The following is a 54,647-nucleotide window of genomic DNA, read 5'->3' as shown; positions in this document are numbered from 1 at the left end:
AACGCCAGGGAGGCGCACCAACCCCATCGTGTACATCGTGGACGCTCAACCCGAGCGGTTAGATAACCGCGGCCATGATCGACCGCCTGGTCCACCACGCCGAGGTGATCTCGATGACGGGAGACAGCTACCGCCTCAAAGACCGAGACCTCGGCCGCGTACCACCGGCCACGAAGACCAACGACTAAACAACCAAACCAGGGTGGGTCACGGTTCACCCGGAACAGCCGGGTCCGGATTCGACCGGAGTTGACAATCTGGCTCTGCCGCTGATTTTGAGGAGCGTATACCTGGTCTCCGATCGGGATAATAGAACTATGACGCCTGTGCATTGTGTACTGTCAGAGTCATTTTTTCCTCACCTCAATGGGTTGATCGTAGAATATGTTGAGCGCAAGGCTGGCGAAATCGTCGTCTCCGCGCAGGTCCGCGGTCATCGTGCTCGTTGTCGTCAATGTGGAAGTCTTCTGGGCGGGTGCGCGGTCGTTACCGCAGGACGTTGACGGATGCTCGAATGGCTGCGACGAGCGTGGTGGTTGTTCTGGAGGTGCGGCGTTCCCATTGTGCCAATACGAAGTGCGCGGCCGTGGCCTTTGCCGAGCAGATACCGGGTGTGACACACTCCGCATGTCGGGCGTCGGCCTGCCCCGAGATGAGCGATCTGGCCGATGCGGTCCGCGGTGTCGCAGGCCTACCCGCACCCAGCCCGGGCAACGCCACCGGGTTACGCGAATGGACCAGGGCCGTCCGCAGCTTTGATCTGCCCTACCTGCACTCCTTCACCCGCGGGCTGGACAAGATACCGACGCCTCGCCGGCCTCACCCGGCCCTACAGCAAGTGCCCCACCGGAGGCCGCGTCAACCGCAATTCAAAATGATCAAGAGGCAGTGTACGGTCGTGCTGGACTCGACCTTCTCCGCAAATGCATTCTCCCTAGTAACTAGGATGACATCATAAGATCAGCGACAGAGCCGATGATCTGACGCTCCCGCACCAAGGTCTCCGCCACCGAGCAGGTCGAGATCGGCCGACAGGTGTGCGAGGCGGCCGCCAAGATCTCGTCCCACCCCCCAGCCCGGCGGCGTGATCGGCGCGGAGGCGTAGCCACTCCCAAGACGAGGACGGGCGTTCCGTACCGCGGGTGGGCGAAGATGGAGGCTCCCACCCGGTTCGCGAGACGCCCGTCCTCAGCGTCCGCCGGAGTCAGCCCAGGCCGATTTCCCCGCGCAGAGACCGTGCCTCTTCCTCGGAGTAGCCCAGCCCGCGCAGGATTGCCTCGGCATCCCCGTCGACGACTGGGGGAGCGGACCGGATCGTGCCCGGCGTTTCGGAGAGCACGATCGGGATACCCAGCCGGCGCTCCACCGGGGTGTCGCCGGTCAAGGCGAACATGCCGCGATGCCGCGTCTGCGGATCCCGGGCCACCTCGTCGAGGCCGCGGACCGGCGACACTGGCAGGTCGTATTTGGCAAGGTGGTTCAGCCACTCCCTGGCGGTGCGCCCGGCCAGGATCTTCGCCACCTCGTCGCGAATCCGGAGCTCGTCGTCGTTGGGGCCCCGTGAGTAGTGGTCGGGCGTGAAGGCGAACTCGGCTAGCTCGGGCCGTTCGATTGCCTCGCAGAACCGGGTCCAGAACCACGGTTCCAGGCAGCCGACGCTCAGCAGCTCGTCGTCGGCGGTGGCGTACAAGCCGTAGTAGGCGAACGCACCGGACATCGCGTCGCCACCGCGCTCCACCCATGGATTCCCGTCGAAATGCGCACGTGCCGTGGGGGTGGCGGACAGCAACGCTATCGAGGAGTCCACATAGGATACGTCGACGAGCTGACCGCCGTGCCCGCGTTCCCGGGCGAACAGCGCCAGCAGGATCCCCGCGACCGTGTGCGCGGCCGCGGCGCCCAGATCGGCCACCAGGTTCAGCGGCACGCTCGGCGTGGAGCCGCGCGGACCGAGCAGGGACAGGATCCCCGACTCCGCCAGGTAGTTGAGGTCGTGGCCGGGCCGGAGTGCGGACGGGCCGTCCTGGCCGTAGCCACTCATCGCCGCGTAGATCAGTCCCGGATTCTTCGCGCGCAGGGTTTCGAAGCCGATGCCGAGACGCTTGGTTACGCCGGGGCGGAAACCCTCGATCACCACGTCAGCCTTCTCGACGAGCCGAAGAAAAACCTCCTTGCCCGCGGGCTTCTTGAGATTGAGCCGGATGCTCTTTTTGTTGCGGTCCAGGTGTCCCGGGGAGACCGCCCGGTACTCGGTGGCCGGTCCGGAGGTCGCCTTGGCCCGGGCCTTGCCGGGCGCAGAAATCTTGATCACCTCGGCGCCCATGTCCGCGAGGATCATGGACGTGTACAGGCCGGGGGACGCGGTGGTCAGGTCGAGCACCGTGATCCCGGTCAGCGGTCCGGACGAGAGGTCTGGTCGTGTGCCGTGCTCAGCCAATTGAATTTCCCATCGTCGGTGTCGGGTTGGTCGCCTGCGGAGCCGGGTCAGATGACGCCCTGCGCACGCAACGTGGAGATCTCCTCGGCGCCGTACCCGGCCAGCTCGCTTAGCACGTCGTCGGTGTGCGCCCCCAGCACCGGCGGCGGCGCGGTGACCTGCAACGGGCTGTCGCTGAATTTCTGGGCGTGCCCGAGCTGGGGGATCTTGCCCAGGGTCTCGTGTTCGACCTCGATGACCATGTCCCGCGCTACGAGCTGGGGGTGGGAGAATGCCCGGTCCAACGTGTTCACCGGCGCGGCGGAGGCACCTTCCCGTTCCAGCGCCGCGAGCGCTTCGTCCGTGGTCCAGCCGGCGAAGACCTTGTCCAGGATCTCGTAGAGCTCGCGCCGGTTCTCCACCCGTGCGGTCGAGGTAACGAAACGGGAATCGTCGATCAGCTCAGGGCAGCCCAGGGCCCGACAGGTGTTCTCCCATTGCCGGTTGTTGGCAGTGGCTAGCATCACGTGACCGTCGAGGGTCTGGAAGGCCTTCCACGGCACGTTCCACTGGTGCTCGCTACCCCAGCGCCCGGGCACGACCCCCGCGCACAGGTAGGCCATCGCGCTCAGGCTGGTGAACGAAACCCCCGCCTCCAGCAGAGAGGTGTCGATCTTCTGCCCCTTGCCGGTGCGCTCGCGCAGTAGCAAGGCGCTGGTGATGGCGTCCTTGGCGTAGAGCCCGGCGAGGTTGTCCAGAATGGACACGCCGATCTTCACCGGGACGCGGTCGGCCTCGCCGGTCAGGCTCATCAACCCGCACAGTGCTTCGGCGGTCGTCGCGTAGCCCGCGCGCTGCGCCCACGGGCCGTCCGGTCCCCAGCCGGAGATGGAGCAGTAGATCAGCCGGGGGTTGATCTCCTTCAGATCTTCGTACCCGATGCCGAGTTGGCTCGCCTTGCCGGGGCGGAAGTTTTCGACCACGACATCCGCGCTGCGGACCAGCTTCTTGATCAGCTCCACGCCCTCGGGTGTGCGCAGGTTGACCGTGGCGCTCTTCTTGTTGCGGTTCACCGCGAGGAACGCGGTGTTCTGCTCGCCCATCCTCGGGTTGCCTTGGTGTCGGGAGTCATCACCCACCTCCGGCTGCTCGATCTTGATGACCTCGGCACCGTGGTCACCCAGCAGCATCGTGCAGAACGGGCCGGACAGGACCCTGGTCAGATCGATGACGAGAACTCCGTCGAGTGGCCGGGGCGGAGCGTTGTTCATTGTTTTCTCACCCGTTCCTGGAAGATGAGACCTGCGATGGACCAACTAGTTGTCGCGGGTGCGAGCTGCTCGCGGGGCCGTGCCGGTTTTGATCGGTCCACCGGGACGCGGTCGTGGATGGCGGCTGAGTCGCGGTCTGGCCGACCGCGGACGTTCCAGCTCGAGCATCGATATGCTGGCACATGATATCTCAAGATGCAATATGTCACCACCATGCTGTCCAAAGCAGGAGGTTTGCGCTCTGTCAAAGTGGCCCTTGACACGTCATCTGGTATATCCATATCTTGATATCCGCCATACGAGCGGCCGTGTCGGTGCGGATATCGAGAAAGCGCCGGCTACCCGTGGCCGACGGCCGCACGATCGGCCGTCCAGGTGGAATGGCGAGCCGTAGCCGGCTAGTGGTATCTGAACTCGGCGGCATCGCCGGGGCCGGCCTCTTCCTAGGTCAGCAGCGTTGCGCTAAGGAGGCACTATGCATGTGCGGTCAGACATGGGGTTCCTGGTACCACGCCGATCATCGGGACTGCAGGTTCCGCGCCGTCCGGCAGGACGGACTGATCCGCGACCCCCCGTTCGCACTCGCCGGGTGAGCTGATTTTCACGGCGAGTTTGGACGTTTCTTCTCCCGTCTTTTCCGGGGTCCGGCACATTCCGGCACCCGATCGATTCGAGCGGCGCGACCGGCGTCTTCGGTGTACGGCTCAAGGCTGTCCCGGTTCCTTCCGCTGTCGCCGTCCTGGGCGGCCGCGGCCCCCCGAAATGCCCACCGCACAGGAGGTTTGCACGTAATGGTGGAAAAGTCGGACATTGATCCGCCAGCGCCACTGACCGGTAGAACCGGGCCGGCGGAGGCCGTGTCCAACCCGGTCCGGCCCTCGTTGCGGCAGGTCGGGCCAGGCCTGGTGCTCGCGGCGACCTGCGTCGGGGTCGGCGACATGGTCACTGCGATCGTGGCAGGAGAGAAGACCCAGCACGGCCTGGTGTGGGCCTTCCTCGTGGCCGTGATCATCAAGTACTACGTCACGATCGCCATCGGCCGATGGAATTTGGCCACCGGCAAGACCATCGTGCAGGGATTCCGCGCGATCAGCGTGGTCGCCATCGTGCTGGTGGCGGTCTACGCGGTGATCTGGGGGCTGATGTTCGGGGCCGCCGGCCCGGCGGTAGTCGGGCTCTCCGCGACCGCGATGTTCCCAGTGTTCGACGCGAACACTTGGGCGATCATTCACGGGGTCGCCGCCTTCATCATCGTGCTCGTCGGTCGGTACCGGGTGATCGAACAGATCATGAAGGTGTGCGTCGGCCTGATGTTCGTGGGCATGGTGGGGGCGGCGCTGCTGGTGCGGCCGGACTTCGGCTCGATCGCCGTTGGCATCGTCCCGCGCATCCCGGACGGCTCGCTGTTCTACGTCATCAGCATCATCGGCGGTGTGGGCGGCACGCTGACGCTGACCGCGTACGGATACTGGGTGCGGGACAAGGGCTGGCGCGGGCGGGAGTTCCTGCCGATGATGCGCCTGGACTCGGCGATCGGCTACATCGCCACGGCGATCTTCGCCATCTCGGTGCTCGTCATCGGTGCCACGTTCCTCTACGGCTTCGGCCGGTCCGTCGACTCAGCAGGAGGGCTGCTCGCCCTGGCCGAACCGCTGCGTGACAGCTATGGGCACGCGGCGTACTGGTTCTTCCTCGTCGGCTTCTGGGCCATCGCGTTCAGCTCAGTCCTCGGCGTGTGGAGCGGGGTTTCGTACCTGTTCGCCGACCTCGTCCGCAACGTGGTGAACAAGGGCAAGGAAGTCGACGCTGGCGGCGAAGGCGACAAGGCGCCCCTGCAGAAGACCAAGTCCTACCGCGTCTATCTGCTCCTGCTGACCTTCCCGTCCATTCCCGTCATGTTGCTCGGCTCGCCGGTATTCCTGGTACTGGCTTGGGTCACGCTCGGCGCGTTCTTCATGCCATTCCTCACGATTGCCCTGCTGTACCTGCTCAACGCCAAGAAATACGGGGTCCGGCGACCGGGTGAGTCGCCGTTCTCGCTGGTCAATATCGTGCTCGCGCTCAGTGCCGTGCTGTTCGTCGTGCTGATGGTCAGCGAGCTGATACGGACGTTCTCGTAGAGAGGAGACCGGGGTGAGTGTGGAAACCCATGAACTGAGTACGGCTGCGGTGCAGGAGATGTTCGACCGCAGCGCCTTCCACCGATGGCTGGGGCTACGGGCGGAGGCCGTCGGGCCGGGCAGTATCGAGATCTCCGCGCGGTGGCGACCCGAGTGGGTAGTCCGCCCGAAAGGCGAGCCCACGCACGGCGGGATCCTGGCGGCGCTGGTCGACGTGGCGGCGGACTGGGCGCTGTACTCCCGGACCGGGCGGGGCGTGCCCACCATCGACCTGCGGGTCGACTACCACCGCGCGGCGGCTCCGGGCGACCTGACCGTCCGAGGCGAGGTGGTCAATTTCGGCCGTCAGATCTCCGTCGCCGAGGCGACGGTGATCAACGCGGACGGCGTGCTGATCGCCAGCGGCCGAGGGGTCTACCTGACCAAGCCTCCTACGTCATGACCGGCGGACGGCTCGCCAGACACGGAGAAGGGCCTCGCCGTGCGAGGGCGGATTCTCGCGGTCGTCGCAACACCTGATGGCCCTACGTGGTTGTCAGTAGATCACGCAGACGCTCGGCTGGAGTTTCCAGCCGAGCGTTCTGCGTGGTCGGCCGTTCAGTTGCTGGGTCCCGTGCTCGAGGTCCGCGGCGCTGTGGATGGACAGGTCGATGCCCAGGGGGTGCACAGCGCGGGAGCGACCTCGGGCCGCAGCCCGCCACAAGCCTGGACATAGATAACTTGGTAGATCTTCTGCGCAGTCACCTGCATGCCGCCGCCCTCGGGGAACTCGTTGCCAGAGCGTGACAGATCTGCTCGGGCGACCACCGCTGGGCAGCCTGAGCGACGTAGTCCCGCAAGGGACCGTCCCGGGCGAGCTTGAACTCCTCGCGCCGCGGGGGGCTCTGCGGCCACGCAAGCTGCGCCCGGCGCGGCCGATAGACACCACCGACGGAACGGGCATCGATCTTGCGCTTGATCGTGCGTGCCGGCCGCCCCAGTGCCCGCCTGAGCGCCCGCAGCGACTCGCCCGCCCGACGCAGTCAGCGATCTGCTCTCGCTCCGCCAGCGTGAGGAACCGAGGATGCGGGCGAAGTCCTTTTTCGCGCTCAGTAGCCGACGCTCAGCTTGCCGTCGACGCGCCGGGGAATGCCCGCGACGTTGTCCTCCCGCAGCTCCTCGGGCAGCAGCTCGGGCGGCACGTCCTGCCAGCAGACCGGACGCAGGAACCGCCGGACCGCGGTTACCCCGACGGAGGTGTGCGGTGCGGTCGCCGCGGGCCAGCCGGCGCCGTGCTGGGTCGCCCAGGTCACCGCCATCCCGGGCGGGTAGGAGTTCCACAGGATGCGGCCGGCACGCTCGGCCAGCGCGGTGAACGCGGCGCGGGTGAACTCGACCTCGTCCGCTTCACTGTGCACGGCTCCGGCCAGCGCGGGCTCGAGCAGGCGCAGCGCGGCGAGCAGGTCGTCCTCGGTGCCGTACCGCACGATCAGCCCGTACGGTCCAAAGACCTCTTCCAGGAGGCTCTGGTCCAGCTGCGTGGTGCCCACGCTCAGCACGTGCGGTGCCACCGCGAACCCGGCTCCGCCGGGCCGGACCGCGTCGACCAGGCAAGCCACGTCGTGGTGGCGGGACAGCGCGGCGACCTGGTCGAAATAGGCGTCGCGGATGCCCTGATTGGCGACCACCAGCGGCTCGGCGAGTTCGCTGAGGCGGTGCGCCAGTTCGGCGCACAGGCGGTCACCGTCCTCGCCGTCCGGCACGAAGGCCAACCCCGGTTTGGTGCAGAACTGTCCGGCGCCCTGGGTGAGCGCTTGCGCGAGCCCTGTCCCGATGCCTGCTGCCCGGGTGCGCGCCGCGCCGGGCGAGACCACCAGCGGGTTCACGCTGCCCAGCTCGCCGTAGAAGGGGATGGGATCGGGTCGGGCGTTGACCAGGTCGAGCAGGGCACGCCCGCCCCGCTGCGAACCGGTGAAGGCGACCGCGGTGATCTCACCGCGCTGCACCAGAATCGCGCCCGCATGGTGGCCGTGCACGAGCCCGATGGCCCCGTCCGGGGCACCCGCCGCGGACGCGGCTTTCGCCAGTACCGCGTACGTGCGCTCGGAGGTGGCCGGGTGGGACGGGTGCGCCTTGACCACTACCGGGCAGCCGGCGGCGAGCGCGGACGCGGTGTCGCCGCCGCCCACCGAGAAGGCGAGCGGGAAGTTGCTCGACCCGAAGACGGCGACCGGCCCCAGCGGGACGAGCATGCGGCGCAGGTCCGGTTGCGGGCCCAGCGCGGTCTCCCTGGGATGTTCGATCGTCGCCTCCACATAGGAACCCTCGTCGAGGGCGTCGGCGAACAACCGGAGCTGGTAGGTGGTACGGCCGAGTTCGCCGCGCAGCCGGGGCGCGCCCAGCGCCGTCTCCGCGTCGGCGACCTCGACGATGCCGGCTGCGTCCGCCTCCAGACCCTCCGCCATGAGTCGCAGCATCGATGCGCGCCCGGTCCGGCCGAGCCGCTGCAACTCCGGTGCCGCCGCCGCCGCGGCACCGGCGGTGGCGGACACGTCATTGGGACTGGCTTCTTCGCCGAGAAGCTGCCGGACTGCTCCGGTGCGGGGGTCCAGGCTGACGACGGCCGACATGGGAACCTCCAGGATCTCGAGGTTCGGCTACCGGCGCGGGAAGGGGGCGGAGGAACCTCGGGAAAGGGGTTTGACACCCGGAATATGAGATATTAGCGTAGCATACATGAGATGTCGGCATGCTAGTCTGCCGACGAGTCCAACCGCCGATTCGTAAGCCGGCTTCTTCAGGTTCATCGATCGCGCGGAGTATGCGTGCTCAGCAAGCCTTTCGGGGCCGGGCACTTCGTCGTCTTTTGAGGAGGAGCGCGAGCGATGCCGCTGTCAACCGAGGAGCTGCGCGAGTTCCGAACAGTGACCCGAAGCTTCGTGCGGGATCGGCTACAGCCCCTCGAGCACACGATGGACACCGAGGACCGGCTGCCCGCCGAGGTCTGGAAGGAGCTGTCCGTGGCTTCGGTGGACCTGGGACTGTGGACTGCGAACATGCCGTCGGCCTTCGGCGGGCCTGACCTCACCCTCAGTGAGCTCAGCTCGCTGTGGGAGGAGTTCGGGCACACCTCTTGGCCGTTCACCTACCTGCTCGGCCGCCCGCACCCGATCCTGGTCACCTGCACGCCGGACCAGCGGAAGAAATATCTCGACCCGCTCATCGGCGGCCAGGCGCAGTACTGCTTCGCGGTGACCGAACCGGGTGCCGGGTCGGACGTCGCCTCGATGAAGACCACCGCAATGCAGGTCGACGGCGGCTATGTGATCAACGGTGTCAAGCACTTCATCACTCATGGTGGAGACGCCGACTTCGCCATTCTGTTCGCGGTGACCGACCGCAAGGAAGGTCAGCGCAAGCCGGAGATGACCGCGTTCCTGGTCGATCGCGGCACGCCCGGGTTCACCGTGGGCGGCAAGCAGGATATGATGGGCTGGCGCGGGGTGCATGAGCACGAGTTGATCTTCGACAACTGCTTCGTGCCGAACGAACAGGTGCTCTGCGAACGGGGCGACGGGATGCGCCTCGCCATGGCCGGCATTGCGCAACGGCGGCTCAACATGGCCGCGTTCTCGTGCGGGATGATGGACCGGCTCATCACACTTTCCCATGAATACGCCCAGAACCGCGTGGTGTTCGGCGACACGCTGAGCCGCAAGCAGGGCATCCAGTGGATGTTGGCGGAGATGGAGGCGCTGCGGTTCTCCGCGCGGGCGACCACGTTCCGGGTGTGCGAGCTGTGTGACGAGGCACGCGCAAGCGGAATGGACGACCTCGCGCTGGCTGGTGAGCTAGCCAAGGAGGTCGCGGTGGCCAAGCTCGTCGCGACCCAGGCGCTGAGCAAGGTCGCCGACCTGGCGGTGCAGATTTTCGGGGGCATGGGTTGGTCCCAGGAGAACCCGGTCGAGCGGATGTACCGGGACGCCCGGATCCTGCGCATCGTGGACGGCACCGACGAGGTGCAGAAAGGCATCGTGTTCCGCAACCTGGCCTCCCGCCGCGACGTCGCCTGAGCCTGCGGAGGGAGCAGCATGGGTGAGATCGAGATCCTGGACATCGACGTGCTGGTCGCGGGCGGCGGGCTGGGCGGTTTGATGGCGGCCTATCGGGCGCGGCGGGCGGGAGCCCGGGTCGCTGTCGCGCTGGGTTCGGGCGGCGCGTCGGCGCGGATCAGCAGCCTGAACGCCGCGCTGGGAGCGAGCCCTGGGGACACCCCGGAGCGGCTGTTTGAGGACATCTTCATCGGGGGCGGGGCACTGTCCGATCCTGCGGTGGTGCGGGCGCTGACCGGGCGCGTCGGCGCGGTGGTCACGGAGCTGGTGAACCTGGGCGTGGGGTTCCACCGCGTCGACGGCAAGCTCGCGCGCCGCCGCGGCGCCGGGAGTTCGGCGGACTGGGCGGTCTACTCCGAGGGCATGATCGGGCACGAGATCTGCCGGGTGCTCCTGGATCAGCTTGCCGAACCCGGTCCGGCTCCGGCCATCCTGCTCACTGGCGCGACGCTGGTCGCGCTCGACGCCGGAATCGAAGGGGTGTGCGGTGGCCTGGTCCATCGTGGCCGGACCGGTGACTGGCTTGATGTGCGGGCATCGGTGATCGTGCTGGCGACCGGTGGCGCGGGCGCGCTGTTCGAGCGCACCACGAACCCGCCCGGCAGTCAGGGCACCGGGTACGCCATGGCACTGGAAGCCGGTGCCGAGCTTGTCGGGATGGAGTTCATCTCCTACGAACCGTTCGTCACGCTCAGTTCGGCGCACAAGAAGAGTTACGATCTGCCGACCACGGTGCTGCATCAGGGCGCCCGGCTGCGCAACAGCAACGGGCGACCGGTGATTTCCGAGACGAACCCCCCGAGTAAAGACATAATCTGCCGGACAATCGTGGAAGAGGTCAACGCCGGGCGGGGCGTGGACGGCGCGTTGATTTTCGACTTGCGCGATATGGCACCGGAGACGCTCGCGCAATACACCGGCCTGACCCAGGCGCTCAACGCATTCGATTTGAGCCCGGAAAACGCTGTTCTTCCCGTATTTCCGGCGCAGCACTACATGAACGGAGGTGTGCGGATCAATTCCGACGCCAGTACCAGCGTCCCCGGGCTGCTCGCGGTGGGCGAGGTCGCCGGTGGAATCCACGGTGCGCATCGGCTCGCCGGTGCGGGTGGTGCCGAGGTGGTGGGGATGGGCGCGATCGCTGGCGACACCGCCGCGAAGCTCGCTGCCGACCGGCGGGGGATCGGCGGGCCTCGGCAGGGCCCGCGACCGGAGTTGCTGCCTGCCGGAAGCACGCCGGAGCACCAGAAGCTGCTCGGCACGGCCAGGTCCGCGCTGAGCTCGGCGTGCGGCATACTGCGCACCGAGGACGAGCTGGCCGCGGCTGCGGAACGGCTGGGCGAGCTGTCCGCGCGGCTGGCCAGCGCGGGGGACGGCCCAAGCTACGCCGGGCGCCGGGTCCTGCTCGCCTCGGCCATCGTGGGAGGCGCGCTGGCCCGGCGGGAGAGCCGGGGCGATCACTGTCGCGTCGACTACCCGGACCGGGACGACTCCCGCTGGCGCGGCCAGCTGGAGACCCGGCTGCGGGGCCCGGCGGGACAGCTCGAGACGACCTTTTCCACCGCGGCCGCGCTGCCGGTGGGGGTGGAATAGCTCGACCGCCTTCAGCGGCCCTGGCTAGGGAGGCCCTCCAAAGCGGGGATGCGCTGAGTGGTGACACGGGCGTGCTCCTCGCCTGCAGAGGACACCGACTCTGGTCGGTTTGGCGATCGGTATGATGACCGGAGGACACATATGATGTGGAACAACAATTCAAACCAGTCGAATGGTGCAATCAGCGTAGTGGTGATGAGTTCATGCCCGATCTGCGGCAGCTGAAGAACCCGACTCTGGGTAAGACCGTGTCACGCACCGACTTGGTCGAGGCGGCATTGCGGGAGTGGATTCTCACCGGTCAGTTGAGTAGTGGCCAGCAGCTCGTGGAACGCGAACTCGCGCTGGTGCTCGGCACGTCCAAGACGCCCGTTCGGGAAGCATTGATCATCCTGTCCCGGCGCGGCCTCGTCGAGTCCAATACCTACCACGGTATGACCGTGCGCAAGGTGACTTCGCACATGATCCGGTCGGTCCAGCAGGCCCGGATGATGCTGGAACCGGATATCGTCGCCGGTTCGCTCGCGAACTTCGACAAGGAAGCACTGGCGAAGGCAAAGGCGGCGCTGGAGCGCAGTGCGGCGGCCGCCAAGGAGAAGGACTGGGTCACGGTGGCCGCGGAGAACCGTGAGTTCCACCGCGTGCTCTATTCACAGCACGACAACGACCTCATCATCTCCTTCCTCGATCAGCTGCAGGATCAGATCGCGTTGATCGCGCTCGCCAGCTGGGACGACAACGCCGACCCGATCGACGAGGGCGCGCAGCACAAGGAAATCCTCGCGGCGGTCCGTCGCAAGGACGCCGCCACGGTGCGCAAGCTGCTGCGCGGCCACATCCAGGTGCTGTTGAAGTTCGCGGATCGCGTTGCCGAGAAAGAGAGTTCCGGCAAGTAGCCAGTACAAGAAACTGGCGGCCAGTAGCCAGCTAGGACAGATCGCCTATTCATTCGTGAGTCTGCCCGCGTGTCGCTTCGGTGGCTGGCTCCTGCCCGCGGACGGCGGCACACGGTCGGTTTCCTTTTCATACCCTTGGGAGGGTTTCACATGCCTACCGCAAGAAGCGGCGGTCAGCTCGTCGTCGACCAGTTGCTTGCGCACGGGGTCACCACGGCGTTCGGCGTCCCCGGGGAGAGCTACCTGCCCGTGCTGGACGCCATGTACGACTCCACGCCACCGTTCACCTTCGTCACCTGCCGGCACGAGGCGGGTGCCGCGACGATGGCCGAGGCGACCGGCAAGCTCACCGGGCGGCCGGGGATCTGCCTGGTCACCCGTGGGCCGGGGGTCACCCATGCCAGCGTCGGCGTGCACAACGCAGCCCAGGACTCCAGCCCGATGATCCTGTTCGTCGGCGAGCCGCCGAACCGGGCCCGGCATCGCGACACCTTCCAAGAGGTGAACCTGGAACAGACCTTCGGCGACCTGGCGAAGTGGGTGGTGTCCATCCGGGACACCGAACGCCTGCCGGAACTGATCAGCCGCGCCTTCCGGGTGGCCACCGGTGGTCGCCCGGGTCCGGTGGTCATCGGGCTGCCCGAGGACATGCTGTTCGGACAGGCCGAGGCTGAGAAAGTGGTGGCCACCACGGTAGCCCGCCCGCGCCCGTCCGGCGAGCAGATCGCCGCTGTAGCGGCGATGCTCGCCGAGGCCGAGCGTCCGATCGCGATCGTCGGCGGGCCCGGCTGGAGTCAGGGGGTCGCGGACGCGCTCAAGAAATTCGCCGAAGCGTGGCGGCTGCCGGTGGCCAACGCGTTCCGGCGGCAGGACGCCTTCGACAACGCCTCCGACTGCTACGTCGGTGATCTGGGAGTGCAGGTGAACCCCGGCCTGGCCGAGCAGGTTACCTCCGCCGACGTCGTGCTCGCGATCGGCTGCCGGCTGGATGCCATCACCACCGCCGGATACCGTCTGCTGAAGTCGCCGCGCCCGCGCCAGCGACTGGTGCACGTCCATGTCGGCGAGGAAGAGCTGGGCCGGGTCTACCAGCCTGAACTGGCCATCCACGCTGATCTCCAAGCGTTCTGCGAACAGCTGGGCACCGCGGAGGCGCCGGTGGCGCCCCGGTGGGCCGACTGGGCCGCGGACGCCCGGGCTCGGTACCGCGACTGGGTTGCGATCGAGAACCAGGGCGACGCCTCGCGCCTGGCGGAGTTCGTCCGCGCGGTCCGGGCCAAGCTACCCGCGGACGCGTTGATCGCCAGCGGCGCCGGGAACTACGCCGTCTCCGTGCACCGGAACTCTGCCTTCGGCAGCTTCCCGGCGCAGGTCGCGCCGACGAGCGGATCGATGGGCTATGGGCTCCCGGCTGCCATCGCGGCGAAGGTCGCGTTCCCGGAGCGGACGTCGGTGGCGTTCGCCGGTGACGGGTGCTTCCTCATGTCCGGCAACGAACTGGCCACCGCCGTGCGGTATGGGCTCCCGGTGCTCGTGGTCGTGATCAACAACTCGATGTACGGCACGATCCGCGCGCACCAGGAGAAGAAGTACCCCGGTCGCGTTGTGGGCACCTCGCTAGTCAATCCGGATTTCGCGCAGTACGCGCGGTCCTTCGGCTGCGTTGGCGAGGTGGTGGACTCGCTCGAGGAGCTGGACGTACAACTCGACCGGTTCCTGGCCGGGCAACGGCCGACCCTGCTCGAGTTTAGGGTGTGAGCGGGCGTCATGACCGAACCGACGCATGACATCGCCGTGGTCGGCGGTGGGATCCTGGGGCTGACCACCGCGCTAGCCATCACCGACGCCGACCCGTCCCGCTCGGTTGTCGTGCTGGAGAAGGAGGACGGCTGGGCCGAGCACCAGACCGGCCACAACAGCGGCGTGATCCACCACGGGCTGTCCGTGCACCGCTCACGCCTGAGCAGATCCGGGAACACGAGCCGCACGTTCGTGGCCTGGCCGGTCTGCACGTGCCCGCCACCGGAACCTGTGATTTCGCCGCGGTGGCGAAAAAGCTCGCGGACATCTTGCGCGAACGAGGGGTGCGCATGATGAGCTCGACACGGGTGACCGGGTTCTCCGGCGGTGCGCGCGAGGTCGTGGTGGAAACCGATCGGGGTGAGGTGGTCGTGCGGCGGGTGGCCAACTGCGCCGGCCTGCACAGCGATCGGCTGGCGCGGATCGGCGGGCATCGCGACGGGGTACGGATCGTGCCGTTTCGCGGGGAGTACTTCGAACTGAGGCACGATCGGGAGCACCTGGTGCGCGGCCTGGTGTACCCGGTGCCGGATCCCGCCTTCCCGTTCTTGGGCGTACACCTGACCCGGATGATCAACGGTGGCGTCCATATCGGACCCAACGCGGTGCTCGCGTTCGCCAGGGAGGGGTATAGCAAGACCTCGGTCGACTGGGCGGGCGTGCGAGACGTGGCCACCAACCGCGGCCTGCGGGTGCTCGCCCGGCGCTACTGGCGCGAGGGCGGGGGCGAGGTGCTGCGGTCGATGATCAAGCCGCTGTTCGTGAGCGCGGTACGCCGACTGGTGCCCGAGGTGCGCTCCGCGGACCTGGTCGCGGCACCGGCCGGCGTCCGCGCGCAGGCGATCCGGGACGACGGCACGTTGGTTGACGACTTCGCCTTCGCCGAGGACGAGCGGTTCGTGCACGTGCTCAACGCGCCGTCGCCGGCCGCAACCGCGGCGTTTCCCATCGGCCGGGAGATCGCACGGCGGTGCCTGGGCCAAGCCGGCTAGCGATCTTCGGAGACAAACGAGTGCGTGGTCGGGTTTATTACGGCTGGCTCATGGTCGGTGGCCTCAGCGTCTCGGAGCTGGTGTCGTGGGGCGTGCTGATCTACGGCTTCTCGGTGTTGGTGGGGCCGATGAAGCTCGAGCTGGGTTGGTCGTTGTCGCAGATGAACACGGCTTATGCCGCGGGGCTGCTGGTGTCCGCGCTGGTCGCGGTGCCGGTCGGCAGGTGGATCGACGCGCGCGGGGCGCGCAGCGTGATGACCACCGGCAGCCTGCTGAGCATCGGGGTGCTCGTCGGATGGTCCTTTGTGGAGACGCTGCCCGGCTTCTTCGGGCTGTTCGTGGCCGCAGGCGTGGCGATGGCGATGACGTTGTACGAGCCGGCCTTCGCGGTGACGACGTCGTGGTTCCGGGTGCATCGCCCCCGCGCCGTCATGATCATCACTGTCGTGGGCGGGCTGTCCAGCACGGTGTTCGTCCCGCTGACTGGCGTGCTGGTCGATACCGTCGGCTGGCGCGACGCCCTGCTAGTGCTGGCCTGCACGGTGGCGCTGGTCGGCCTGCCGATACACGCGCTGCTGCTGCGTCGGTGGCCCTCGGACCTGGGGCTGGTGCCGGACGGTGCCGCCGCGGCAACGGCGCGCACCCGGCAGGACGCCGTGACCTCGCCGGTCAGCCTGCGCTCGATCGTGTTCCACACGCCATCGTTCCGGTGGATCGCGATGTCACTGTTCCTGGTCAACGCGGCCAAGTTCGCGGTGATCATCAGCCTCGTGGCCTACCTCCTCGGCCGGGGATATTCGCTCGCGATGGCGACCCTGGCCTCCGCGGCGATCGGGCTGCTGCAGGTGCTCGGCAGGCTGGCGATGACCGCGGTGGGGGCCCGGATGCCGGTCGACCGCGCCAGCTGCCTGGTCTTCGCGACGCAGGGCGTGGCGCTGTTCCTCCCGTTAACCACGGCCGGCAGCGGCACCCGGTCGACCGTGTCGATCGCGCTGTTCGTGGTTCTGTTCGGGATCGGGTTCGGACTGTCGGAGTTATTGCGGGGCACGATGGTCGCCGAGTACTACGGCGTGCTGAACTACGGCCGGGTCAACGGGTTGCTGTCGGTTTTCGTCGTCATCGCCCGGGCGGCGGGCCCGTTCGCGGCCGGTCTCGTGGTGACCATGCTCGGTTCCTACGGCCCGCTGCTGGCCGGTGCCGCCATCGCCACCCTGGGCGGTGCGTTCGCCCTGTTCATGGCCGGGCGCACCCGCCCGCCGGAAGTCGCGGACGCCGAGGGCTGACGAGCATCACGACTGGCCTTGTTCGCGCCAGCACGGGTATTCCGCCAGAGTTTTCTCGTCGCGTGGATAGGTTCCGTGCAGTGGTGCGCCGTCGTCGATCCTGGCGAGCACGAATTCCCCGAGCCGGGTTTGCTCGACGGCGTCCTTCGCCCGATTCGGCGATGTCCCGGGGAACGCAGATGATTCCTTCCTCGTCACCGACGAGTACGTCGCCGGGAAAGACCAGGACGCCGGCTCAGCCGATGGGCACCTGCACGTCCACGGCGTTGTGCAGGGCTAGGTTCGTCATGGCCGAGACGTTCGCCGGGAAGTTGCAAAATTCCAGGTCGCGCAGGCTCGGTGAATCGCGGAACGAGCCGTCGGTGATGATCGCCGCGGCACCCAGGCGCGGCAACCGGGTGATCAGAATGTCCCCGGCGGCGGTGGCCCGCCCGACGCCCTGGCGGTCCATCACGAGTGTCTGCCCAGGCTTGACCGACTCGACGGCACGCCGCTGCGGATGGTCGTAGTCGTTCAACGCCGACAGGACGTCGAGATCTGTGCCTTCGTTGACGGGTGCTGCGGCAGTCCGGCTCTATGGGCCGCCAGGACGGCGGAAGGCCTGTACCGGGCCGGGCCGACGGTGGTCACCACGCATACCGAGTCCGACCAGGCTACGGTCGCGGCGATCTCCGTCGTCGCTCGGCGCGCGCTGTGCCAACTCATCGGCCCTGCGTTAGCCGGGGACACGTCCCAGAACTGGTGTCCGCGGAACAGAAGGGAAGAAGCAAGGACGCAGCACGATCCGCGAACCGATCCACACCTCCGGACACCCCTGGCTCGTTCCCGGAAGCCACATTCGAGCGAGAGTCTTCACGTGTGACATGGCGGCGAACGTCAGCGCTGTTGTATCTGCTCGGACCTAGCGGTCTACCTCATCGCCGTCTGCGCCCCGTTCGGACAACGAGCGGAGAACGCACTGCTGGCCGGCACCAACGGTGCTGAAGACGAGTGGATCTACGACTGGTCGGGAACTGCGGTGCGCACGGTCCTACCCTGCCCCCACTGGGGGATGCGGCTGAGCCGACCCTGATCGTGGGTGTGGTCGCGATCGTGGCTGCGTCCTGGCGCGCAGGTGCTGGTGGCGAGGCTGCGCGGCTGCCGGTGTCGTCATGGGCTTTGGGTGGCACCGAGCTACTCCGCAAGATCCTCCCTCGCCTTGGCCTGGCGAACGCGCCGGTCGCGCTCATGGAGGCGAGCTTTCCGAGCGGGTATGTCCGCCCGTGCCGGACTCGCCCTCGGCGCCGTCCTCGTCGCGTCTCCACGCATCCGCCCGTACGTCGTCGCCGCGGGCATGCTGTGGCTCGCTGTCTTGGCCGCCGCAGTCCATGCCCCTTACCACCACCGACCCAGTGACGTCTTGGCAGCCACGTTGCTGGCTTGCGCCCTCTACAGCCTCGCGGTCCGGTTGCTGCCAACCCGGCCCCGGCATCCCGTGGTGCACTCGTGCGCTGTCGGCTGTCGCCTTCGAACTGTCGGTGGTCGGTGGGCTCGCCGCCGGAGCGCGAGATCCTGTCACACAATCACTGGTGTTCGCCGCGGTCGCATTCCTGTGCGTGGTGCTCTGGTCGCGGTGGAGGGGATCTCCGAGACGCCGACCGGCGTCTCCGCTGGCTTCGGCGAGACCGGGTGAGGCCGCCCGTCCGGCAACGACTCGGAGCCGGACGACGTCGGCGGAGCTCGCCGGGCGCCGCCAGAGACCCCCGCGCCGTGTTGCGCGGTGCCTGCGCGACCTGCCTGGCCAGGTTCACCGTCACGACAGGGTTGCCCTCGACGTCGCGCGCGACCTGGCCACGCACACCGTCCGGAGAGCCGGGGGCGCGGCAGTCCGTGCGACCGGAACAATCCGCACGGCCGTGGGTTTCCACCGCGCCGGTGGGCCCGATCACTGGCTATACGGCCATTACCGAGGCACAGTGGATCGCCCTCGAGGCCGTTGCCCTCGGACAGCCCCTACCCGATAGGTAACGCGGAGCGGCACGCGCAATCGGTTCGGCGATCCGCGGACCGCGGTTCACCGGCGGACGGTGCGAGGTGGCGCACAGCACACTCGCGAAGGTCCGAGGTGTTCACCGAGCACATCGAGGCCACTCGCGCGGCACCTACAGTCCCGCACTCATCCGCCCCAGTCGCCCTCACCGGAGGTGTTCGATGAGCACCGATGATCAGGTCCATTCCGGCCCCGCCGCTACGATACCGGTGGGCACGGTTTTCGCCCGGATGCCGCTCACCGCGGCGCACGTCAAAGCAGGCGCCGCGCTCTTCGTGGCGTTCGCCATCGAGTCCTGGGAGATGCTCAGTCTCACCTACATCGCCGCGGACCTGCAGCACAGTCTGGGCATCACCACCGCCCAGCTGGGCCTGGTGATCTCGGCCCTGTTCCTCGGCATGATCCCCGGCGCGCTCGTGTGGGGTCCCGTCGCCGATCGGATCGGGCGGCAGCGAACGTGCATGTGGAGCTTTGCCGGCTACGGCGTGCTCACCCTGCTCAGCACCGTCGCACCCAACTACCAGGTCCTGATGGCCACGCGGTTGCTGTCCGGCTTCGTCTTCGCGGGCGTCTTCGCGATCACCTTCCCCTACTTCGAAGAGCTCCTTCCGGTTCGTAACCGTGGCCGTGCGGCGGTCTTCCTCGCGGCGGGCTGGCCGATCGGCGTGCTGGCGGCCGTCGCGGTCGCCGCGCTGTTCGGTGATCACGGCTGGCGCGCCGTGGTCGCCGTCAGCGCCGCGGCGAGCCTGTGGGCGCTGGTGATCCGCCGCTGGGTTCCGGAATCTCCGTACTGGCTCGCCCAGCAAGGCCGCTCGGACGAGGCATACGACGTGCTGGCCCGCCTCGGTGCCACGGACCTGGACCGCGACCGGCCACTCACCGTGCCCGGGCTGAAAGCGGGCTCCATCCTCGGGTTGCTCAAGGGGTCGCTCGGCCGCATCACGATCATCCAGATCGCGGTGAACTTCCTGTTCTCGTGGGGGTACTGGGGCCTGCAGACATGGCTGCCCACACTGCTGCAGGAACGCGGGCTGTCCGCGTCGTCGAGCCTGGGCTTCGTGGCGATCAGCGCGGTATTCATGATCCCCGGCTACCTCAGCGCCTCGTGGCTCACCGGCCGGTTCGGGCGCAAGAAGGTGTTCATCGGTTACGTCCTGGCCGCGGCGGCGGGCGGGGTCTACTTCGCGAACGCGAGCACGCTGACCGAGCTCTACGCCGGAATTTTCGGGCTGTCCTTCTTCAGCCTCGGCGCCTGGGGCGTCTGGGACACCTGGATCGGCGAGCTGTATCCGTCCCCGGTGCGCGGTGTGGGCTATAGCCTCGGCATCTTCGGCCAGCGCGTTGCGAACACGGTCGCTCCGAGCCTGGTCGGCCTCCTGCTCGCCCACGCCAGTGGCTTCTCCACCACGGTGATCTTCATCGACCTGTTCCTCGTCGCCACGGCCGTGCTTGGACTGGTCCTGCCGGAAACCGAAGGAAAGGAATTGCAATGACCAGGATTCTGTGGGTGAACCCGCTGTGCACCGACGCGCACGACGAGGCACTCGCCCAGTCGTTTCGGGATGCCGTCCAGCCGGGCACGTCGGTGGACGTGGTGTCGTTCGGCGGCGAGGGGCCGAGCCACCTGGAGTACAGCTGCTACGAGGCGCTGGTCGCGCCCGACCTGCTGGGCACCGTGCGCTGGGCCGAGGAGTCCGGCTACGACGCCCTGGTCATCGGCTGCTTCTACGATCCGTTCCTGCGGGCCGCCCGAGAGGTCGCCACCCGCATGGTCGTCACCGCTCCGGCCGAGGCGTGCCTGGCGATCGCCTCGACCCTTGGGGAGAAGTTCTCCGTGCTCGTCGGCCGGCGCAAGTGGGTCCCGGAGATGACGGAGAACGTGCACAAGTACGGCATGGCCGACCGGCTCGCCTCCTTTCGGGTGCTCGGCATGGGGGTCAACGATTTCCAGGTCGACCACGAGCTCACCGAGCGGCGCATCCTCGAGGAGGCGACCGCGGCGGTCGCCGAGGACGGCGCGGACATCGTGGTGCTGGGGTGCACCATCGAGTTCGGTTTCTACCGTCAGGTCCAAGAGAAAGTGGGCGTCCCGGTGATCGACGCGACGGTCGCGCCGCTGAAGTACGCGGAGTTCCTCGCCGACCTGAGCGCGCGCTTCGGCTGGAGCCACAGCAAACTGATCGGTTACGAAGGTCCCACGGCCGTGGAACTCCAGCGGCTCCTCCGGGTCGTGGCGCCCTCCCGGGTGGTCGCCATGCCGCGCTGACCGGCACGGGCCGGACCACGTGGCATGCTTGGACAGGAGGTGGCATGCGTATAGGTGCACGCCTGAGCGGCCGCGCGGTCCGGGGAGTCCTCGCCGACGCCGGACATGTCCTTGGGCAGTCGACGGCCGTGGGTGCCCGCGCGCTGGGCACGGTTCTGCACGAACTCGGCAACCTGGCGCCACACGGGGTGCGCTCGGTGACTCTGGAAATCAGCGATGTGCTCGTCGAGGCGGTACGCCGGCCACGCACCGACCTGGGCGTTACCCCGGTGTCCGTTCTGCGCGTGCTGCCGCGGGTCCCCCGGCACGCCGCGCTGGCCGACCACCCGTCGTCCACGCTGCGCTCGTTCGTACCCCACAGGACGACCGTTTCTGGGGGGCACGACCTATTCGGCACCCCGCTAGCACCGCTGGATGTGCCGAGTGCGGTCGAGGCCGCGCGCGAGGCACGCCGGCTCGGCCTGGAAGCGATCGCGGTGGTCGCGACCGGCGCCGTGGGAGCGCCCGGTCACGAGAGCGCGGTGGCGAAAGCCGTCCTCGACGCCGTCCCGGACCTGCGGGTGAGCCTCTCGCATGAGGTCGGTGGCATGGGCCTGCTGGTGCGGGAGACGGCAGCGGTGCTGAACGCGGCACTGCTCTCCGCCGCCGGACGGCTGGTCGATCGTTGTCAGCGCGCTACGCGGCCGCTCGGCGACGTGCCGTGCTGGTTCGCCACCGGCGACGGCGGACGCGTCTCGGCGGAACGCCTGCGGGCACTGCCCGTGCTCGGGCTCGAAGCGAAGTGGGCGATGACCCTGCTCGGCGCCGCCGTGCTGAACGGTCGCGACAACGCGACGATCGTCGTCGAGGACGGCACGACTTGCACGATCGGCGAGGTCCGCGACGGGCTCCCGCACGTCGCGGCCGATCTCCAGGGCGCACTCGGTGTGCGGCTGGCCGCACCGCAACCGGTTCTCACCACCACCGGCACCGAGTCGTTCCGGGCCGGCCCCGAGCGGTCGCTGCGCGGCTCACCCGACGTCTCCCCGGTGGTCATCGGCAACGGCGACCTCGACCTGGCCACCGTCGGTGCGGCCTCCTGCGAACCGACGTCGTGGGTCGACCTCGTCGTGCACGCCGGCTCGACCGACGAGCTGCGCCAGCAGCAACGTGCCACCGAGGATCGCGCCTGCGGGATGGTCGCGACGAGCGACGCCCCGCCGGGCTCCGAGCGGATCGTCGAGTCCAGCGCGACCGCCCTTGCGTACGTGCGCGCGGGGACCTACCGTCTCCGCGTTCGTGCTGCGGCGGGAGCACGTCCGTGAACGCGGTGACAGCCGAGGACCTGCCCACACTGGCCGCGGGTGCGCACCTGCTCGCGTCCGGCGCCGGGCGGACGGATGTCGACGGAGTGCTGCACTGGCTTTCCGCGCTGCTCACCGAGCACGGCCCGGTCCCGCTCGTACAGCCGGACGAGCTCGCCCCGGATACCGCCTGCGCCGCCATCGGTCTGGTCGGATCCGTCACCGCGCTGGCCGAGCTGCCCATGGTGGGCGACGAGCCGCTACAGGTGGTCCGGGCGCTGGAGGCCAGGTTGGGCACGAAACTCGGCGCCGTCGCCGCCCTCGACGCGGCCACTGCCAACGCGCTCACCCCCGTCGCCGCGGCCGCGTCGCTCGGCCTGCCTCTGGTGGACTGTGACGGGATGGGCCGCGTGTTCCCGCTGATCCACCAGACCTCCTTCGCGCTCGCCGGGGTGTCGCTCACCCCACTCGCCGCGGTCGGCGCGACCGGCGACACCCTGATCCTCGACGCCACACCGGAGCGTGCGGAGAGGTTGCTGCGGGCGGCGGTCAACGTCTCCGGCGGATGGATGCTGACCGCGATGTACCCGACCACCACGGCACGGCTGCCCTCGGCCGGGATCGTCGGTTCGATCAGCCGGGCGATCGCGGTCGGCCGGGCTCTGCTCGATGCTACGGACACCGACGATTTGGCCATACGGCTCAAGGCCCAGGCCGGCAGCCGCGTACTCGGCACAGGTCGAGTCGTCGAGCTCGAACACCGCACCCGGCCAGCGGACACCGGTCATCCGGCGTACCCGTCGAGCATCGTCGTGCGCTCACACGCGGAACCGGTGCGGTTGATCAGGTTGGAGGCGCAGAACGAGCTGCTGCTCGCCCTGGTCGACGGTGCGGTGGCGGCGGCCGTTCCGGACATCATCTGCCTGCTGGACCCGCACGACGGTCATGTCATCGACGTGGAGTCGGTGACGGTGGGCAGCGAAGTGCAGGTCGTTGTCGTGCCCGCGGCCGATGTGTGGCACACCCCGCAGGGTCTTGCCCTGGTCGGCCCGCGCTCCTTCGGTTTCCCCCTCTCCGGAATGGGGCGTCAGGGTATGTAGAACCCATGTGCTTCCAAGAAAAGCGCCCGCGTGTGTCCGAACTGACGGGACCCTCGTCGTCGACAGTAGGGAGCTGCACCCCTCCCGGGCTGTCCCGGAGAGGACGCACGGACGAAGACAGGAGAGGCCCCGCCACGTGAGCGACAACGCGAACAGACTCCCACTGGCGCAGCGACTGATCGAGAACCTGGCGACCGAACTGGAACCCACCACCGACCCGCATGCGCGGGCCCGGCAGGTCACTCGACTCCGCAAGGCTTGCCTGGCCGCGAAGGACGGCACGACCACGCGCGCCGGGACGATAACTCCTGGACACGACGTCCCGGCGGAGGCGACCACCCGTTTCCGGGTCGCGATGACGATGGACGGAAGCCCGGACATCAGGCTCGTCATGAGCCTGCGTGCCGTCGACACGAGTGCCGTGACGCGGTGCGTCCTGAAACGCGTGCTGGATCTCCTTGGGCCCAGCCACGGCGTCAGCCACTTGCGGGCATGGAAGTCCCGTGCTGAACGGCGATCGCGTTCGTCGTGTCGGCGCACCGCGAGGGCCGACGAGCTCCGTCGCGACCGCGAAACTCACACCGAACATCCAGGAGAACCCTTGAACCCGGGGGACGCCAGGACGGCGTCACGCGGCGCTCGCGAGTCCGCACGGCGACCGGTCGCCGTCAGTAGTCACCTCAGCAAATTCTCGCGCCTTACAAAGACGCCATTGCCAGCTCACCGCACACGACCAGGCTCTCCGCCAGGCACAGAGTCAGCGTGTATTCCGCCCCGCCCGGCAGTGACCCCGGTGGGGATCATTCCCGGAGATCGCCCCTCGCGGCTGCGAGCTCTTAGCGACCGGAACCGTGCGAGTCGTCGACACACCGACGGTCAGGGTTCCGTTTCGCGGTTCCTGCCCGCGGTGACTATCCCTGGTGACCGGATCGGTGTGGGTCCCGGTCGGCAGGACCCGTCTGATGGCTCGTTACTGTCTTCGCCAGGCGGGAAAGGCGTAGGCGAATGACGCATTTGATGGTATTTGTCCGGGTCTCCATGCTGACGGGGAGAATACGTCCTGACTCATCCCGGGGTTTCCCGGTCCGGCTCCCTTCCGAGGAACCGCGCCGATGAGCGGCTCCCGACTGCCGGAGGTCCTTACGGTCGCCGAGCTCGTGCACCATGGCCCGCTGGCGAAGGCCATAATGCTCGCCGACGCCAACCTGGACGCCCAGGTGCGGTACGTGGTCCTGGTGTCCGATCTGGACCAGACCCGTAGCTGCCGGCCGAACACAGCGCTCGTCCTGCACAGTCCCGCGGCGCAAGGTGGCTGGGCCCTGGAATCCGCGCTGCGCGCGGCGTGGGAGCGCGGCGCGGCCTGTGTGATCGCGCCGGCCGGCAGCACCGTCAACCGGTCCACGATCGCCCTCGCCGAACGGCTGCACGTGCCCCTGTTCGTCGTCGAAGGGGATCCCGCGCAGCATGCCCTCGAGCTGGCCGCCGCGGTGGCGAGCCCCGGCGCCGCCCGCGCACAGCTAGCCGCGCGGTGCGCCTCGTCCATCAGCGAGCAGTCGAGCCTGCGGGGCATCGTCGGCGTGATCAACACCGAGCTTCCGGGCACGTCGGTGGCGCTCGTCGCCGAGGACGGGCAGGTGCTGGCGGGCAAGGTCGCCGCCGTCGGCGGCCAGGTGCGTATCCCGGTGCCTGCCGTCGACGGCAAGCCGTGGGCGCATCTCGTCGCACGATTGTCTGCGCCGTCTCCGTCCGGGGCGGAGACGGTCACGACGATCCTGCGGCTTGCCCGTGCTCCGCTGTCTGCGAGTGCGGCAAAGCCGAAACTCGCGCTGGCGCGCCGCGGGGCACAGGAACGGCTGCTGCTGGAAGCGCTGCTGAGCGACCGGCCGGACGCCGACACCGAACAGGCGGCCCGGGAGCTCGGCTGGCGGTTCGACGAGATGAACGTCGCCGTCCTCCTACGCCCCGCGGCGGGCGCGCCCTCGCTCGACCCGGATATCGCGGCGGCCGGGGTACTGGCCGGATGGCACGAGGCGTTCGCGGACCATCAGCTGGTCCCCCACGGCGAGGGATGGGTGAGCTGGTGGAGCGGCCCCGAGCTGACGACCGGCCGGGTACTGAGCCGGTTGCGCAGGCGGCTGCCCAGGATCCGATGCGCGCTGCCGTTGAGCGCGGGCCTCGGCGAACCCGGGCGCGGGATAGACGGGCTGCGACGTTCCCTGCACGAGGCCGCGCTCGCGTCCTCGGTGGCGATCCGGTCGGGTCCCGGCGCGGTCGAATCCTTCGGCGCATTGGGTCCGCGCGTGGTGCTGGCCAGTCTGCAGCACGAGGAGCTGACCACGGCCGCGGAAACCGCCCTGGCAGCCCTGCTGACCTCCGCCGACGGCGATGTGCTGGTCCGGACGCTGTGTGCGGTACTGGACTGTGGCGGCTCGACCACCCAGGCGGCGGCCCGCCTCGGGGTGCACCGCAACACCGTCTCCGGCCGCCTCGACCGCATCCGCGCCAGGGGCATCGCATTCGACGATCCGGATCGCCGGCTCGCCATCCACGTGGCGTGTTTCGCATTGCTGGGCGACCGCGCCACGGTGCCGCCCGGCGGATCGCCGGACGGCACTGCGTGACGCGCACGGCCGTCAGCCCACGGAATAGACCTCCCGCGCCGCCGCGGCGGAGACTTGCCCGTCGAGTACATCGATGCGCACCGCCTCGGGGTCGCGCTCGCCCGGGTCACCGAATCCCCCGCCACCACCGGTGTGGCAGCGGAACACATCACCATTGCGCAGCCGAAGGCCGTTGCACTTGAGCAGCCGGCGCTCGTCCGGCCGCCCGGGGTTGACGATCACCTCGGGCGGGGTGGCGCCCGCCCCGCCGAACAGTCCCCAGGCCGGCGTGATCGAGCGCTCGAACCAGAGCGAGACCGTGCAGTCCTCCAGCGCTTCGTATTCGCGGATCACACCGTTGCCGCCGCGCCACTTCCCCGCCCCACCGGAGTTGGGCCGGAACCCGTACTCGGTGATCCGGAACGGGAACCGGGTCTCGAACACCTCGGTCGGGATGTCCTTCAGTGACCCATTCACATTGTTGATGAGCGCGCTCTCGCCGTCGGAGCCCTCCCACGCGCCCCAGCCACCCAGGGTGGCCTCGAGACTGACGTAGTCGCGTTCGGTCCGCGGGTCCCGCCCGGCGACCAGCACGATCATCGAGTCGCCGTGGCTCGCGCCCGCGACCTTGTCCGGCAGCGCAGGCGCGAGAGCCTTGGCCACCAGGTCGATGAGCAGGCCGAGGTGGGAGAAGTACCACTGGCAGGCGGCGGGTGCCTGCGCGCCGAACACCGAACCCTCACGGACCTGCACCGTCATCGGACGGAACGAGCCACCGTTGCCGGGCACGTCCGGGCTGACCAGGAGCTTGTAACCGACCCGGCATGCGGACACCGTCTGCGAGGTGCCGCAGTTGACTGGGCCGACCGTCTGGTCCGCGGACTCGGTGACATCGAACTCGATGTCCTCACCGGACACCGTGATCTTCAGCTTGACCGGGATCGGGGTGTCCAGGTCGACGCCGTCGTTGTCCAGGAAGCCCTCCGCGGTGTAGATGCCGTCCGGGATGCCACGGATGACCTCCCGCTCCAGCCGCTCGGTCTGGGCGAAGATCTCGTCCCGGGCCGCACGCAGCGTCTCCAGTCCCCACCGGCGGACGATCTCCTCCAGTCGCTGCTGCCCCATCGTGATGCACGCGATCATGCCCCGCATGTCGCCCATCGTCGGGTACGGGAAGCGCACGTTGGTGGAGATCGTGTCGATCACCTGATGCACCTCGCGGCCGCCCTCGACGAGCTTCTGCGGGCCGAGGCGCAGCCCCTCCTGGAAGATCGAGGTCGAGTCCATCGAACCACCTGGGTCCTTGGAACCGACGTCGATCCAGTGCGCGCGCGAGGCGGTGAACCCGACCAGCTCGCCGTCGACGAACACCGGTCCGAAGATCGTGACGTCGTTGAGGTGGGTGCCGCCGAGATAGCTGTCGTTGAGGATCCACACATCGCCGGGCTGCCACACCTCACGCCCGAACCGCTCCTCGGTCGCCTTGGTGCAGGTCTCCAGGTTGCCCAGGAAGATCGGCAAACCCGCGGACTGACCGAGCACCTGGTGCTGGTCGTCCAGCAGCGCGACGACGCAGTCACCGCATTCGTAGATGAGCGGCGTGTACGCGGACCTGATGAGAATCGCGTTCATGTCGTCGGCGGAGGACTTCAGGGCGTTGCGGATGATCTCGACGACAACCGGGTCGATGGGTTTCTGGTTGCTCATCACTGCTCCTTGCTCCGGATGACGAGGGAACCGATGTCGTCAGCGGTGACCTGGTGGCCGGGTGGCACCACGGTGGTTGCGGTGCCTTCGAGCACGATCGCCGGGCCGTCGAAGGTGTGGCCGGGCAGGAGGTCGTCCCGCCGCACGAGCAGGGTGTCCCGCTCGGTGCGGTCGAAGACCACCGTCCTGATCTCGCGCGGGAAGTCCTCGCCTGCCGTCGCCGCGATGCGCTCGGTCTCCGCCTGACCCAGATCGCCGAGGGCGATGGTGCGCAGTGTGACGAATTCGACGGGAGCGCCGAGGTTCGCGTGCCCGTAACGGGACTCGTGCTGCTCGGCGAAACGCTTGGAGATCACCTCGAGGAAGTCCTCGCGTAGCGGTTCGTCCACCTCCAGCACCGGCACCGTCAGCGTGTACTCCTGCTCGACGTAGCGGATGTCGACGGCGTGGGCGGTGCGCCGGCTGTGCTCGGGCACGCCCTCCCCGGCCAGCGACTCCATCGCGGTCCGGTCCATGGCCGTGAACTGGGCGGCCATGTCGGCACGGTCGAGGTCCTCGTCGACGAAGAAGTACGGTTCGGAGAAGTCCTTGCGGATCTCGGTCTGCAGCATGCCCCACGCGGAGAAGGCACCGGGGAAGCGCGGCACGACGACCTCGGAGATCCCCAGCTCCTCGGCGAGGAACACCGCGTGCATCGGCCCCGCGCCACCGAAGGCGACCAGGGTGAACTCGCGCGGCTCGATGCCCCGCGACACCGTGATGGTGCGGATCGCCTGCGCCATCTTGGCGTTGGCGACGTCGCAGATGCCCTCCGCGGTCTGGATGACGTCCAGGCCCAGCTTGTGGCCGAGGGCGGCGAGCGCGGTCTTGGCAGGTTCGAGATCCAGGCTAAGGTGTCCGCCCGCGAACCAGTCCGCATCGACCCGGCCGAGCGCGAGGTTGGCATCAGTCACGGTGGGTTGCTCACCACCCCTGCCGTAGCAGGCGGGGCCGGGATCGGCACCCGCCGACTGCGGCCCGACCCGCAGGCCTTCCGCCTCGATCCAGGCGATCGACCCGCCACCCGCGCCGATCGTGTGGATGTCGACGACGCTCATCAGCATCGGCAGGCCTTCCAAAGAGGCCTCGGGCGAGACCACCGGCTCACCGTCCACCACAAGGGACACATCGAACGAGGTGCCGCCCATGTCGACACAGATCAGGTTGGGCGTGCCAAGCGCCTTGGCCAGTGCCGCACCGCCCATCGTCCCGCCCACCGGCCCGGACAGCAGTGTCTGAAGTGGGCGTTTCTGCGCCGACTCGGCCGTCAGGATTCCGCCGGAGGACTGCATGACGTGCAGTGGGACGGTGAGTCCCTGTTCGTCCAGGCTCTGCTCGAGCCGACTGAGATAGCGACGCACCACGGGGCCGGTGTAGGCCTCGATCACGGCCGAGGAGGTGCGTTCGTACTCCCGCCATTCCTTGGCGGCCTCGTGCGACAGCGAGATGGTGATGTCCGCACCGAGTTCCTCGACGAGGATCTCCCTGGTGCGCAGCTCGTGTGCCGGATTCTTGTAGCTGAACAGGTACCCGACCGCGATCGCGCCGAATCCCTCGTTCGCGAAGCGCTTGGCTGCTGCCCGGACAGCGGCCTCCTCCAGCGGTTCCAGCTCGACCCCCTCCGCGCTGAAGCGGCCGCCCACCGGCACGATGTCCCGCAGCGGGAGCAGCGGTTCGGGCTTGCGGAAGTGCAGGTCGTAGAGCCGGGTCCGGGGGCCGCGTGCGATGTGGTAGGTGTCGCTGGCACCGGCCGTGGCCAGCAGCAGGACCTTGACCCCGCGACGTTCCAGCAGGGCGTTCAGTCCCTGGGTGGTGCCGTGCACCATGAACGAGATGTCACTTGGCGACCGCACGATCGATCCGAGCGCGTTCAGCACGCCTTCGGTCAGGTCCTCCGGCGTGGTGGAGGACTTGCCGGCATGGAAGACGCCGCCACTCTCGTCGTAGGCGACGACATCGGTGAACGTCCCTCCGATGTCCATGGAGACGCGGTATGGGCCCATCAGCGAGCTCCTCTCAGCAACAGACGTGGGCGGCACGGTAGGACCCCGGTGTGCCGCATTGATGTGCAGCGCGAACACCAGATGCGGAGCGGCGTGTGCTCAGCGCACCGCCGAGCCACCGGATACGGAGACGCTCGCTCGACCACATGGGAGGAGAACGCCAGGGTCGGCGCGGTGGGCGGCAGCTTCCACGGCGAAGGGGCCCAGGGGCTGATCTATCAGCTCCAGCGCAACGAGTACGTCCGCTACGCGCGGGAATCTGTCGTCGCAAAAGTGGCGTGTGGGTGCTGACCGGGGCCTCGACGATGTTCCGGGTTCCGTGCTGCGCCAGGTTTCCGGGACGCGAGGCGGTCCGCTCCCGGGCCGAGGTGGCGATGTCTACCACCGCGGCGCGTTGACTGAGGACATGGCGAGCACGCTCGCCTGCCTGACGCTGGGATACCGATGTGTCTCACCGTCGGCGTGTGCGACCACCACCGAGCTGATGCCGATGTGGCGTGACCTGTGGCGGCAGCGCGTGCGCCGGCAACGGGGGGCTGGACCACCTGTGGTCCTACGGACTGAGCAGGATCACGGTTCCGTACCTGTTGCAGCAGCTGTGGGGGGTCTTCGGCTTCCTGATCGACGTGGGGTATTGCCTGCTGCTGGTCCTGTCAATGCTGGTGTGGGACGACAGCTGGAGTTCCGCCCGTTCTGGATCGGCGTGGGAACAATCCTGTTTGACATCGACAGGATCGTGACCGTCCGCGCTGCCGGGTGGCGGGAATCCTGCTCACGTTGCTGTTCCTGCCCGAGACTTCTACGACTTCTCCCGTCTCGGCGTCTATCTCGCCGGACCGGCGGGACAGTTGTTCCGCCGCTACGCCCAATGACATCACGTCAACCGCCCGATCGACGACGGCAGGTGAAGATCATGTACGGAAAAGGAGCCACAGCGGCGGCCGCACGAACTCGGCCGGGACGCTGGCCTCGACCGGTGGCAGCGCGGGCTGGATGGTGCTCGCCGCGCTGATGTTGCTGATGGCGGGTATGGCCTGCTGAAGCTGATCCCGGAGAAAGGCCAGGCTGACGGCTGATGTCCCCGCACAGCCAGGACGGCGGAGTCATCGGCCGATCGCGCCCTCCGCGTCCACCTACCGGGGCAGCGCCCGGCCGAGAAAGTCGATCAGCGTGCCGGCGGCCACGGCAAGGGCGTCGCGCTTCCCCAACCGGTCCATCAGCAACGGCCCGAGCTTAGCGAGATCCGCCGGCCGCCGCAGGTCCTTGACCACCGGCAGCGCGGCGACATCCACCAGCGCACCTTGCAGGATCGGGTCGACGGTCCTGGCGACGTCGTCCATGAAATCCGGGCCCAGCGCGACGTGTCCGGCTCCGACGAGCTCGACAGCGTGTGCGGCATGGTCGACGTAGTGCCGGAGCTCCGGCTGGTCGTACAGGAACGGCCCGAACGCGTTGATCCCGACGAACCCGCCCGACGCGGCGATCGCGCGAATCTGGTCATCGGTAAGGTTGCGCGGGTGGGCCTGCAGCGCGCGGCACGAGGAGTGCGACGCGACGAAGGGTCGCCGCGCGACCTCGGCGACGTGCCAGAATCCCGCCATCGACAGGTGGCTCACGTCCAGCACCACACCGAGCCGCTCCATCTCGGCCACCGCATCCACCCCGAGTGCGGTCAGCCTGCCTCCCGTGTCCTGTTCGCCGACCCCGTCGGCCAGCATGGTCCGGCGGTTCCACGTCAGCGACGCCATCCGCACCCCGGCCCGCCAGAAGACATCGAGCATCGCCAGGTCGTTGCCGACCGGCTCGGCACCTTCGATCGCCAGCAGCAGCGCGATACGCCCTTGTTCGAGCGTGCGGGACAACTCTTCGGACGTCTCCACAATGGACACTTCCGCGCTGTGCACCTCGGCTAGCTGCCGGGCTTCCTCGAGCAGCAGCAGCGCGCGGCGCAGCGCGCCCTCGCCCACGAACTGCTCCTCGGTGTACACCGGCAGGACCTGCAGGACGACGCCACCCTCGCGCAACTGCGGCAACCAGAAGTCACCGAACGGGTCCCTGTGCCCACGTTCCCGCAGGTGCCGCACCGCCATGAGCAGATCGTCGTGGCAGTCCGCCATCGGGATCATGAAACCGCTCCCAGCACCGAGTTCAGTGCAGCACCGTTGTAGTAGAGGAACGCCTGCGCGATGCGTCCTTCCCGCACCGTTACGACCGAACAACCCTGGACGTCAAGGGGCTCCACATCCGGATCCACCGGCGTGCCGCACATCCGCCACCGGATCGTCCCGCGGTCACCGCTGACCATGACGTCGACGACCTCGCGGCGATAGTCGGGGTACCGGCGCAGCAGTTCGGCGTTGGCCGCGCGGTCGTCGTCGGGTGAGGACAGCGCCGGCCGGCCATTGACCTCGACGGTGAGGTGCGGGGCGAGCAGCGCCGCGGCGGTCTCGGCGTCGTGGTTGTTCTCGGCGTCGTTGTAGGCGAGGTAGACCCGCTCCGGATCGGTCATCTCACGCCCCCAACGGACCGGCGGCCTTGACCTGCACGCGGCAGGCCTTGCCCGGCAGGTAGGACAGCGGGACCTCCACTACCGAGGTGATCCGCACCCGCTTGGCGTGGGCGCCGGCGCGGACCGCGGCCTCGGTCGCCAACCGCACGGCGTCCTCCACACAGGACTCACGGCCGCGTGGCTCGTACCGGTACACCCGGTCGACCGCACCCGAAGCCTCGGCGATGGCAGCCCCGAAAGCGTTGGCCACGGCATGGTTGGCGGGCCGGATCACCTCCGACACCCCTGGAACGGTATCCGGCACCAGATGTGACCCTCCACCGACCGCGATCAGCGGCATCGCGGCACGGCTGGCTTTCATCCGCTCCGACATGATCTGGATCTGCTGGTCGGTCCACGCCAGCGCGGCGTCCACAGTGGCCTCGTCCGTACCGGATACCAGGGCGGGATCACCGAACCCGTGCAGCCGTCCCGCCCGCACCGAGATGTCGGACAGGGTCAGCGTGGAACCGCCACGGACGAGCGCATCGGAGACCACGCGGTAGCCGACCGAGGCTGGGCCGACTTGGACGTCGGGACCGCTGCCCTGCACCGTGGTTCCGCCGCCCAGACCGATCGAGATCAGGTCTGGCATCCGGAAGTTCGTGCGCACGCCGCCCACCTCGACGGCCGCGGAGGATTCCCGAGGGAATCCGTCCACCAGGATGCCCACGTCCGCCGACGTTCCGCCCACGTCGATCACCAGTGCGTCGGACAGCCCGGCCAGCGCACACGCGCCGCGCATCGAGTTCGTCGGCCCGGAGCCCACGGTCAGAATCGGGAAGCGCACGGCCTCGTTCGCCGTCATCAGCGTTCCGTCGTTCTGGGTCAGATAGGAGTCCACCTCGATGCCGTGTCCGGTCAGGGCGGAGTGGAACCCGTTGACGACCCGGCGGGCAACCCCGAGGAGGGCGGCGTTGAGGATCGTGGCGTTCTCCCGCTCCAGCAGCCCGAGGGAGCCGACCTGGTGGCTCAGCGAGACCGGGAAGTCCGGGCCGAGCTCGGCCGCGAGAAGCTCAGCCGCCCGCAGTTCGTGCTCGTTGCTGGCGGGGGCGAACGGGCTGGATACGGCGATAGCCGAAACTTGCCCCGCACACTGCGCCGCGAACTTCGCGACGGCCTCGACGTCCAGCGGCGCGATCTCCGTGCCGTCGTACTCGAATCCGCCACCGACGATCGCGGACGGGCCGATCACGGTCTCGTGCAGTTCCTTCGGCCAGGCGGCACCCGGCCGCACCGCCAGCGACGACGGCGCGGCCAGCCGGATCACACCGACCCGGCCGAGTTCACGGCGCTGGATGATGGCGTTGGCGGGATGGGTCGTGCCCAGCATGGCCCTGGTGATCCTGCGGACGTCGACGCCGGCGATCACCTGCTCCAGGGCCGAGGTGATCCCGTCGAAGGGATCCGGTGTCGTCGCGGCCTTCGTCGACGCGACCACCGTACCGGGCCCGTCGACCACGACGGCGTCGGTGTTGGTCCCGCCGACGTCGATTCCGATGCGCAGAGTGCTCACGGCTGGCCACCTCCCAGGGGCACGTAGTCGACGTCGTAACCGAAGGCCTGGGGTCCCACGATGTCCAGGAACCCTTCGCGGTGCCACTCGGGCGCACAGGGCAGGCCGATCACGTCGACGCGCTGGCCGTAGGCGAGCATCTCGGTGGTGATCGGCTGGGCGTTCTCGTGGTCCAGCAGGCAAACCAGGTCGGGTGAGGTGATCACCGGGCGGTCGCCGTCGAACGCGATCAGGAACTCGTTCTGGATCTCCACCCGCATCGTCCGGCCGGGGTCATCGAAATGCTCGATCATCACGGTGCCCTTGGCGAACCCGTCGGTGGTGTGCCGGTCGAGATCGACGATCTTGCCGGAGAAGTATTTTCTCGCCTGGGCGAAGGACAGGAACTCGTCGTAGGCACCGGCCTCACCGCGCTGCACGGCCGCCAGGCGTTTGCCCAGTTCGGTGCAGTAGGTCATCGATCCGCGAATGCCGTGCTCGATGATCTGGCCCGCGGTCAGCGGGTAGCAGGAGATCGCGTTAGCCAGCCCGAGCATGATCGCCGTACCGCGGGCAAGTTTCTCCGAGACCTGGTTGGTCGTCGTGGAGAAGACGACGACGTTGCCCTTCTCATCCGCCATGCTCATCGGCCCGGCGGGCACACCTGCCAGGGTGAAGACGGTCATCTCCAGCTGTGGGAAGGCGCGGCGCATCGAATCGGCGTCGACGATCGGCAGGCCCAGCTCGGCGGCAACCGCGAGCGGGATGAGCGTGTTCATGCCACCGACCTCGATCGGCATGATCGCCACCGGCTTCTCGCCGATGAAACTGGACAGCGCCGTGACGGCGCCGACGAACTCGGCTCCGGCCGGCACCTTCTCCAGGATCACGGTCGGCGCGCCGATCACCGCGACGGTCAGCACGCGGCCGTCGGGTGGGAGCTCGGCCGCGTCGACCACGGTCACGGGGCCGTGGTCCTCGATCGCCTGGCGGGCCATGAGCCGCGCGATGTAGGGATCTCCGCCACCGCCGGTGCCCAGCAGCGTGGCCCCCAGGGTCAGCTCGTCGATGTCGTCGACAGTCAGCAGGCGCATCCGATCCTCCTCACGGGAAGCGCTGGATCCCGGGACGCTATGTCCCGCCCCCGCGCACGACGTGTGCTGGAGGCCCAATCGACGACAGCACGTTGGGCATCCAGCCCAGTGCGGAGCGGCCCGGAGTGGTGCACTCTACGAGTTCATGACGGCCGACAACCGACTTCTGGTCCTCACCCGTGCGGACGTCGAGAGACTGCTCGACCTCGACGCCGTGGTGCGTAGCCAGCGCACCGCCTTTGCGGCACTGGCCGGGGGGACAGCTGACCTGGCGCCACGTCTGCTGCTGCCTGGCGCGGAGAAATCGGTGGCCTTCTGTTACGCCTCGCGGCTGTCGCCGGAGGCCGGGGCGGTGGCCAAGTTCGGCAGCGTCAACCCCGGCAACCGGGCCCGCGGGCTGCCCAGTGTCTCCGCAACCGTGCTGGTCCTCGACCCCGCCACCGGCCGGCCGCGAGCCCTTGTTGACGGAGAGGGCATCACGACGGCGCGGACCGCGGCGGCCACCACACTGGCCGCGCAGGAGCTCGCGCGCCCGGGAGCGACCCGGGCCGCCGTGCTGGGTTCCGGTACCCAGGGCCGCGCGCACATCCGCGCGCTGACCGGCCACCTCGGTCTTTCCGACGTGCTGCTGTGGTCCCCGAACCAGGAGAATCGGGAGTGCGCCGCGGGGGCGCTGTCCGGCGAGCTGAGCAGCACGGTCACCCCTGTGGCGACGGCGGAGGCTGCGGTCTCCGGTGCGGACATCGTGGTCACTTGCACCACGAGCCGCGAGCCCGTGCTGCGCGCCGAATGGCTGGCGCCGGGGGCGACCGTCCTGGGCGTGGGATCATTCGCGCCCGACCGTCGCGAGGTGGGCGACGACCTGCTGCGGCGCGCGACGAGCGTCGTAGTCGACCACGCGGAGACCGCGGTGCGGCAGGCTGGGCCGATCGTTCACGCACTGGGGACCGGTGTGCTGCGTGAGGACGAGCTCATCAATCTCGGCGACGTCGTGCTCGGCAAGGCATCCGCGCGCTCCGCCGACACTGATGTCGTCTTCTACAACAGCGTGGGGGTCGGGGTGCAGGATGCGGCGGTCGCTTGGCTCCTACTGGAGCGGGCCGAGGTTGTCGCCGCCGGGACCCGGATCGATCTGGGCTGAGTGGCCGGTATGGACGTTGTCGTCATCGGTGCCGAGGCCATCGGACTGTCGTCCGCGTACTTCCTGGTGAAGGAGGTACCCGAGTCTGCCAACCGCGCCGGAAGGCTATGGGCGTCGACGGTAGCCGTATTAGGACGCATTTCAGGATAATCGAGACCCGATACGTTCTTCACATGCGCAATCGACCTGCTTACGGTGGTCCCCACTGATGGAGCCGGGCAGTGGAGGTGAGGACGTGGAGCTGAGGTTTGTCACGGCGTTCATCGCTGTAGCGGAGGAGCTCAGCTTCACGCGTGCCGCGGCGCGGTTGAGCATGGCGAGCTCGCCGTTGAGTCAGCAGATCCAGCAGTTGGAGCGGGATCTCGGCGTGCGGTTGTTCGACCGGTCCACGCGGCATGTCGAGCTGACGCCGGCCGGGCTTGCGTTCTTGCCCGAGGCGCGGCGCATCATCGAGGATGTCGAACGGGGCAGGCGGATGGCGCGGCATGCCCACGAGGGCCTGACCGGTCGCCTGGCCATCGGGTTCACGGGCTCGGCGACGTACAAACTGCTGCCGCTCGTCGCCCGCGACTACCGGCGCCGCCATCCGCTGGTGGCCCTCGAGCTCGCCGGCGAGATGATCAGTCAGTACCAGGTCGCCGGCCTGCTCAATGACTCGTTGGACATTGGTTTCCTGCGGCCTCCGATTCGCGAGTCGGAACTGGCCACGATGACGCTGCGGTCGGACCCTTTCGTCGCGGCGTTGCCGGCCGCGCATCCGCTGGCGGGCCGGGGCACCATCGACATCGCTGAACTTGCCGACGAGGACTTCGTCATGTACCCGGGCCGGTTCACCTCCGGGGTCATCGAGCGGTTCCTGTCTGCCTGCAGTGATGCCGGGTTCACCCCGAAGGTCGTGCAGGAGGCCACGGAGACGTACACGCTGATGTGTCTCGTCGCCGCGGAGGTCGGTGTCGCGCTCGTGCCCGAGCCCACGACCGGGCTCAGCATGAGCGGCGTCGTGTACCGGCCGCTCGCCGATCCCGCTCCCACGATCGATCTCGCCGCCGCATGGCATCCGGATCATCGCTCGCCGGTGCTCGACGGCTTCCTCCAGTTCCTGCGAGAACGGTTCACGGATCATTCTCGCGCCGCTCCCGAGTAGACCCGAAGTTCTCCTTCCGGCACGCGCCTGCGCGCGGGCCATGTTGCCCTGCCCTCATCCAGTTAGGACCGCACCCATGACCGTTGTCGCTGTCGACGCGATCCCGTTTCGACTGCCCTACCACCAACCGCTACGGATGGCGGCGGGCGACATTCACGCCGCCGAGCACGTGCTGATCCGGGTCCGTGATGACAGTGGCGTGTGTGGTGTGGCCGAGGCGCCCGCCCGGCCGATGTTCTATGGCGAGTCGCTCGCCTCGATCGTGCACGCGGTGCGCGAGTGGTTCGCGCCCGTGCTCGTGGGCACGGATCCGTTCGCTGTGCGCGCCCTCGCGCCCTCGATCGACCGGATTCCGGCCAACAACACGGCGAAGGCGTCACTTGACCTCGCGCTGCACGATCTTCGAGCGCGGCTGTTGGAGCAGCCCCTGTTCCGCCTGCTCGGCGGCACCCGGTGTCCGCTCCGGGTGACCCACATGCTGGGCCACGGCGCGCCCGAGGCCGTGGCGGACGAGGCGGTGCGGATGCGGGAGAAGTACGGGATCACCGCGTTCAAGATCAAGGTGGGTTATGAACCGGCGGCCGATGTGCGGCTGGTTGGGGCCGTCCGCGCCGCACTCGGCGACGAGGCGTTGCTGTACGTGGATGCCAACTGCGCGTACCGGGCGGAGGAGGCGCTCGCAGCCGTGCTGCCGATGGTGGCCGAGTACGGCATTGCCTGGGCGGAGGAGCCCACACGCGCGGATGACCGGCGCGGTCGCAGCCGGGTCGCTTCTCGTGCGCCGGTCCCCGTGCTGGCGGACGAAACGGTTCCCACGCTGGCGGACGTGACCCGCTCTTTGGAGGACGGGACGGCGTGCTGGATCAGCATCAAGGTGGCGCGAACCGGGATCACGCAGTCCACCGACATCGCCGCGGTGGTGCGCGCGCACGGCGGTCGAGTTCTGCTCGGCAGCCAGGGCGACAGCGGGCTGGGCACCCTCGCGTCCCTCGCGTTCGCCAGTGGAGACCCGTTCGCCGCCGAACTGCCGGGGTCCTCGTCGACTTTCCCATCACGCGGACGACCCTGGTCGACCGGCCCCACCTGCTCGTGGCACTGGCGGCGGTCAAGCAGGCCACAGCGGCCGCCAACACGGAGGTCGGCGCACTCGACCGCAACAGAGCGGACGCCATCGCGAAAGCCCGCACCGAGATCAGAAACGGCCGCCTGCACGAGGAGTTCGTCGCCGACCCGATCCAGGCAGCGCCGTGCCGCCCTGTTCGCCGGCACCGTGCCCGCCCGATGACGGTTCTGATCTCCGCCACCGGCACCACCCTGGACCCCGGCCACGTACCCCATGGTCGCCGCCGTGATCGGGCTGATCGCCGCCTTCTCGACGAGCGAGACCATGGGGAACCCCTCGCTGAAGGCGGAGGATCTCACCGGCGAGGACAAAGTCTGAGCCGATACCTGATCAGGACGCCAATGTCGTGGCGGTTTCCCACTGTGCCGGTCGAGGCGACCGCGCTGGCATCGACAGCAGGCGATCAGCCGATGCCGAGTTGGACGAAGACCAGCCATGCGATACCGGGGATGATGGCGATCATCGCGACGGCCCAGATCAGAAGCATGCGGAAGAACGGCTTCTCGTTCTTGGGCTCCGCACTTGCGAGCAGCAGGGCGCCGCTTGTCGACATAGGACTGACGTCCACCACGGACGAGGCGATCGCGATCGTGGTGATGACGCTGACTGGTCCCAGCACCGGGTCCGCCGCCAGCGGCGCCACGACCGGGCTGATCGCTCCGAGAGTGCCCGTCGTCGAAGCGAAAGCGGACAGGACACCGACGACGTAGCTGGTGGCCAGGGTCGCCAGCGAGCTGGCACCCGCCCCCTCGATGGCGTTGCCCAGCGCGTCGATCGCGCCGATCTCCTTCAGCAGGCCGACGTACATGACAATGCCCGTGACGAGCAGCACTGCCGACCACGGAAGTCCCTCGATGGCCGGCTTCTGGATGCTGGGCCGCAACGCGATGAGGGCCAGCGAGATCACCAGTGCGGAGACCCCGACGTCGAGGTTGAGCACCAACGTCAGCAGCAGCAGCGCTGCGACGCCACCAAGGACCGTCAACCTCAAGGGGGTGACCTTGGCGTCCGTCACGCGCTCGGCCCGGGTCGCGACTGCGGTGCCACCGCCGCCAGCGAGTTCGGGGTCGTCGACGACCGGTTGGTCAGCGTCCGGAACTTCGTGCTTCGCACGTCGCCGGACGGTCCACGCCTGGACGGCGGCGTAGCCGCCCACGGCGAGGAGCGCGTTGAAGACGAAGCAGTAGAGGTAGAGCCGTAGGGTGCCGTCCGCGGCACCGGCTGCGTCGAGCATCTCGTTCGCCACCACGCCGAAGGGGTTGACCGGTGAGAAGGCCCCCGCGTTGGCACCTTGGACGATGACCAGGCCCATCGCGAGGGTGCTGATTCCGAAGCGCTGCCCGAGGGCGAGAGCGACCGGCGCGACGATCGCGACCGCCGCGGGCGTGAACGCTCCGGCGGTTGCCAGCAGCGCGGTCAGCGCGAACATGATGACCGGCACGAGAAAGCGCCGCCCGGCCGTGAGCCGTTCAGCCCACGCGGCGAGCATGTCGATCGTCCCCGTGACACGGACTATCGAGAACAGCAGGGTGGCGCCGACCAGGATGAAGAACAGATCGGCGGGGAAAAAGCCCATGACGGTGTCGGTGTCGAGGTCGGTCAGCAGCAGCCCGACCCCGAAGGTCGCGACGATGGCGATGAGACCGGCGTTGATGTTGGTGACGGCACCCACGAGGAACGCAGCCACCAAGATCAGGAAGGAAACAGTCACAAGGGACATCGTTGTCCTTTCAGAACGGACGAGTTCAGAGAGCGGAGTTCGGGCGGGCGAGCAGGCTCCCGGCACCTGGGATGGCCGGTTGGTGACCCAGCGTATTCAGGATTTCGTAGGTCGTGGCCGTCGCTGCGGTGATCACCGGCAGTTCGAGCTCGTCCTCGGCACGCTGGACGGCGGCGAGTGACGGCATCTGCACGCAGGCCGACAAGATCACCGCGTCCGCGCCTTCACGCCGCAGGTCGCCGGCGATGTCGGGCAGTTTCCCGGGGTCTAGTCGGCCGACCGCCACGTTGTCCTCGACTTCGAGGCTGATGTCGTCGAGGATCTCGATGCCCTCGCTCTCGATGTACTGGCGCACCGTCGCAGTGAGCGGACGCATGTACGGGGTGACCATGACGGCCTTCTTCGCGCCGATCTCGGTCAGCGAGCGGACCAGCGCGCCGGCGCTGCTGACGACCGGCGCGGGATTGCCGTTGTTCCTGGCCGCGTCGGCGATGATCTGCTCCGACTCCCGGTGTGCCCCCGGTCCCTGGGCCATGACTGCCACCAGGCAGGCGTAGGCGATGACGTCCGGTTGGGCGTCGGAGACCGCGGTCGCGCAGTCGGCGGCCTTTCCGACCATGGCCGCCAGCTCTTCCTTGTTGACCGTCCGCATGCCGGCGCGCGCGGAGTGGAAGGTGTAGACGTGTCCCGTCGCGGCTCCCTGGCGGCGGAATAGCTCGGGGAGTTCGGTCTCCATCGTGGTGTTCGAGCTCGGCACGATCAGCCCGATCCGGGAGACCCCGGGCAGCTTCGCCAGGGAGTCGCTGTCGCAGGCGCAGTGGTGAGCGGTCACGGTTCTCCTCGTCTGTTGCGGGCCAGGTGGCTCCAGCCTCTCACGCTCATTACATCGTGAGTTATGGACTCATAATGTAAGTTGCTATAGTCCATGTCAAGGCAACGGCGCGAGCGCGCCGGGTTCCAGACTTCCTGAGAGGGGCGCGCAGTGGTGACCGAGCGAGGCCCAGGTACTCCGCCGCTGCTGGTGCTCGAGAAGATCAAGCGGATCCTCGACTGCTTCTCCGTATCGGCCCCTGAACCGACCCTGCGCGAGATCATGCAGCTCAGCGGGTTGAATCAGAGCACGTGCCAGCGCTTGGTGCACAATCTCGTGCGGGAGGGCTTCCTGGACCGCTCCGGGGATCGCTACCGGATCGGGCTGACACTGGTGCAGCTCGCGGCGCCCGGAACATTCGGACTCGACGTCGTGCAGCGAACAAGGCCGGCCCTGCAGCGGTTGTGCGACGAGACTGGCGAGACCGCGTGCCTTTACGTGCGCGACGGCGCGTTCAGAACGGTGATCGCCGTGGCAGAAACACGTCACATTGTGATGCGCTTGTTCAAAGTCGGCATGGTGATGCCGCTGCACGCCGGCGCCCCGGGCAAGGTTTTCCTGGCCTACGACCCCGCCGCGCGTGCGGACGTGGTCAGGGAAGGGCTGCCGAGGTACACGGCACACACGCCGATCGACATCGACGTGTTGGACGCGCAGGTCGAGCTCGCCAGGGCCAAGGGCTACGCGGCGTCCTTCGAGGAGCGACACGAAGGCGTCGGCTCGATCAGTGCGCCGGTGTTCGACCACGCCGGCGATTTGGCGGCGGTCCTCGGAATCGGAGCGCCGACACAGCGGGTGACCGAGGACGATGTCGACAGGCTCGCGCCCCTGGTCGTCGCGGCCGGGCAAGACGCCAGCACCGCACTCGGGTACCGGCCGAGCAAGATCCAGCCCGCCTGACCGGCCGGCGTCCGAGAAGGGAACACGATGCGCCAGCCGCGCCGCCCGCAATGGCCGATGTGGACGATGACATGTCGAGAACGGACGTCCCCGCCCCGGCCCGCGATGCGGCTGAGTCGCGCGAAACGGGTAGCGAGCGCAGTCGCCGACCGTGAAGATCGCCGGATCGCAGCTTGAACCCGCGTCCACAAAACGGGAGCACTCCAGGGCTGAGCTCACTCGGGAAGGCTGATCCCACCGAGCACGAAGATCATCATGAGCAACCTGATCCTGCAGCAGACCCGCATCCCCGCCGAGGCATTGCGCGAGCGGCTGGAGTCCTGTGTGAAATCCGAACGGGAGAATGCCGACCCGCGCGGCAAGCTGCGCATCCTGCCGCTACAGCGACTGACGGGCCGGCGCCTCCGTGGCCGTCAGCGGGTCACGTCCGCCGTCGTCAGCGCACCGTCGACGCGGCGCGGGATGCCGAGCTCGTTCCGGTCGCGCAAGGCCGGGGGCAACAGAGGATCCGGCACCGACTGGTAGGCGATCGGGCGGAGAAAGCGGCGGAGCGCGGTGACGCCGACCGAGGTGTGCATCGTGGTGGTGGCGGGGTAGGGGCCGCCGTGGTGCTGCGCCCAGCTGACCGCGACGCCGGTCGGCCAGCCGTTCCAGATCAGCCGTCCGGTGGCCCCGCCCAGCTCGGCCAGCAGGGCCGCCGCGTGCGGGTCACTGGCATCCTCGCCCTGAACGGTGGCGGTCAGCGTGCCCTCGAAGAGCTGCGCCGTCGGCACCAGCTCGGCGGGGTCGGCGTAGCTGACGACCAGCCCGAAGGGCCCGAAGCACTCGGTGAGCAGACTGTCGGCGTGCTCGGCGAGCGTGGCCATTGTGGTCCCGACCAGCACCGGCCGCACCGCGAGCGGATCGGCGGGGCCGTCCTCAGGCGTGGGTGCGGTGATCGTCCTCACGCCCGGGAATCCGGCCAGGTCCGCGGATAGCCTGCGGAAGGCGACGCCGAGCCCGGCGTGCAGCAGCCGCATCGGTGCGGTGGCCGCCTCGGCGGCGAGCACATCCTCCAGGTCGCTTTCCTCGGGAATCAACAGCACGCCGGGCTTGGTACAGAACTGGCCCGCACCCAGGAATACGGAGCCGAGGAACTCCCGGGCGATCTCCTTGCCCCGGGTCCGCGCCGCCGCCGGTGTGACGAATACCGGGTTGAGGCTGCCCAGCTCGCCGTAGAACGGGATCGGCGTCGGCCGCGCTGCGGCCAGGTCGGCCAATGCCCGGCCGCCCGTGGTCGACCCGGTGAAACCGACCGCGGTGATCCGTGGGTCGGTGACCAGGTCACGACCGACGTCCATGCCGTGCACCACGGCGAAGGTGCCCTCCGGGGCACCCGTGGAATGCAGCGCGTCCGACACGACGTGCGCGTAGGGGCCGGACAACCGCGGCTGCGCCGGGTGCGCCTTGGCCACCACCGGGCAGCCGGCGGCCAGTGCGGACGCGGTGTCCCCGCCGCAGAGGCCGAACGCGAACGGGAAGTTGCTCGCGCCGAACACCGCGACCGGGCCGAGCGGGACCAGCATCCGCCGCAGGTCGGGACGAGGCGCGGGCTGGGCGTCCTGGTCGGCCGGATCGATGATCGCCTCCAGCCAGGAACCCTCTTCGACGGCGTCGGCGAACATCTCCAGCTGTACGGCGGTCCGGTCAACCTCGCCGGCGAGCCGGGCGGTGCCCAGAGAGCTGTCCTCGTCGGCGAGCGGAACCAGTTCGTCACTGTGCGTGCGCAACGCGGTGGCGACCGCGCGCAGCATCGCCGCCCGGTCGGTGGGCGCCATGGCGGCGAGCTCAGGCGCTGCCGCCGCTGCGGCGGTGAGAACCGCCTCGTACTCATCCGGGGTGGTGTCCGCTTCCGCAGTGCCGGGCATGCTCGTTCCCTCTTCCCTCGATGTGCTCGCGAAATCCGTTTCTCCAGCAGGAGATCCCCGCCGGGCAGGAAAGCAACGATCGCAATGACCTGCCGAAAACGGGTACCTCCAGTTGGAGGTACCGGCATTTCTCGGGGCCGGGCGAGCATAGATGGACGCGGATCACCGCGACCTCGATGAGGAGGACAGTTTTGCTTTGCTCCCAAGCTTTTTCCGTGCAGCGGCCGCGCGTCTCGGTGGGCGGTGCTCAATGACCGGCCGGACGGGACCGCTCGCCGGGATCCGGGTGCTGGATATGACCCGGCTCGCGCCCGGACCCTACGGCAGCATGCTGCTGGCCGATCTCGGCGCCGAGGTGATCGCGATCGGCGGCGGCCGCTCCGGCCTGCCGGTCCCAGCGCTCTCCCGTGGGAAGGAATTCGTCACCCTCGACCTCAAGACGGACGAGGGGCGCGCGGCGCTGCACCGACTGGTCGCCGAGTCGGACGTGTTCATGGAAGGCTTCCGGCCCGGGGTCGCTGACCGGATCGGCGCGGGTTACGCCGAACTCGGCGAGATCAATCCGCGGCTGATCTACTGCAGCGTCACCGGCTACGGGCAGACCGGCCCGCTGGCCAGCCGAGCCGGCCACGACATCAACTACTTGGCGATCGGAGGGGCGCTAGGCACGTTCGGCCCGGCGGACGGCCCGCCGGCGCCGCCGCTGAACCTGGTCGCCGACTTCGCCGGAGGCGGGCTGCTCGCGGCCTTCGGCATCGTGGGCGCCCTCTACGAGCGGGAACGCTCCGGGCGTGGCCAGTACCTCGACGCGGCGATGGTCGACGGCGTGCTGTCCATGATGGGTATGAACTTCGTGGACTGGGGCGGGGGATCGCTGCCCCGGCGCGGGGAAGGCGTGCTTGCCGGGTCGATGCCGGCCTACCGCTGCTACGCCTGCTCCGACGGCAGGTACGTGGCGGTCGGCGCGCTGGAGAACGCGTTCTTCACCAACCTTTGGCAGGCACTGGACCTGGGCGAGGTGCCTAACCACCTCGACCCGGCGAACTGGGACATGATCTCCGAACGGCTCGACGCGTCGTTCCGGACCCGCACGATGGCCGAGTGGACTGAGTTCTTCGCTGAGATCGATGCCTGCGTGACCCCGGTGCTGGAGCCGCACGAACTCGCCGGGTTCGACCAGATTTCGCAACGTTACCAAGGCTTTCGCGCCGACTCTGTGCCCGCGGTGCCGGTGTACTCCCGCACCGCGGCGAGGCCGGGTGAGAGGGACACCGAGGACGCCACTGAGCGGGTACTGGGGCGCTTCGGAATCCCTCCCGAGCACGCCCGGAAGGCGGTCGGCTCGGCCGGCGACGGTGCCGTGAAGGGGCTGCGCTGGCCGCCGGTCTGACGAGGGCGCACTTGCCGGCAACACTTTCGAGGAGTAAGAGAGTATGGACACCGAATACCAAGATTTCCGTGACAGCGTGCGGAAACTGGCCGCTGACCGGATTGCGCCGCACGCCGCGGACGTGGACGACAAGGAACGCTTCCCCGAGGAGGCATGGCAGGCGCTGCGGGAGGCCGACCTGCCCGGCTTACCCTACGGCGAGAAGCTCGGCGGCTCCGGTGGTGACCTGCTGTCCCAGGTGATCGCGGTGGAAGAGGTCGCTGCGGTCTGCGGCAGCTCCGCACTGGTGCTGCTGGTCAACTGGGCGGGAACGTCCACTGTGGTCAGTCACGGCTCCGACGAGCTGCTCGAGGAGGTAGTGCCCGGGGTGGCGTCGGGCGAGGCGGGCGCGGCCTGGTGCATGACTGAGCCGACGGTCGGTTCCGACCTCTCCGGAATCAAGACCGCCGCCAAGCAGGACGGGGGCGACTGGATCCTCAATGGACAGAAGCGGTTTATCAGCAACGCGCCGTGGGCGGACTGGTACGCAGTGCTCGCACGCAGCGGCGAGCGGGACTTCGGGGTGTTCATGGTGCACCGCGACGACCCCGGAGTGTCCTTCGGCCCGCACGAGAAGAAGATGGGCATGCGCGGCAGCCCGACCGCCGACGTCATCCTCGAGGATGCCCGGATTCCGGCTCGTCGCGTGGTCAACGACCCGAAGCGGGGCTACAGCTACATCAACGGTGAGCTCAACGTCAGCCGCGCGCTGATCGCTGCGCAGGCGCTGGGCATCGCGCAGGGGGCATTCGACCAGGCGGTGTCCTACACCGCCGAGCGTGAGCAGTTCGGCCAGTCGCTGTCCCGCTTCCAGATGCTGCGCGGGATGGTCGCCGACATGGCGGTGAAGATCGAGTCCGCCCGCGCGCTGCTCTACGACGCGGTCGCGCTGATCAGCGCGGGTGACCCGCGCGCCCGGTCCCGTGTCTCCATGGCGAAGCTGCTGTGCAGCGACAACGCGATGTCGGTGGCCACCGACGCGCTGCAGCTGCACGGCGGCTACGGCTTTACCCGTGAATACCCGGTGGAGCGGATGATGCGCGATGTCAAGATCACCCAGATCTACGAGGGCACCAACCAGATCCAGCGCCTGGTCATAGCCAAGGACGTCTACGCGAAGCAGGTGCGCTCATGACCCAGGCACAGGCGCTCACCGGGATCCGTGTCCTGGACCTGGGCGAGATCATGCAGGGCCCGCTCGCGGCCCAGGTGCTCGGCGACTTCGGCGCCGAAGTGATCAAGGTGGAGCGCGGTGTCAACGGCGACATGATGCGTTCGCTGGACCGGGAAGCGGTCGAGGCGGGCGAGCCGTGCTCCTACTTCGTGGCGGTCAACCGGAACAAGCGCAGCGTGGGGCTGAACCTGAAGACCCGCGAGGGCATGGCGGCGCTGCACCGGTTGCTCGAGCAGGCCGACGTGCTCGTGCACAGCTACCGGCCTGCGGCCGTCCGGCGGCTCGGGCTGACCTACGAGGAGCTTTCCGAGCGGTACCCGAAGCTGGTCTACGCCTCCGCCTCGGGCTTCGGCGAGACGGGTCCGTACGCGCACAAGGCCGGTCAGGACATGCTGGCGCAGTCGCTGAGCGGGATGGCCCGCACGGTCGGAGACCCGCACCTGGCCGCGCACATCATGCCGGTGCCGGTGGTCGACTACGCTTCGGGCATGGCGCTGGCGCAGGGAATCCTTGCCGCGCTGCTGGAACGGGAACGCTCCGGGCGCGGGCAGAAGGTGAGTGTGAACCTACTCGACACCGCGCTCGCCCTGCAGACCTTGGAGAGCGCCTCCATGCTCATGTACGGGCGGGACACGAACTGGGTGACCGACTGGTACAGCGGGGTCTTCGAGACCAAGGACGGCATGGTCACTGTGCTGGGCCTGTTCCGGGAGAACGCGCTGCACCTGCTGTGCAAGGCGCTCGAGGTGGAAGACCTGAGCCGCCGGCCCGAGTTCGCCACCGCCGACCTGCAGGCCCGCAACAAGGAACAGGCCAACGAGGTGCTGCGGGACGTCGTCCGCGGGCTCACCACCGAGCAGGCGATCGAGCGATTCGACTCAGCGGACCTGCTTTCCGCTCCGCTGCTCACCCTCGAAGAGGCGCTGCGTCACCCGCAGGTGCTGGAGAACGGGACGATCACCCGGGTCGAGGTCGGAGGCCGGATCTCCACGCGGATCCTGGGCAACCCGGTGCGGCTCTCCCGCACCCCGGCCACGATCACCAGAGGCGTCGCCGACGTGGGTCAGCACACCGAGCCGGTGCTGCGCGAGTTCGGCTTCACCGAAGCCGAGATCGACGGCCTGCGGCAGAGCGGGGCCCTCCGGTGACGTCCACCGACATGGCCGCCGGGCGGCCGGAACAGGGAGACAAGCGAGTGAGCGAGCGAAACGCGGTCGTGCTCAAGGAGTTCGGCGCGGACCTGGAAATCACATCCTTTCCGGAGGTGAAACCGGAAGCGGGCGCGGTCGTCGTCGACGTCAGCCACGCCGGGATCTGCGGCACGGACATGCACCTGCAGCACGGCAAGCTGCCGATCCCGCTGCCGGTGGTCCTCGGGCACGAGGCCGTCGGTCGGGTCCGGCGGCTCGGGGAGGGGGTGGACACCGACGCCACCGGGGCGCCGCTGCGTGAGGGTGACTTGGTCTCCTGGGCGTCGAACATCCCGTGCGGCACTTGCTTCTACTGCGCACAGGAGGAAGAGCCCTCGCTCTGCGAGACCCGCAAGGTCTACGGCATCAACCAGAGTTGCGCCCAGTGGCCACACCTGTCCGGCGGTTGGTCCGAGCAGATTTACCTCCAGCCCGGCTCGACCATCGTGCGGCTGCCCGAAGGCGTCACCCCGGAACAGGTCATCGCGCTCGGCTGCGCCGGTCCGACGGTGGTGCACGCGGTGCTGGGCATCGGCAAGCCCCGGGAGGGCGACGTCGTGATCGTCCAGGGCAGTGGCCCGGTCGGCCTGGCCGCCGCGATGTACGCGACGATGGCGGGCGCGGCGAAGGTGATCGTCGTCGGCGGACCGGCCAACCGGCTCGAGGTGGCACGCCAGGTCGGCATCGGCGACGTGCACGTCGACATCTTCACCTCGACCAAGGCGGAGAGCCGGCTGGCGGAGGTGCTCGCCGAGACCCCGGACGGCCGCGGCGCGGACATCGTGATCGAGGCGACCGGTGTCCCGGCCGCGGTGGCCGAGGGCATCGACCTGACCCGCAAGGGCGGGAAGTACCTGGTCGTCGGGCAGTACACCGATCACGGTCCGACCCCGCTCAACCCGCACCTGATCACTCGGAAGCAGCTTCAGGTGCTGGGGAGCTGGGCCTTCTCGCCGAAGAACCACCTCGACTACGTGCTATCCGTGCCGGAGCTGGTGCAGCGCTTCGATCTGTCCAAACTGGTCACCCGGTACAAGCTGGGCGAGGTGAACGAGGCTCTGGTCGACATGCGCTCGGGCGCCACCCTCAAGCCGGTCCTGGTGAGCGGGGCGGTGTCATGACCGAGATGAGCCCAGAGACCATGCGGCGCTTCGACGACGCCGTGGCCCGGATGCTGTCCCGGGCCGAGATCACCGAACGGGCGGCGACCCAGGGCTTCCCGCACTTCGCCGACCAGAACACGGGGGAGTGGACCCTCTCTCCGGACGGCAACTGGACGGGCGGGTTCTGGGGCGGTCTGCTCGCGCTCGGCGCGGCCACCACGGGTGAGTCGCGCTACGCCGAGCTGGCCGGCGACATCGCCCGCCGGCTCACCGTGCGGGCGAGCTCGGAAACCGCGTTCCGCGGGTTCCTGTTCTTCTACGGCGCCGGGGTGGCGTACCTGACCGGGAAGAGCGCACCGGCCCGCGAATCCGCTCTGGCCGGGGCGCGGGGACTCGCGGCGAGCTTCAACCACGACGCCGGGGTGATCCCGCTGGGCGTTGAAGCCGAGGAGGCCGACGCGGTGGGCCAGGGCGCGGCGAACATCGACGCGGTGCCCGGCACGGTGCCGTTGCTTGCCTGGGCCGCGGCCGAACTGCATCAGCCGGAGCTGACCGAGATCGCCCGGCGGCACGCCGAGCGGCACATCGAGTACTGCGTGCGCACGGACGGGTCGGTCTGCCAGTCGGCGGCATTCGACGAGGGCAGCGGCGCACTCGTCCGCCGGTACACGCACAAGGGGCTCGACGACGACAGCACCTGGGCCCGTGCCCAGGCCTGGGCCATGCTGGGCTTCGGCCAGGCCGCCCGGTGGGTGTCGCCGGACTTCCTGGACACCGCGCTCACAGTGGCGGACTGGTGGCTGGAACACCTGCCGGAAGACCACATCGCGCCGTGGGACTTCGACGCCAAGGCCCCGCGGGACACCTCGGCGACCGCGATCGCCGCCGCCTCGTTGCTGAAGCTGTCCGTGCTGGCGCCGGACCGCACGCACTACCGCGAGCGGGCGCTGGCGATGGTGGACGCCCTCGTCACACGTTTCCTCACCCCGGTGGGGGAGGGCGACACCCGGCCTGCCGGGATCCTCACCGGTGGCTGCTTCGACTACCGGCGCGACTTGGCCACCGACAACGAGCTGGTGTGGGGCGACTATTTCCTCATGGAGAGCCTGCTGGTGCTACGGGGAGTGATCGAAGCTACGGCGCTGTAGGCCCCACTCGGGCTAAAATCGGGCAAATCTCAACGAGGAGAGACTGCTATGGCGGGTGCTTCGGAAACCGATGCGGACACCGTGCTCGACCAGCTCGCGCTGCGGCACTCCGAGCTGCTGGTGCTGCTGGACGAATCGGTCGCGATGAATTCGGTGGCCCGCCGCATCCGGGAGCTCGGTGCGTTCGACATGTCACTGGTCGGCCGCGTGGAAGCGGGGAACCGGATGGTGCACCGGAGCTGGCAGGGCACGACGAGCACGGCACTGCACCGGCTCGTCGTGCCCGAAGGCCTCGGGCTGGGCGGCAAGAGCATCGCCCAGCGCAGGCCGGTGTGGGTGCGAGACTACCGGTCGTCGGACGCCATCACGCACGAGTTCGACGAGCTGGTCGCTCAGGAGGGTCTGCGGGCGATGCTCGCCGTCCCGATGATCTACGACCGGGAAGTGCTCGGCGCCGTTTACGTGGGCATCCGCAGCCAGGCGTCGTTCGGGGACCAGGTGATCGCGCAACTCGAGGAGGCTGCGGCGGCCGCCTCGGTCTCCCTCATTAGCTCGCACCGGGCGAAGATGCAGACGGGGGTCGCGCTGGACGCCGATCGTCGCCGGATGGCGGCCGAACTGCACGACTCGGTCAGCCCGGTGCTGTTCCGGATCGGCGCGGAACTGCGCAGCCTGCGTTCGATGCAGGACCTCGACCGGATCCGCGGCCGCATCGACGAGGTCGAGCGCCAGGTCGAGTCGGTGACCGCGATGCTGCGCAGCTCGCTGGCCCAGCTCAACGAGCAGCCCCCGGAGCGTCAGCTCGCGGTGGCGATCCAGGAGGACTGCGAGGCGTTCGAGGAGCGGACCGGGATCCCGGCCAGGTTCGTCGCGCTCGCCGAGATCCCAGAACTCGCGCCCGGCCGCGTCGAGGCGCTCACCAGCGTCGTGCGGGAGGCGCTGGTCAACGTGGAGAAGCACGCGCACGCGTCGACCGTGGTGGTGAGTGTGGTCGTCGCGGACGGCCAGCTCACCGTGGCGGTCGCCGACGACGGGCACGGCTGGACGAACGGCGACGCGGTCAAGGCCGGCCACCTCGGCCTGCCGCTGTCGGTGCGCCGGATGGAACGGGTGGGTGGCGGCGTGTCGATCATCGGCAACGAGGACGGCGGCACCACGGTGCGGGCCTGGGTGCCCTGCCTGGTCGAAGGTGCCGACGATGAATGACCAAACCGAAGTCCGGGTGCTCGTGGTCGACGACCACCCGGTGATCCGCGGGGGCGTCGAACTGCTCGCGGCCGAGGATCCGTTGATCAGCGTGGTCGGTAGCGCGAGCACCGGGCACGAGGCGATCGAGACCGCGCAGCTGGTGCCGGCCGAGGTGATCCTGCTCGACCTCCGGCTGCCGGACATGCCGGCGCCAGAGCTGGTCACCCGGCTACGCCGGGTGGCGCCGGGTGCGAAGATCCTGCTGTTCACCGCCTTCGCCGACCACGGCGCGATCGACGTGCTGATCGAGGCGGGCGCGGACGGCTGCCTGGTCAAGGACATCACCGGTGGTGACTTCTCCACCGCGGTCCGGCGGGTGGCACGCGGGGTCCGGGTGGTCGATCCTCGATTGACCGGCCGACATGCCTCGGCGACGCCCGAACTGCTGTTCCGGGTCGGCCTCACCAAGAGGGAATACGAGGTGTTGCGGTTCGCCGCGATGGGGCATAGCAACCCGGAGATCGCCGATCAGCTCACCCTCGCGCGAAACACCGTGAAGACCTACCTGCAGACGGCGATGCAGAAACTGAATGCGCGAAACAGAGTGGAGGCCATCGCCAAGGCGCATGAGCTCCGGTTGCTCTGAATAAAGTTGATCAGAAGACTGCGGGAATTTCCCGCGGTGGCCGTGCTGCCTGAAAAGGCAGGAGGTGTGTGCCGTGATGAGTACCCGTCCATTCGGTGAAGAATGCGCGAGATCGAACTGGACAAATGAATTCTTGGACACCTGGGCGGACTGTGTGGGGCGACCGGCGATGATCTGGGCGCGCCGCGACGGTCGCCACCGCCTGCTGACCTTCGGCCATTTCGCCGACCGGGCGAAACGATTCGCGAATTTGCTGGCAAGTCTCGAGGTCGCGGCGGGCGAGTCGGTTGTGGTGCTGCTGCCGTTCGTGCCCGAGTGGTGGGAGGTGGCAGCCGGGGCGTTGCGCGCCGGTGTGCCGTTCGCACCGGTGCCCCACGGCGCGGGAGCAGCGGGCTTGACGGCCCACGCGACCGCGGCCACCGCCGGAATTCTCGTGGTCGACGAGGCGCATCTCGAGGCGGCCCTGGCCGTCCGGCGGGCCTGCCCCTCCGTGCGGCACGTGCTCTGCGTCGGCGGCCTGCCTCGCGCTGAGACGGTGAACTACCAGGCGGCGATGCACCTGGAGGACCCGGAGCACGAACCGGTGGTGCCGCGGGATCCGGTGCTGCTCACCGGCACCGCGCCGGTTTCCGCGCACGGCCACGCCGAGCTGTTGCGGGAATGGGCCGAACCCGGCCTGGGCTGGCTGGACCGGCGGCCGGACGATCTGCACTGGAACGGCATCCCGCGGGAGACCGTCGCCGGCTTCGTGTTCGGCCTGGTCGAACCGTGGTCGGCGGGCGCGGCGATCCTGGTCGGCGAAAATGGGGTTGATCAGGACCGCACGCTGCTGGACCGGTTCCCGGTGACCACGGTGTCCGCGCCGGGCCCGTGGTACGCGGAACTCGCCGGGCCGGAGGTGCGGAGCCTGCGGCACTCTGCCTTGCGCCGGGTGCTCGCCACCGGCAGTCAGCCGGACGCGGACGTGGCCCGGGTCTGGTACCGCGAAACCGGCCTCTGGATTCACCCCCGTCCGGTGCACGCCGAGCCGCCAGTGGGGCGCACGACCTTCCCGGAAGCTTATTAGGACACACCGGAAAACCAGCGGTGATAATGACCGTGCCATCGCTGGCTTTGGGTTGCGCGAATTGTGTTCGAACGACTACGAAAACCGACCTCTCCAGGTGGAGGTACCGCGTGCCACGGATCACGAAGACGCTTTTCTGTAATACCGCAACGGAATAAACCGCCCCTCCGAAACCAAGGAACACTGATGTCCAGGATCTCGCGCAGCGGAAAAGTAGGATTCGCCAGCGCCGTCGGCACCACCGTGGAATGGTATGACTTCTTCATCTACGGCACCGCCGCCGGACTCGTCTTCAACAAGCTGTTCTTCCCTCAGTTCGACTCGTTGATCGGTACGTTGCTGTCCTTCGTGACGTTCTCCGCGGCGTTCGTCGCTCGGCCGATCGGCGGGGTGCTGTTCGGGCACTTCGGGGACAAGATCGGCCGCAAGTCGATGCTCGTGCTGACCCTGAGCATCATGGGGGCGACCACGTTCGCGGTCGGCGTGCTGCCCAGCTACCAGACGATCGGGATCGCCGCGCCGATCATCCTGGTCACCCTGCGATTCATCCAGGGTCTCTCGCTCGGCGGCGAGTACGGTGGCGCGGTGCTGATGGCCGTCGAGCACGCGCCGGCCCGCCGCCGTGGCTACTACGGCAGCTGGGTGCAGATGGGTGTGCCGGCGGGTCTGATGCTCGGCAACGCGGTGTTCCTCGCCTTCGGGGCCATGTCGCCGGAAGCCTTCCTGTCCTGGGGCTGGCGGGTCCCGTTCCTGATCGGTGGCGTGTTCGTCCTCTTCGGACTCGTCGTGCGGTTGAAGCTGGGTGAGAGCCCCAACTTCGAGCGGCTGAAAGAAGACGAGAGCGTGGTCAAGCTGCCGATTGCGGTGGTGCTACGCAAGTATCCGAAGCAGGTGCTGTTGACCGGTGGTGCGTACCTGTCGATCGGCGTGACATTCTACCTCACCACCGTCTTCGGGCTCAGCTACGGCGCCCAGCAGCTCGGGTTCAGCCGTAACTCGATGTTGATGCTGGTTTTCCTGGCGATGCTGCTGACCTTCATCACGCTGCCGCTGTTCGGCGCATTGTCCGACCGGATCGGCCGGCGGCCGGTCTTCGCCGGAGGCACGGTGGCCATGGGTGCGCTGGCCTTCCCGTGGTTCTGGTTGCTCGACACCGGTTCGTTCCTCGCGGCCGGGATCGGATACCTGGCGATCTGCACCGGTTTCTCCGCCGCGTTCGGCCCGCTCGCCGCGTTCTTCGCGGAGGCGTTCGAGACGAAGATCCGGTACTCGGGCATCTCCTTCGGGTACACGATTGGCACACTGGCCAGCAGCGCGCTCGCGCCGATCATCGCCACCTGGTTGCTTGACCGCACCGGCGGCTACTCGGCGGTGGCCTGGTACATGATCGGCACCGCCGTGCTCTCGCTGGTGTGCACGTTCGCGCTACGAGAGACCTATGCCTCGGGCCTGCCGGACCAGGTCCCGGCGAAGGAGTCGAAGACGGGGAAGACCGAAACTGCGCTGGCCGCCGACTGATCAACCGACCCGGCGCGGCGGCGGGGCCCGGCATCGTCACCCACGAAGTCGGGCTCCGAGCCGTCGCACTTCGGCGCCAAAGCGCGCCCGAGGACGGGGTCACCGCTCAAGGACGACCAACGAACGTCTACAGATCGCGGACGCATGCTAGTCCTGGAGTCGTGTTTCCGATCTTGAACTCGCTGCGGTCGGCGCGCTCGCGTACGACGCGCCAGAACGACGGAGATCCTTGCCGCCGAGAGCCGGCCGACGTCGGTTACGTGGTCAACATGCACCCGGTGACCTGGCGGTGCAATGTCCGGCCTCGGTCATTCGGCCGACGCCGTATCGTTCTCTGTGGCATCCACCGCTCTGTCCAACATGAACAAAATCAGCTCGGCAAAGTTCTGGTTCGCAGTTTCGGCCGTTTTCTCTCAGCCTTGCGTGTGCTCGGGCGCGATGCTGATGTCGAGATTCGCGTTCTCGGGCCCTTGAGGAGACTCCAGCCGCGGTTTCTTGTTCGGTCGGCATGGTGCTGGAAGCTCGGCAAAGACCGTCTCCGCCTCGGCTCCTACCGTCGGGCGACGCAGGCGTAGTTCCGTGGTCTGGTAGTCGTGCGACGTTCGGCGATTGACGCGTTGGTAGTGGTGGTTCTGTAACCGGCCACTACCAACGCCGCCGAGAACATGCTGACCGGCACGCTGGAGCGGCCGTGTCATGACAACTGTGTAAGCCGCGGATGGACCAAGATCGGATTGCCCGACGCGATCCAGA

42 protein-coding genes and 2 pseudogenes are annotated in these 54,647 nt (G+C 68.5%); 29 read left to right on the top strand and 15 right to left on the bottom strand.

Going from position 1 to position 54,647, the window contains the following annotated elements; translation table 11 throughout:
* Positions 1–62: 62 nt before the first annotated feature.
* Positions 63–188: pseudogene (locus FCN18_RS34845) on the top strand (ATP-binding protein); the annotation flags it as partial.
* Positions 189–1,204: 1,016 nt separating this feature from the next.
* Here FCN18_RS34845 and FCN18_RS34840 read toward each other — a convergent pair.
* Entirely contained in the window at positions 1,205–2,437 is a 1,233-nt protein-coding gene (locus FCN18_RS34840) for a CaiB/BaiF CoA transferase family protein (protein WP_158303237.1), read from the bottom strand.
* A 47-nt stretch (positions 2,438–2,484) separates the two neighbouring features.
* Positions 2,485–3,687 carry a CaiB/BaiF CoA transferase family protein gene (locus FCN18_RS34835; protein WP_137097197.1) on the bottom strand — a complete coding sequence of 401 codons (1,203 nt, stop codon included), beginning with the start codon at positions 3,685–3,687 and terminating at the stop codon, positions 2,485–2,487.
* Between the two features lie 857 nt (positions 3,688–4,544).
* Here FCN18_RS34835 and FCN18_RS34830 point away from each other — a divergent pair.
* Both FCN18_RS34830 and FCN18_RS34825 read left to right on the top strand, forming a co-directional pair.
* Positions 4,545–5,807 carry an Nramp family divalent metal transporter gene (locus tag FCN18_RS34830; protein ID WP_158303236.1) on the top strand — a complete coding sequence of 421 codons (1,263 nt, stop codon included), beginning with the start codon at positions 4,545–4,547 and terminating at the stop codon, positions 5,805–5,807.
* Positions 5,808–5,820: 13 nt separating this feature from the next.
* Positions 5,821–6,249, top strand: coding sequence for a PaaI family thioesterase (locus tag FCN18_RS34825; RefSeq protein ID WP_228714275.1), 429 nt, complete (start codon positions 5,821–5,823; stop codon positions 6,247–6,249).
* An 82-nt stretch (positions 6,250–6,331) separates the two neighbouring features.
* On the opposite strand, the pseudogene FCN18_RS41025 reads toward FCN18_RS34825, so the two are convergent.
* Positions 6,332–6,873: pseudogene (locus tag FCN18_RS41025) on the bottom strand (transposase); the annotation flags it as partial.
* Positions 6,874–6,895: 22 nt separating this feature from the next.
* Positions 6,896–8,416, bottom strand: coding sequence for an aldehyde dehydrogenase family protein (locus FCN18_RS34820; RefSeq protein ID WP_137097196.1), 1,521 nt, complete (start codon positions 8,414–8,416; stop codon positions 6,896–6,898).
* A 255-nt stretch (positions 8,417–8,671) separates the two neighbouring features.
* Here FCN18_RS34820 and FCN18_RS34815 point away from each other — a divergent pair, with 255 nt between their 5' ends.
* The 7 genes from FCN18_RS34815 to FCN18_RS34790 all read left to right on the top strand — a co-directional run bounded on the left by FCN18_RS34815 (position 8,672) and on the right by FCN18_RS34790 (position 16,462).
* The gene (locus tag FCN18_RS34815; protein WP_137097195.1) at positions 8,672–9,859 is read left to right on the top strand and encodes an acyl-CoA dehydrogenase family protein; all 1,188 of its coding nucleotides are present in this window, start codon (positions 8,672–8,674) and stop codon (positions 9,857–9,859) included.
* An 18-nt stretch (positions 9,860–9,877) separates the two neighbouring features.
* Positions 9,878–11,491: an FAD-binding protein gene (locus tag FCN18_RS34810; RefSeq protein ID WP_137097194.1), complete on the top strand. Its 1,614-nt coding sequence runs from the start codon at positions 9,878–9,880 to the stop codon at positions 11,489–11,491.
* 203 nt (positions 11,492–11,694) lie between these two features.
* Positions 11,695–12,387 (top strand): GntR family transcriptional regulator, encoded by a 693-nt coding sequence (locus tag FCN18_RS34805; RefSeq protein WP_110343580.1) that lies wholly within the window; start codon positions 11,695–11,697, stop codon positions 12,385–12,387.
* Positions 12,388–12,537: 150 nt separating this feature from the next.
* On the top strand, positions 12,538–14,145 hold the full coding sequence (locus tag FCN18_RS34800; RefSeq protein WP_137097193.1) for a thiamine pyrophosphate-dependent enzyme: 1,608 nt from the start codon (positions 12,538–12,540) through the stop codon (positions 14,143–14,145).
* Positions 14,146–14,154: 9 nt separating this feature from the next.
* Positions 14,155–14,481, top strand: coding sequence for an FAD-dependent oxidoreductase (locus FCN18_RS40755; RefSeq protein WP_323808395.1), 327 nt, complete (start codon positions 14,155–14,157; stop codon positions 14,479–14,481).
* Positions 14,400–15,179 carry an L-2-hydroxyglutarate oxidase gene (gene lhgO / locus FCN18_RS34795; protein ID WP_323808394.1) on the top strand — a complete coding sequence of 260 codons (780 nt, stop codon included), beginning with the start codon at positions 14,400–14,402 and terminating at the stop codon, positions 15,177–15,179. The genes FCN18_RS40755 and lhgO overlap by 82 nt, the downstream gene beginning before the upstream one ends.
* Before the next feature lie 50 nt (positions 15,180–15,229).
* On the top strand, positions 15,230–16,462 hold the full coding sequence (locus FCN18_RS34790) for an MFS transporter (RefSeq protein WP_110343582.1): 1,233 nt from the start codon (positions 15,230–15,232) through the stop codon (positions 16,460–16,462).
* A 235-nt stretch (positions 16,463–16,697) separates the two neighbouring features.
* Here FCN18_RS34790 and FCN18_RS34785 read toward each other — a convergent pair whose 3' ends face one another.
* Positions 16,698–16,979: an RraA family protein gene (locus FCN18_RS34785; protein ID WP_158303234.1), complete on the bottom strand. Its 282-nt coding sequence runs from the start codon at positions 16,977–16,979 to the stop codon at positions 16,698–16,700.
* Between the two features lie 1,673 nt (positions 16,980–18,652).
* Between FCN18_RS34785 and FCN18_RS34780 the strand changes: the two genes are divergently transcribed.
* The 5 genes from FCN18_RS34780 to FCN18_RS34760 all read left to right on the top strand — a co-directional run bounded on the left by FCN18_RS34780 (position 18,653) and on the right by FCN18_RS34760 (position 25,761).
* The gene (locus FCN18_RS34780; RefSeq protein WP_206078052.1) at positions 18,653–19,984 is read left to right on the top strand and encodes an MFS transporter; all 1,332 of its coding nucleotides are present in this window, start codon (positions 18,653–18,655) and stop codon (positions 19,982–19,984) included.
* The gene (locus tag FCN18_RS34775) at positions 19,981–20,757 is read left to right on the top strand and encodes an aspartate/glutamate racemase family protein (RefSeq protein WP_110342912.1); all 777 of its coding nucleotides are present in this window, start codon (positions 19,981–19,983) and stop codon (positions 20,755–20,757) included. The genes FCN18_RS34780 and FCN18_RS34775 overlap by 4 nt, the downstream gene beginning before the upstream one ends.
* 44 nt (positions 20,758–20,801) lie before the next feature.
* Positions 20,802–22,061, top strand: a complete 1,260-nt coding sequence (locus FCN18_RS34770; RefSeq protein WP_137097191.1) for a hydantoinase/oxoprolinase family protein — start codon at positions 20,802–20,804, stop codon at positions 22,059–22,061.
* Positions 22,058–23,140, top strand: coding sequence for a DUF917 domain-containing protein (locus tag FCN18_RS39325; RefSeq protein WP_158303233.1), 1,083 nt, complete (start codon positions 22,058–22,060; stop codon positions 23,138–23,140). Before FCN18_RS34770 ends, FCN18_RS39325 begins: the two co-directional genes overlap by 4 nt.
* 1,112 nt (positions 23,141–24,252) lie before the next feature.
* Positions 24,253–25,761 (top strand): PucR family transcriptional regulator, encoded by a 1,509-nt coding sequence (locus tag FCN18_RS34760; protein WP_137097189.1) that lies wholly within the window; start codon positions 24,253–24,255, stop codon positions 25,759–25,761.
* A 12-nt stretch (positions 25,762–25,773) separates the two neighbouring features.
* Here FCN18_RS34760 and FCN18_RS34755 read toward each other — a convergent pair whose 3' ends face one another.
* Positions 25,774–27,447, bottom strand: a complete 1,674-nt coding sequence (locus FCN18_RS34755) for a hydantoinase B/oxoprolinase family protein (RefSeq protein ID WP_137097188.1) — start codon at positions 27,445–27,447, stop codon at positions 25,774–25,776.
* Entirely contained in the window at positions 27,447–29,489 is a 2,043-nt protein-coding gene (locus FCN18_RS34750; protein WP_137097187.1) for a hydantoinase/oxoprolinase family protein, read from the bottom strand. The genes FCN18_RS34755 and FCN18_RS34750 overlap by 1 nt, the downstream gene beginning before the upstream one ends.
* A 756-nt stretch (positions 29,490–30,245) precedes the next feature.
* Between FCN18_RS34750 and FCN18_RS34745 the strand changes: the two genes are divergently transcribed.
* Positions 30,246–30,530: a hypothetical protein gene (locus FCN18_RS34745; protein ID WP_137097186.1), complete on the top strand. Its 285-nt coding sequence runs from the start codon at positions 30,246–30,248 to the stop codon at positions 30,528–30,530.
* Positions 30,531–30,622: 92 nt separating this feature from the next.
* Here FCN18_RS34745 and FCN18_RS34740 read toward each other — a convergent pair whose 3' ends face one another.
* The 4 genes from FCN18_RS34740 to FCN18_RS34725 are packed head-to-tail and all read right to left on the bottom strand — an operon-like array spanning position 30,623 to position 34,626.
* Positions 30,623–31,615, bottom strand: coding sequence for a dipeptidase (locus FCN18_RS34740; protein WP_137097185.1), 993 nt, complete (start codon positions 31,613–31,615; stop codon positions 30,623–30,625).
* Positions 31,612–31,998: a nuclear transport factor 2 family protein gene (locus FCN18_RS34735; protein ID WP_137097184.1), complete on the bottom strand. Its 387-nt coding sequence runs from the start codon at positions 31,996–31,998 to the stop codon at positions 31,612–31,614. Before FCN18_RS34735 ends, FCN18_RS34740 begins: the two co-directional genes overlap by 4 nt.
* A gap of 1 nt (position 31,999) precedes the next feature.
* Positions 32,000–33,553: a hydantoinase/oxoprolinase N-terminal domain-containing protein gene (locus FCN18_RS34730; protein WP_137097183.1), complete on the bottom strand. Its 1,554-nt coding sequence runs from the start codon at positions 33,551–33,553 to the stop codon at positions 32,000–32,002.
* Positions 33,550–34,626 (bottom strand): DUF917 domain-containing protein, encoded by a 1,077-nt coding sequence (locus tag FCN18_RS34725; RefSeq protein ID WP_137097182.1) that lies wholly within the window; start codon positions 34,624–34,626, stop codon positions 33,550–33,552. Before FCN18_RS34725 ends, FCN18_RS34730 begins: the two co-directional genes overlap by 4 nt.
* Positions 34,627–34,771: 145 nt before the next feature.
* On the opposite strand from FCN18_RS34725, the gene FCN18_RS34720 reads away from it, so the two are divergent.
* The 3 genes from FCN18_RS34720 (at position 34,772) to FCN18_RS39875 (ending at position 38,196) form a co-directional block, all read left to right on the top strand.
* The gene (locus tag FCN18_RS34720) at positions 34,772–35,767 is read left to right on the top strand and encodes an ornithine cyclodeaminase family protein (protein ID WP_137097181.1); all 996 of its coding nucleotides are present in this window, start codon (positions 34,772–34,774) and stop codon (positions 35,765–35,767) included.
* Between the two features lie 235 nt (positions 35,768–36,002).
* Complete coding sequence (locus FCN18_RS34715) at positions 36,003–36,911, top strand: LysR family transcriptional regulator (protein WP_158303232.1); 909 nt, start codon at positions 36,003–36,005, stop codon at positions 36,909–36,911.
* A gap of 76 nt (positions 36,912–36,987) precedes the next feature.
* Positions 36,988–38,196, top strand: a complete 1,209-nt coding sequence (locus FCN18_RS39875; RefSeq protein ID WP_206078051.1) for a mandelate racemase/muconate lactonizing enzyme family protein — start codon at positions 36,988–36,990, stop codon at positions 38,194–38,196.
* 241 nt (positions 38,197–38,437) lie between these two features.
* On the opposite strand, the gene FCN18_RS34695 is transcribed toward FCN18_RS39875, so the two are convergent.
* Both FCN18_RS34695 and FCN18_RS34690 read right to left on the bottom strand, forming a co-directional pair.
* Entirely contained in the window at positions 38,438–39,754 is a 1,317-nt protein-coding gene (locus tag FCN18_RS34695; protein ID WP_110342930.1) for an SLC13 family permease, read from the bottom strand.
* Between the two features lie 25 nt (positions 39,755–39,779).
* Positions 39,780–40,541: a maleate cis-trans isomerase family protein gene (locus tag FCN18_RS34690; RefSeq protein WP_452624893.1), complete on the bottom strand. Its 762-nt coding sequence runs from the start codon at positions 40,539–40,541 to the stop codon at positions 39,780–39,782.
* Positions 40,542–40,736: 195 nt separating this feature from the next.
* Between FCN18_RS34690 and FCN18_RS34685 the strand changes: the two genes are divergently transcribed.
* Positions 40,737–41,525 (top strand): IclR family transcriptional regulator, encoded by a 789-nt coding sequence (locus FCN18_RS34685; RefSeq protein ID WP_323808392.1) that lies wholly within the window; start codon positions 40,737–40,739, stop codon positions 41,523–41,525.
* Positions 41,526–41,938: 413 nt separating this feature from the next.
* Here the strand turns inward: FCN18_RS34685 and FCN18_RS34680 are convergent, their stop codons facing one another.
* A complete protein-coding gene (locus tag FCN18_RS34680; protein WP_137097179.1) occupies positions 41,939–43,432 on the bottom strand; it encodes an aldehyde dehydrogenase (NADP(+)) in 1,494 nt (497 codons plus the stop codon).
* A gap of 151 nt (positions 43,433–43,583) precedes the next feature.
* On the opposite strand from FCN18_RS34680, the gene FCN18_RS34675 reads away from it, so the two are divergent.
* From FCN18_RS34675 to FCN18_RS34635, 9 genes are all read left to right on the top strand, one after another.
* Positions 43,584–44,822 (top strand): CaiB/BaiF CoA transferase family protein, encoded by a 1,239-nt coding sequence (locus FCN18_RS34675; protein WP_228714273.1) that lies wholly within the window; start codon positions 43,584–43,586, stop codon positions 44,820–44,822.
* A gap of 43 nt (positions 44,823–44,865) precedes the next feature.
* Positions 44,866–45,996 (top strand): acyl-CoA dehydrogenase family protein, encoded by a 1,131-nt coding sequence (locus FCN18_RS34670; protein WP_137097178.1) that lies wholly within the window; start codon positions 44,866–44,868, stop codon positions 45,994–45,996.
* Complete coding sequence (locus FCN18_RS34665) at positions 45,993–47,183, top strand: CaiB/BaiF CoA transferase family protein (RefSeq protein WP_110342934.1); 1,191 nt, start codon at positions 45,993–45,995, stop codon at positions 47,181–47,183. Before FCN18_RS34670 ends, FCN18_RS34665 begins: the two co-directional genes overlap by 4 nt.
* Positions 47,184–47,230: 47 nt before the next feature.
* A complete protein-coding gene (locus FCN18_RS34660; RefSeq protein WP_206078049.1) occupies positions 47,231–48,346 on the top strand; it encodes a zinc-binding dehydrogenase in 1,116 nt (371 codons plus the stop codon).
* On the top strand, positions 48,343–49,476 hold the full coding sequence (locus FCN18_RS34655) for a glycoside hydrolase family 88 protein (RefSeq protein ID WP_228714272.1): 1,134 nt from the start codon (positions 48,343–48,345) through the stop codon (positions 49,474–49,476). Before FCN18_RS34660 ends, FCN18_RS34655 begins: the two co-directional genes overlap by 4 nt.
* Before the next feature lie 48 nt (positions 49,477–49,524).
* Positions 49,525–50,682, top strand: a complete 1,158-nt coding sequence (locus FCN18_RS34650; RefSeq protein WP_110342936.1) for a GAF domain-containing sensor histidine kinase — start codon at positions 49,525–49,527, stop codon at positions 50,680–50,682.
* Positions 50,675–51,310 carry a response regulator gene (locus FCN18_RS34645; RefSeq protein WP_137097177.1) on the top strand — a complete coding sequence of 212 codons (636 nt, stop codon included), beginning with the start codon at positions 50,675–50,677 and terminating at the stop codon, positions 51,308–51,310. Before FCN18_RS34650 ends, FCN18_RS34645 begins: the two co-directional genes overlap by 8 nt.
* Positions 51,311–51,386: 76 nt before the next feature.
* Positions 51,387–52,376, top strand: a complete 990-nt coding sequence (locus tag FCN18_RS34640) for an AMP-binding protein (RefSeq protein WP_137097176.1) — start codon at positions 51,387–51,389, stop codon at positions 52,374–52,376.
* A gap of 186 nt (positions 52,377–52,562) precedes the next feature.
* On the top strand, positions 52,563–53,894 hold the full coding sequence (locus FCN18_RS34635) for an MFS transporter (protein ID WP_110342939.1): 1,332 nt from the start codon (positions 52,563–52,565) through the stop codon (positions 53,892–53,894).
* 413 nt (positions 53,895–54,307) lie between these two features.
* On the opposite strand, the gene FCN18_RS34630 is transcribed toward FCN18_RS34635, so the two are convergent.
* The coding region (locus tag FCN18_RS34630; protein ID WP_206078048.1) for a hypothetical protein at positions 54,308–54,647 on the bottom strand (340 nt) is incomplete at its 5' end.

The sequence above is a fragment of the Prauserella endophytica genome, assembly GCF_005146945.1.
GTDB classification, from domain to species: domain Bacteria; phylum Actinomycetota; class Actinomycetes; order Mycobacteriales; family Pseudonocardiaceae; genus Prauserella_A; species Prauserella_A endophytica.
Note: the sequence above shows the minus strand (reverse complement) of the source record. Positions and strands in the feature narration are given on the sequence as shown.

Excerpts from the sequence above, each read along its gene's own strand:
- FCN18_RS34835 (WP_137097197.1), bottom strand. The coding sequence starts at position 3,687 with ATGAACAACGCTCCGCCCCGGCCACTCGACGGAGTTCTCGTCATCGAT.
- FCN18_RS34820 (WP_137097196.1), bottom strand. The coding sequence starts at position 8,416 with ATGTCGGCCGTCGTCAGCCTGGACCCCCGCACCGGAGCAGTCCGGCAG.
- FCN18_RS34815 (WP_137097195.1), top strand. The coding sequence starts at position 8,672 with ATGCCGCTGTCAACCGAGGAGCTGCGCGAGTTCCGAACAGTGACCCGA.
- FCN18_RS34810 (WP_137097194.1), top strand. The coding sequence starts at position 9,878 with ATGGGTGAGATCGAGATCCTGGACATCGACGTGCTGGTCGCGGGCGGC.
- FCN18_RS34805 (WP_110343580.1), top strand. The coding sequence starts at position 11,695 with ATGCCCGATCTGCGGCAGCTGAAGAACCCGACTCTGGGTAAGACCGTG.
- FCN18_RS34800 (WP_137097193.1), top strand. The coding sequence starts at position 12,538 with ATGCCTACCGCAAGAAGCGGCGGTCAGCTCGTCGTCGACCAGTTGCTT.
- FCN18_RS40755 (WP_323808395.1), top strand. The coding sequence starts at position 14,155 with ATGACCGAACCGACGCATGACATCGCCGTGGTCGGCGGTGGGATCCTG.
- FCN18_RS34790 (WP_110343582.1), top strand. The coding sequence starts at position 15,230 with ATGGTCGGTGGCCTCAGCGTCTCGGAGCTGGTGTCGTGGGGCGTGCTG.
- FCN18_RS34780 (WP_206078052.1), top strand. The coding sequence starts at position 18,653 with ATGAGCACCGATGATCAGGTCCATTCCGGCCCCGCCGCTACGATACCG.
- FCN18_RS34775 (WP_110342912.1), top strand. The coding sequence starts at position 19,981 with ATGACCAGGATTCTGTGGGTGAACCCGCTGTGCACCGACGCGCACGAC.
- FCN18_RS34770 (WP_137097191.1), top strand. The coding sequence starts at position 20,802 with ATGCGTATAGGTGCACGCCTGAGCGGCCGCGCGGTCCGGGGAGTCCTC.
- FCN18_RS34760 (WP_137097189.1), top strand. The coding sequence starts at position 24,253 with ATGAGCGGCTCCCGACTGCCGGAGGTCCTTACGGTCGCCGAGCTCGTG.
- FCN18_RS34755 (WP_137097188.1), bottom strand. The coding sequence starts at position 27,447 with ATGAGCAACCAGAAACCCATCGACCCGGTTGTCGTCGAGATCATCCGC.
- FCN18_RS34750 (WP_137097187.1), bottom strand. The coding sequence starts at position 29,489 with ATGGGCCCATACCGCGTCTCCATGGACATCGGAGGGACGTTCACCGAT.
- FCN18_RS34740 (WP_137097185.1), bottom strand. The coding sequence starts at position 31,615 with ATGATCCCGATGGCGGACTGCCACGACGATCTGCTCATGGCGGTGCGG.
- FCN18_RS34735 (WP_137097184.1), bottom strand. The coding sequence starts at position 31,998 with ATGACCGATCCGGAGCGGGTCTACCTCGCCTACAACGACGCCGAGAAC.
- FCN18_RS34725 (WP_137097182.1), bottom strand. The coding sequence starts at position 34,626 with ATGCGCCTGCTGACTGTCGACGACATCGACGAGCTGACCCTGGGGGCC.
- FCN18_RS34720 (WP_137097181.1), top strand. The coding sequence starts at position 34,772 with ATGACGGCCGACAACCGACTTCTGGTCCTCACCCGTGCGGACGTCGAG.
- FCN18_RS39875 (WP_206078051.1), top strand. The coding sequence starts at position 36,988 with ATGACCGTTGTCGCTGTCGACGCGATCCCGTTTCGACTGCCCTACCAC.
- FCN18_RS34695 (WP_110342930.1), bottom strand. The coding sequence starts at position 39,754 with ATGTCCCTTGTGACTGTTTCCTTCCTGATCTTGGTGGCTGCGTTCCTC.
- FCN18_RS34680 (WP_137097179.1), bottom strand. The coding sequence starts at position 43,432 with ATGCCCGGCACTGCGGAAGCGGACACCACCCCGGATGAGTACGAGGCG.
- FCN18_RS34675 (WP_228714273.1), top strand. The coding sequence starts at position 43,584 with ATGGACGCGGATCACCGCGACCTCGATGAGGAGGACAGTTTTGCTTTG.
- FCN18_RS34670 (WP_137097178.1), top strand. The coding sequence starts at position 44,866 with ATGGACACCGAATACCAAGATTTCCGTGACAGCGTGCGGAAACTGGCC.
- FCN18_RS34665 (WP_110342934.1), top strand. The coding sequence starts at position 45,993 with ATGACCCAGGCACAGGCGCTCACCGGGATCCGTGTCCTGGACCTGGGC.
- FCN18_RS34655 (WP_228714272.1), top strand. The coding sequence starts at position 48,343 with ATGACCGAGATGAGCCCAGAGACCATGCGGCGCTTCGACGACGCCGTG.
- FCN18_RS34650 (WP_110342936.1), top strand. The coding sequence starts at position 49,525 with ATGGCGGGTGCTTCGGAAACCGATGCGGACACCGTGCTCGACCAGCTC.
- FCN18_RS34645 (WP_137097177.1), top strand. The coding sequence starts at position 50,675 with ATGAATGACCAAACCGAAGTCCGGGTGCTCGTGGTCGACGACCACCCG.
- FCN18_RS34640 (WP_137097176.1), top strand. The coding sequence starts at position 51,387 with ATGAGTACCCGTCCATTCGGTGAAGAATGCGCGAGATCGAACTGGACA.
- FCN18_RS34635 (WP_110342939.1), top strand. The coding sequence starts at position 52,563 with ATGTCCAGGATCTCGCGCAGCGGAAAAGTAGGATTCGCCAGCGCCGTC.